Source organism: Pseudomonas sp. PSPC2-3 (assembly GCF_049898265.1).
Taxonomy (GTDB): domain Bacteria; phylum Pseudomonadota; class Gammaproteobacteria; order Pseudomonadales; family Pseudomonadaceae; genus Aquipseudomonas; species Aquipseudomonas veronii.
In genome coordinates this window covers 112836-170506 of record NZ_JAFCXJ010000013.1, presented here as the reverse complement: position 1 = coordinate 170506, position 57671 = coordinate 112836, and the positions used below count along the sequence as shown (strand labels likewise).

Genomic DNA, 57671 nt, shown 5'->3' with positions numbered 1-57671 from the left:
CTCGCCGAGTCGGTGGTCGAAAGCGAGCTGTTCGGCCACGAGCCGGGCGCCTTTACCGGCGCGCAAAAACGCCGCATCGGCAAATTCGAATTCGCCAACGGCGGCACATTGTTCCTCGACGAAATCGAAAGCATGAGCCTGGATGTGCAGGTCAAGCTGCTGCGCCTGCTGCAGGAGCGCGTGGTCGAGCGCCTGGGCGGCAATCAACTGATCCCGCTGGATATCCGCATCATCGCCGCCACCAAGGAAGACCTGCGCCAGTCCGCCGACCAGGGCCGCTTCCGCGCCGACTTGTATTACCGCCTCAACGTCGCACCGTTGCGCATTCCGCCGCTGCGTGAGCGCGGTGAAGATGCGCTGATGCTGTTCCAGCACTTTGCCGACGAAGCCAGCAGCCGCCATGGCCTGCCGCTGCACGAATTGCAGCCGGGCCAACGCGCGCTGCTGCTGCGCCACAGTTGGCCGGGCAATGTGCGGGAATTGCAGAACGCCGCCGAGCGCTTCGCCCTGGGCCTGGAGTTGGCGCTGGACAACACCCCGGACAATCTCTCCGCCGGCCTGCTGACCTCCACCCCCGGCGGCCTGAGCGAACAAGTCGAACAGTTCGAAAAAAGCCTGATCGCCGCCGAACTGAGCCGCCCCCACAGTTCCCTGCGCAGCCTCGCCGAAGCCCTCGGCGTACCGCGCAAGACCCTGCATGACAAACTGCGCAAGCACGGCCTCAACTTTGCCGACAGCGCCAGCCACAGCAGCGACGACGAATGACCCACCCTATCCGCCAAGAGGCCGCCATGAGCCGCGACAGCCGTTACCTGGAATCTATCCTCCACCACGACATCCCCCTCACCCGGGAAATGGGCCTCAAGGTGCTCGACTGGCAACACGGCCAATTGCAACTGCACTTGCCCCTGCAAGCCAATATCAACCACAAGAGCACCATGTTCGGCGGCAGCCTGTATTGCGGCGCGGTCTTGGCGGGTTGGGGTTGGCTGCACTTGCAGTTGCGTGAAGAAGGCATTCTCGAAGACGGGCATATCGTGATCCAGGAAGGGCAGATCAGTTACCCGCTGCCGGTCACACGAGACGCGACCGTGATCTGCCAGGCGCCGGAGGAGAACGTGTGGAGGCGCTTTGTGGCGACGTACAAGCGCTATGGCCGCGCGCGGTTGACCCTGGAAACGTGGATTGTGAATGACGGCAGTGACGAGCGCGCAGTGGTTTTCAGCGGCCAGTACGTCCTGCACCGCTAGCCGCCGCGCCACAAAACAAAGTGGGAGCAAGCCCCCCCTACATTTTGATCTGCTGAGGCCTTAAGCGCGGGCCAGGGTGAGCAGACGTTCGCGCCACGCGGCTTTGGCCGGCAGCGCCAGGAAGAACGGGTTCAGCAACGATTCCCGCGCCGGATAGCTGAACGGCTCGCCGCTCAACTCCAGCACTTCGCCGCCCGCACCTTCGAGCACGCCCTGGGCTGCGGCGGTATCCCACTGGGAGGTCGGCGCCAGGCGCGGGTAGCAATCGGCACTGCCTTCGGCCAACAGGCAAAACTTCAACGAGCTGCCGATATTCGCCAGCTTCAACTCACCCAAGCCTTCGCTCAAGCCCTGGAGCAAACGCTCCTGCTCAGGGCTGCTGTGTCGGCGGCTGGCAACCACGGTAAACGCCTCGCCGGCGGCCGGGGCCAGGCGCACCTGGATCGGCCTGGGCGCTTCGTTCACATCGGAGCGCCACGCCCCCAGGCCCGCGCCGCCAAAGTAGCAACGGCCGCTGGTGGGCATCGACACCACGCCAAACACCACGCGGCCCTGTTCGATCAACGCGACGTTGACAGTGAATTCATCGCTGCCGGAAATGAATTCCTTGGTGCCATCCAACGGGTCCACCAACCACCAGCGCTGCCAGCCGGCACGCACGCTCTGGTCGATATCGGCGTCTTCTTCAGAAAGCACCGGGATGCTCGGGTCCAGCGCGGTAAGGCCGGCGAGAATCAGATGATGAGCGGCAAGGTCGGCCGCCGTCACGGGTGAATTATCGGACTTGGACGTCACGGCCACATTGGCGCGCCAGAACGGCATGATGACTTCACCGGCCTGGCGCGCCAGCTCGATCACCGGGGCAATGAATGGGTGGCCTAGAAACAATTCGCTCATGCGCTGAACACTCCACGCTGGGTCAACAGGTCTCGTACCAGGTACAGCGCGGCCAGGGCACGGCCTTCGCTGAACTGCTCGTTTTGCGCCAGTTGCGCCAGCTCGCGCAGGTTGACCCGGTCTACACGCATCGGCTCGGGTTCATCGCCTTCCAGGCGTTCTTCATACAGATCGGTGGCCAGTACCACCTGGATTTTCTGGCTCATGTAGCCAGGCGACAGCGAAAGCTCGGTGAGGTGCTCCAACTGGCGTGCGCCATAGCCGGCTTCTTCCTTGAGTTCACGGTCCGCCGCCGCCAGCACATCCTCGCCCGGCTCGATCAAACCCTTGGGCAGCGAAAGCTCGTATTCGTCGGTCCCGCCGCAGTATTCCTCCACCAGCAACGCATGCTCGGCGTCGATCATCGCCACGATCATCACCGCGCCGTAGCCGGCACCGCGCCCCACCAGGCGCTCGTAGGTCCGTTCTACGCCGTTGGAAAAGCGCAATTGCACTGCTTCCACGCGGAACAAACGGCTACTGGCGACTATTTCGCGGGAGAGGACGGTGGGTTTCTGGCGCATAAGCGGCTCCTTGGGGTGATCGGGTTACTATACCGTGGCTTTTCCGATTGTCTGTGTCGGATATCTTTACTTACGTGAGAACGCCCCATGCCCTCTTTGCCCTGGCACGCCATCGACACCGTCCTGCTGGACATGGACGGCACCCTGCTCGACCTGCATTACGACAACCACTTCTGGATGGAGCACCTGCCCCAACGCTACGCCGAGCTGCATGGGGTGAGCCGTGCCATGGCCGAGATGGAGTTGCAGCCTCTGTTCGAGCGTAACGCCGGCCAGTTGCAATGGTATTGCCTGGATTTCTGGAGTACCGAGCTGAAAATCCCGGTGCGCGAACTCAAGCAGGAAACCGCCCACCTGATCGCCCTGCGTGCGGATGCCGATACGTTTCTGGCGGCGATCCGACAGGCCGGCAAGCGCGTGATCCTGATCACCAACGCGCACCGTGATTCACTGTCATTGAAGATGGAACGCATCGAGCTGGCGCCGTATTTCGAGCGGATGATCAGTTCCCACGACTACGGTTTCGCCAAGGAAAACCCACAGTTCTGGGACGCCCTGCAGGCCGATATCGACTTCGACCCGGCGCGCAGCCTGTTCATCGACGACACCTTGCCGATCCTGCGCAGCGCCAGGGACTTCGGCGTGGGGCATTTGCTGGCGGTGAAAGAGCCGGACAGCAAAAAAGGGCCAAAGGACACCGGGGAATTTGCGGCAGTCGAGGACTACCGGGATCTCATTGTCGGACTCTGAACCCATGTGGGAGCAAGCCCCCACACAGGTTTACCGCGTGTACTACTCGGGAATGCGCAGCGTCTGCCCCGGGTAGATCTTGTCCGGATGCGACAACATCGGCTTGTTGGCCTCAAAGATCTTGTTGTACAGATTGGCGTTGCCGTACACCGCCAGGGAAATCGCGCTGAGGGTGTCGCCCTTTTTCACCACGACAAAACGCGCCGCCACAATCGGTGCGGGGTCGGTGACCTTGATCTGGTCATCCACACTCGCGACCCCGGCAATATTGCCCAGCGCCAGCAGGATCTTCTCTTTCTCTTCCTGGCTGGCAACTTCGCCGGTCACGGTCACCTTGTCGCCGTCAACCGTGGTCTGTACGTTCGGATTACCCAGACCGACCTTGGCCACATGCTCTTTCAACTGCTCGCTGGCGTTCGCATTACCCGGCGTCAACAGGTCGATCAACTTTTCGCCGGCTTCCTTAACAAAGCTCAAAATACTCATGCTGCTCTCTCCTTGGGTTTGAGTTCCAGATGCCAAAGACTAGACCAGCCCAACAGATCTGGGTTCCCAGCCGCCTAAAGACCCAAACACGCTAGAATCCCCCCGCCATTGGAATAAGCCCTGGAGCGAAGATGGACATCAAGCAACTGAAATTCCTCATCGCCCTCGACGAGACGCGCCACTTCGGCCAGGCGGCCGCGCGTTGCCATATCACCCAGCCGACCCTGTCGATGCGCCTGCGCAGCCTCGAAGAAGAACTCGATCTGCCACTGGTCAACCGTGGCCAGCGCTTCGAAGGCTTCACCGCCCCGGGTGAGCGCGTGCTGGCCTGGGCGCGCACGGTGCTGGCGGCGTATGACGGCCTGCTGGCCGAAGCCGCAGCCTGTCGCGGCAACCTGGTGGGGACGTTGCGCCTGGGCGTGGTGCCGCTGTCGAGTTTCGATCCGTTGGCGCTGATGCAGCAACTGCACACAGAACACCCAAGCCTGCGCTTTGAGCTGTCGGCCCTCAGCTCTGAACAGATCCTCGAACAATTGGCGAGCAATCGCCTGGACCTCGGCGTGTCCTACCTCGACCGCCTGGACAACGAGCGCTTCGACTCCCTGGCCCTCGGCGAAACCCGCATGGGCCTGCTGTACGACCAACGCTATTTCAGCTTCGGCGAAAAGCCCCTGAGCTGGGAAGCCCTGATCGAACTGCCGCTGGGCATGCTCACCAGCGGCATGCACTTCCGGCAGTCCATCGATCACAACTTCCATAGCCGGGGCCTGCACCCGCAACCGTTGTTGCAGACCGACGCGGTCCATCAGTTGTTACAAGCGGTCCACGGCGGGCTGTGCTGTGCGGTGATGCCCTTGGACGGTGGCCTGGACGCGCTGACCGAGCATCTGCGCCTGCAACCGATCGAAGACGCCCACACCCTGGCGCGCCTGGGGCTGATCATGCGCCGCAGCGCCCCGCGCTCTGCGTTGGCGGAAGCGTGTTTCGCGCTGTTTCAGAAATCGCAAACCGAGTATTGATCGACGTCATCTATCGGTAGATCAGTACTGGCAATTAGACGCGACGCTTTGTCGCGCCTAGTCTAAACACTGACCCATCCGCCGTCGGTACTGCCTCATGAACGCCAAGCGCCCAGTCTGCGCGGCGCCCGCTGTTCAAACGCCCGCGCCCGCCGCCAGCCAGAGCTACCAGTTTTGCACGCTCGAACACACGGAAGTCGCCAGCACCGCGTTGGCGGAAGAAGTGGCGTTGGCGATTGCCTATAACGACATCAGTCAGGCCGTGATGCTGGTGACGCCGACGGACCTCGAAGACTTCATTGTAGGCTTCAGTATCGGCAGCGGCATTATCGCCGACGTTAGCGACATTTATGACCTTAAACTCAGCGGCACGGGCTCTGCCCAGTACGCTCAGGTGCAGATTTCCAGCCGCGCGTTCTGGAACCTCAAGCAGCAGCGCCGCCAACTGGCCGGTACCAGCGGTTGCGGGTTGTGCGGCGTGGAAGCGCTGGAACACGCCCTGCCGGACCTTGAGGTACTGCCCGGCGCGCCCCTGCCGCCGGCCGAGTGGCTCGACGGCCTGCGCCAGCGCATCAGCGCGTTCCAGCCTCTGGGCCAGCACAGCGGCGCGGTGCATGCGGCGGTGTTCATGAACAACCAGGGCGAACTGCTGCTGGGCCGCGAAGACATCGGCCGACACAACGCCCTCGATAAATTGATCGGCGCGCTGATCCGCCAACGGATTCCAAGCGAAGGCGGCCTGGCCATTGTCACCAGCCGTTGCAGCCTTGAGTTGATCCAGAAAGTCCTGCGCGCGGGCATCCAGACCCTGGTCAGCCTGTCGTCGCCCACCGGCCTGGCCCTGCAATGGGCACGCCGGCACAACCTCAATCTCATCCACCTGCCGCAGAAAAGTGCGCCGCGGGTCTACAGCCCTGCGATGGAGAAACAGCCATGAGCAATCACCACCAAGCCGACCAAACCCCAACCCCGCGCTACAAGCCTTACAAGGGTGCGGCGGGCGGCTGGGGCGCGCTGATCAGCGTGGCGCAGGCATGGCTGACCAGCGACAACGCGCTGAAAAACCTGCGCATGATGCTCAAGACCAACCAGAACGGCGGCTTCGACTGCCCGGGCTGCGCCTGGGGCGACTCGCCGGAAAGCGGCATGGTCAAGTTCTGCGAAAACGGTGCCAAGGCAGTCAACTGGGAAGCCACCAAACGCCGCGTCGATGCCGCGTTCTTCGCCAAGCACAGCGTCACCTCGTTGCTGGAGCAAAGTGACTATTGGCTGGAATACCAGGGCCGCCTGACCGAGCCGATGCGCTACGACGCACAGACCGACCGTTACCAGCCCATCAGTTGGGAGGCGGCGTTCGAGCTGATCGGCCAGCACCTCAACGCCCTGCCGAGCCCGGACATGGCCGAGTTCTACACCTCGGGCCGCGCCAGCAACGAAGCGGCGTACCTGTACCAGTTGTTCGTGCGCGCCTACGGCACCAACAACTTCCCGGATTGCTCGAACATGTGCCACGAAGCCAGTGGCGTGGCCCTGGCGCAAAGTGTCGGCGTCGGCAAAGGCACCGTGACCTTTGACGACTTCGAACACGCCGACGCGATTTTCGTCTGGGGCCAGAACCCCGGCACCAACCACCCGCGCATGCTCGAACCGCTGCGCGAAGCGGTGAAACGCGGCGCTCAGGTGGTGTGCATCAACCCGCTGAAAGAGCGCGGCCTGGAACGCTTCCAGCACCCACAACACCCGCTGGAAATGCTCACCAACGGCGACAAGCCGACCAACACCGCGTACTTCCGCCCGGCGCTGGGGGGCGACATGGCCATCCTGCGCGGCATGGCCAAGTTCCTGCTGTTGTGGGAGCGCCAGGCCCAGGCCGAAGGCAAGGCAGCGGTGTTCGACCACGACTTCCTCAACGAACACACCACCCACGTGCTCGATTACCTCGGCCAGATCGACGACACCTCCTGGGAAGAAATCGTCGCGCAGTCCGGCCTGCCCCTGGTGGAAATCGAGCAAGCGGCGCGCATGTACGCCAAAGGCAAGAACGTGATCATGTGTTGGGCGATGGGCATCACCCAGCATCGTCACTCGGTGCCGACCATCCAGGAAATCGCCAACCTGATGCTGCTGCGCGGCAATATCGGCCGCCCGGGCGCCGGCCTGTGCCCGGTGCGCGGCCACAGTAACGTGCAGGGCGACCGCACCATGGGCATCAACGAACGGCCGCCGGTGGCGTTCCTCGACGCCCTGGAGCGGCGCTTCCAGTTCCAGGTGCCGCGCACCAACGGGCACAACGTGGTCGAGGCGATCCACGCCATGCTGGAAGGCCGCGCCAAAGTATTTATCGGCCTGGGCGGCAACTTCGCCCAAGCCACCCCGGACAGCCCGCGCACCTTCGAAGCCCTGCGCAATTGCGACCTGACCGTGCAGATCAGCACCAAGCTCAACCGCAGCCACCTGATGCACGGCAAAGACGCGCTGATCCTACCGTGCCTGGGCCGCACCGACATCGACATCCAGGCCGAAGGCCCGCAGGCGGTGACGGTGGAAGACTCGTTCAGCATGGTCCACGGCTCCAACGGCCAGCTGCAACCGCTGTCGAGCCTGATGAAATCCGAGCCGGCCATTCTCGCCGGCATCGCCGCCGCCACCCTGGGCAGCCAACCGGTGGACTGGAACTGGCTGGTGGCCGACTACGGACGTATTCGCGAGCTGATCGCCGACACCATCCCAGGCTTCAAGGACTTCAACGAGCGGATCAAAAACCCGGGCGGTTTCTACCTGGGCAACGCCGCCGGGGTACGTCGCTGGAACACGCCTTCGGGCCGCGCCAACTTCCGCCCGAACGTCCTGCCCAAGGACCTGATCCACGAACGCACCCACGCCACCGGGCACGTGCCGGACCTGATCATGCAGTCGATGCGCTCCCACGATCAGTACAACACCACCATTTATGGCCTGGACGACCGCTATCGCGGGGTCAAAGGTCAACGCGACGTGTTGTTCGTCAACGAAGCCGACATCATCCGCCTGGGCTTCAAGCCGGGGCAAAAGGCCGACATCGTGTCGCTGTGGGAAGACGGCCGTGAGCGCCGCGTAAAAGGCTTCACCTTGCTCGCGTTCGATATTCCGGCGGGGCAGGCAGCGGCTTACTACCCGGAAGTGAACCCGCTGGTGCCCTTGGAAAGCACCGGGGATGGCAGCCATACGCCGACGTCGAAATTTGTTGCGATCCGCCTGGAAGCGGCGAGCGACAATGGCCTGATCATGGCGCGCTCGGCGTAAATCCCAGGCACAAAAAAGGCCGCTTTTGCATAAAAGCGGCCGTTCCGAAGTAACTAAAGACCCGCCGAAATCACTTAAGTTCCCTAGCTAAAACAGTAAGTTAGAGAATTGTGTACAAGTCGTGTTACTGGTCGGATTTCTATTGTCACAATGTCGACACAGCCTCAGGATCGCGCCGTCATCCTCTTGAGGTCTCTCTATGAAGTTCTCCTCGATTCTCTTGTTGTCCCTTGGCCTGGTCAGTGGCGCAGCCATGGCCGGTGGCACCACCGAAGCCGGTGTAGGCGGCGCATTGGGCGGGGTACTCGGTTCGGTTGTCGGCCAGCAGGTCGGCGGTAATACCGGTTCAGCCATCGGTGCAGCCCTGGGCGGCGCGGGCGGCAGTGCGGTCGGCGCTGACAAGCGCAGCCGCGGCGAAGCAGCCATTGGCGGCGCCCTGGGCGCAGCGGGCGGCAACGTGGTAGGCCGCAGCATGGGCGGCACCACCGGCAGCCTGATCGGCGCAGCCGCTGGCGGCGGCGCGGGCGGCGCGCTGGGCAACTACATGGGCAACAAGAGCGATGACGACGACCGTCGTTACCGTGGCCGTGACGACCGTCGCTACTACCGGGATGATCACCCTGGCCGTGGCCATGCCTATGGCCATCGCAAGAACAAGCATCACTACCGTGATTGATCAGATCTAAAGAACACTGAAGAAACACTGTGGGAGGGGCAGTCGAATCGTCGCACCGCCCCTCCCACATGGGTTTCTGTAGGAAGTCAGGCCAGCAAGCGCTGCAACGCCTCGCGCAACCGCTCCGGAATCGTCACCGGCTGGTTCGTCCCCCGATCCACGAACACATGCACGAAGCGCCCCGCCGCACAGGCGTCCTCCTCGCCTGCCTTGAACACCGCCAACTCATACTGCACCGAACTGTTGCCCAACTTGCCGACCCGCAGGCCTATTTCGATGCGTTCGGGAAAGGCGACGGAAGCAAAGTAATCACACGCCGAACTCACCACAAACCCCACCACCTCGCCGTCATGAATATCCAAGCCACCGTGTTCGATCAGGTAGGTATTCACCGCAGTGTCGAAGAAGCTGTAGTAGGTCACGTTGTTCACATGGCCATACACATCATTGTCGTGCCAGCGCGTAATGATCGGCTGGAAGTGCCGGTAATCGGCGCGTTGGGGCATGGAGTCAGGCATCGGCGCGTCTCGTCAAAGTGGGTTTACAGGTTATTCAAATGGGTTTCGGCCCACTCGCGTACCTCGGCGTAGGGGTAGTCCTCCAGCGCAGCAAAACCAGGGATGCCGCGTGCCTTCAATTTGGTGAACAGCGGCACGCTGATACCGCCCAGGAACCGCGTCAGCCGTTCGGCGCCGGGCAGTTGGCCGCAGTACTCATGATGCCTGTGGATAAAATCACCGCACAGCCCCATGAAGTTTTTATCCACAAGCGGCGCCAGGCTCGGCGGCGCCGGCAAATGCGCGACATGGCCGTGGCACACCGAACAATGCCCGCAGCGCTGCGGTGCATGTTCATCACCGAAATAGCGGGCCAGGCGCTGGCCCAGGCAGTGTTCGGTGGCGAACAGGTCGAGCATGGCGTGAATCCGTGCCACTTCCGTGACCTCGTGTTGCTTGAAGCCTGTGTATAACTCGGCGCTCAACACCTGCGGATCGAAATCGGTCTTCAGCAGGCTGTAGACCTCCGTCATCTGCTTGCTTTCCAGCTCGATCAGGCCCTGCTCCTGGAAGTAATCCAGCGCTTTCACCACGCGATTGCGCTCGGCCTGGTGCTGTTGATAAAGCGTGTCGAAATCCACCGTCGCCCAGGTCTTGGCCCGCTTGCACACCTGGACGATCGCTGCGACAAACGCCTGCCGCTCCCCGGAAAACCGCGCCAACAAGGCGTCGGGCTCGATCAGGTACTTGAACCGGTATTCGGCGTAAAACGCGTAGCGCGGCGCAATCACGCCTTTGAGTTCCAACTGCACCAGCAGCGTCTTGAGGGGCAGCTCGCGGATGTTGCTGTGGTCCGACAGCGAGCGCAGCAGAAACTCCCACTGCCCGTCCCCTCGCGCGGCCTGCAACTCGTCCAGCACACGGCGAATGCCTTCCTGCTCAGGCGTGTCGCCGTACACGAAGTTTTCCAGCACATTGAGGCTGTCGCGGTTGGCGAGCACCAGGCAATCCGAGGATTGCCCGTCACGCCCGGCGCGGCCGATTTCCTGGCTGTAGTTTTCGATGGATTTGGGCAGGTCGAAATGCACCACGTTGCGGATATCGCTCTTGTCGATGCCCATGCCAAACGCGATGGTGGCGACGATGCAATTGGAGCGCCCACCCATGAAACGCTGCTGGATGCCCTCGCGTTTATCGTGGGGCAAGCCGGCGTGATACGCCTCGGCCTGGATGCCATGGCGATTCAGGTGCTCGGCGATCTGCTCGGCGGTTTTCTGCAAGGTGACGTAGACGATGCTCGGCTGGCCGGGCCGCTCGTTCATCCATTGGACCAGCCGCCGACGCTTGTCCGCGCCGCTCACCGGCTCTACCAACAGGTTGAGGTTCGGCCGGTAGAAGCCCGTGGTGATCACGTCGTCAGGCGCAATGGCGAACTTGGCCTGCATGTCGGCAATCACCTTGGGCGTCGCTGTAGCCGTCAGCAGCAGCGCTTGTGGGATCTTGAACTGACGCTGGTAGTCCGGCAGCTTCAAATAATCCGGACGGAAGTTGTGGCCCCATTCGGAAATACAGTGCGCCTCATCCACCACCAGCAATGAAATGGGTACGCTCAGCAGGAAGTTGCGAAAGCGCTCGTTCTTCAAGCGCTCCACGGAAATCATCAGGATTTTCAACTCGCCCGAGCGCGCGCGCGCCATCACCTCATTGGCCTCATCGCGGCTTTGCGCCGAATCGATACTGCCGGCCGAGATGCCATGGCGTTGCAGGAAACCCAACTGGTCCTGCATCAGCGCCAGCAACGGCGACACCACCAGCGTCAGGTGCGGTAGCAACACCGCCGACAGCTGGTAACACAGGGACTTGCCCGACCCGGTCGGAAAAATCGCTGCCGCCGAACGACCGGCCAGCACGGCGCTGACCGCGGCTTCCTGGCCCAAACGAAATTGTGGATAACCAAAGACCTGCTGGAGGGTGTCGTGCATAAGCTGTCACTCCATTGACCGCTGAAGGTGGCTCAAAAACATAGCCTGGGACGCTCAGCGAATCGAGATAGGTCGCAAGGAAAAAAGAGACAGGATGATACACAGGCTGGGGCAATGGCCTTGGGCCAAATGTGACAAGTTCGACTGTGTAAGTAGGAACATCACAAACCAAATGTGGGAAGGGGATTGCTCCCGATGGCGGTGTATCAGTCAGAAATTAACCGACTGAATTACCGCCATCGGGAGCAACCCCCTTCCCACACCTTAGAACGGCCCTACAGCTAAATCAGCGGTTCTGCACACGCTCGATCGCCGTGTCATACACCGGATTGGCCTTCTGTTCCTTGGCCAACTGGTAGTGACGCAACGCATCCGCGAACTGCCCCGCCGCTTCGTAGATCCGCGCAATATTGTAGTAGGCGCCGGCACGCACGGTCGCGGCAGTGGCACCGTTCGCCAGGGCGATGGCCTTGCGGTTGGCCCAGATCGACTCGGCGGTGTTGCCAGCCTTCTGATACGCCAGGCCCAGGTTGCCGTAGGCTTTGCCGAAGCTATTGTCCAGGTCGATGGCCTGACGGAACAGGTCGATGGCCTGGTCCAGGTTACCTGCCTGGTAGGCTGCTTCGCCCTTCAGGTTCAGCTTCTTCGCATCCGCTTGTACCGACGAGCTGACAGCCACTGCGGTGACGGCCACGCTGTCGTCCAGCAGAGGCTTGACCTCATTGAGTACGTCTTCGGCACCGACTCTCACACCGGTGAACGTGTTGATGTCCTGGAAGTCGCCACTACCGGTCATGCGGAATACGGTCCACAGGTTGCCCGCGCGGTTCTGCGGCACGTAGTAGGTGCGTACCAGGGATTGCCCCATGTACACAAACACCTTGGCCTCACTGTTGGACAACTCGTTCGAGTTTGGATAACCACTGTTGGAGTAGTCATGCACGGCATACACGTAGCTTTCGCCGTAGTGCTTCTTCTGCAGGGTAATGGTTTCCGGGCCATAGCTGTCGGTGTCGTCCACATCCAACTCAGCGTCGGTGCCCTTTTTGTTACGGAAGAAGATGTTATTGCCGGGGAAAATCATATGCGAGTCGAGGTCGCGCGGGGTCTTGCCCCAAGTCAGCACCACACGCAGGCCGTCGAGGTTTTCCATCACCGGGCTGATGGCGTAGGTCATGCCGGCACAGGGGCACTTCACTACCAGGTTGGAATAGCCGGGCTTCTTGATGATCAACAGGTTGCTGGCATCATCGGCCGCTTCGCTGGTGAGGGTCACCTGGCCCTGGGCGTTGGTGCGGCCCACTACGTTCTGTGCGCCGTTACGTTGCAGCAGGACTTCGGCGTCGGCGATTTTCTGGTCCTTGACCACCGCACTGAGCACCTCGATCGGCAACTGCTCGGCCTGGATCGAAAAAGCCACTGCACACAATGACATCGCCGAAGCGACACGAAGCAAACCCATGCTTAACTCCCTTTAAGTAGTGGACGGGATCGTCCTACAAGATTTTGCGGTGAAACATACGCTGAATTTAGAGCCCTTGCGGACTTTTTATACAAAATGTGACGTGATTTTATTTCGCTACAATCAAGCCTTGCTACCCCGGTAACGGCGTCCTGCGTAACCGCCCTACGACCTCGACCGCCTGCAACACATCCACCGCACGCTGTTCGACGACATCTACGACTGGGCTGGCGAGTTGCGCAGCGTCAACATCCAGAAAGGCAGCACACTGTTCTGCACCCCGGAACGCATCCCGCCGGAAGCGGCGAAAATCATCCAGGGTGTATCAGTAGGCCTGTCAGTGCCTGATCGAACCACGAACGGCTAAACCAGCTATTAAGCAAACACAACCAAGCCAGCCACACAGCTAAAACTGTGGGAGTGGGCCTGCCTGCGACGGCGAAACTTCAGGCTACATTTCTATACCTGACCCACCGCCATCGCGGGTAAGCCCGACTCCCACAATTGATTGGCTTTGCCCTGCAAATCTCGGTGAAATTGAAAATGCGGGAATCTTCCGTAAGAAACTATCTATTACTACGTAGTCCCCTTCCCAAACTGCTCAAAACACCCGCCCAATCCTCTACATAACCCCCCTTCGCATGGCCGAAACTATTGATCTCTCAACTGCCTCGGCAAAAACCCATGGACATCGAAAGGACTCAACACATCGGCCACTACGGCGTCACCTTCACGGTCATTCGCCTTACCGTTCTCCCCACTCACAAGCATGCTCTGGCAAACCTTTGCTTGTTAGAAGCCGGTGCTTCAGCAAACGAGGTGCGCTATCGACTGGTGGATCTTTATGAAAAGATGTTTGCTCGTGATTTGCCCTGCAAGATGACTGTCGCGATTTCCAAGCCGCTGACCCGGCAACAAGCCGATCTGCTTAACGAACGCGGGACCATCGTCGCCTTATTATTGGCAGGGGCCTTCGGTGCGCCCATTCACCCGCTTTCAAAACCTGTAGCACGCGTCGTTGGCACCACGGTGGGCTTAATCATCAAAAGCATCATCCGTAGCTACCCCGCTGGCGACGTGGTCATTGGAATTGAAGCCCAGGTCGAAGGCGGGATAGGCCCTCAACGCTCCATGTCTGCCATTGTCGTCCCGTTCCTAGGCGGTTAAGCCCAATGATTGAATATCTTCAATGGATCGTTTTTATCGTTTTGGACATTGTCCTTGTCAAAAAAATCAGATCCCATAACCTCAGGAAATACGCAGGCCTGTCCCTACTGGCTGCGGGGCTGATCTGTTCAATATGGCTCCCTTACTGGATAACTGAAATCCAACTTCCCAGCATCCCGATAGGCGCTATCCTAATAGGCTCAGGATTGTTCTTGGACCGCGACCGCTACAGTCGAATCAGGTCAACTCACCCGCTACTCGTCGCCCCAACGTTGAACCTGGCCCCCGGTTTTCCTGACGATCCTGTCATGCTCCATCTTCTGCAGCTAATTCATGAAGATGTAGGTCTGCCCAAACACCAAATCATAACCATCAATACCTCAATCAACCATGATCTCGGCTGTAACGGCGTCGAGGCAAAACAACTGATGGCAGCGCTGAAACAATATTTCGGCATAAACCTCGGCGACTATAAAAACAACCGCTACTTCAAGCACCGAGGTTTTGATGCGTACTTACGACTCGTGGAAAGAGGCTGCGAGGGAAAGATCCCGCTAACCATCCACATGCTCTATCAAGCCGTCAAAGCCAAACGCTGGGATACCCGAACACTCGAAGCGACGGGACCTCAGAAACGATGAATTTCTACCTGCAATCAATGTGTTTCCTCGGGTTCTACCTTGTGCTGCACTACCAAATAACCGACTGCACGCTCAGAAAGCGCTTGGCAATCACATTTCTCGCAACCGGCCTGATTTTCACCTTCCTACTACCCTACGTAGCAGTAATCCTTAGAATGCCCTTCCTGCCTGTTTTTCTATTCTTGATAGGCTTGGCACTCTTCATCACCCGAAACAAATTTCGCCTCAAACGCGACCGTCCCCCTCATCCACTCCTGCGTGCTCCCACCATGAACCTCGCCCCCAACTTCCCCGAAGACCCGGTCATGCAGCAACTCCTGCAACTGCTGCACGAAGAAATCGGCCTGCCGAAACACAAGACCATTCGCCTGCAGACCTCACTCAACTTCGACCTGGGCTGCGACGGCAGTGAAGCCAAGCAACTCATGGAAGCGCTGGAACAGGAATTCGCCCTCGATCTGGGCGACTACGACACTTATCGTTACTTCAACCCACCGGTGTTTGATGTGTTCCTCAAGCGGCGGGCCAAGGGGCGTGGCGAAAAGGTGCCGCTGACTATCGGCATGCTTTATCTGGCGATCAAAACCCACAGCTGGGACACGCAGACGCTGGAAAACTTGAGCTAACCGGCAAAACAGCGGCAGGCGCCAACTGACCGTTCGCGCACAAAAAAGCCGCCCACAAGGGGCGGCTTTTTCACAACGACCGAATCTTACAACTTCGGACCCGCTGCCTTGATCGCATCGCTCACGTCAAACTTCTTGAAGTTCTCGATGAACAGACCCGCCAGCGCCTTCGCCGCTTCGTCGTAGGCAGCCTTGTCAGCCCAGGTGTTACGTGGGTTCAACAGGCCGGTCTCAACACCCGGTACAGCCAATGGCACGTCCAGGTTGATGGTGTCGAGGTGTTGCGTTTCAACGCCGATCAACGCGCCGCTCTGGATCGCTGCGATCACGCCGCGGGTGGTCGGGATGTTGAAGCGTTGGCCGACGCCGTAGCCGCCGCCGGTCCAGCCGGTGTTGACCAGGTAGACCTTGGAGCCGAAGCCGCGGATGCGCTTGATCAGCAGCTCGGCGTATTCGCCGGCCGGGCGTGGGAAGAATGGCGCACCGAAGCAAGTCGAGAACGTCGACTTGATGCCGCTGCCCGAACCCATTTCAGTCGAGCCCACCAGTGCGGTGTAGCCGGACAGGAAGTGGTAGGCCGCTTGTTCTTCGCTGAGGATCGACACAGGCGGCAGTACGCCGGTCAGGTCGCAGGTCAGGAAGATCACAGCGTTTGGCTCGCCGCCGAGGTTCTTCTCGGAACGCTTGGCCACGTGCTCGAGCGGGTAGGCGGCACGGCTGTTCTGGGTCAGGCTGACATCGCTGTAGTCGGCATGCTTGGCCTCGTCGATGACGACGTTTTCCAGCACCGCGCCGTGCTTGATGGCTTTCCAGATAACCGGCTCGTTCTTCTCCGACAGGTCGATGCACTTGGCATAGCAACCGCCTTCGATGTTGAACACCACGCCCTTGCCCCAGCCGTGTTCGTCGTCACCGATCAGGTAACGGCTTTCGTCGGCGGACAGGGTGGTCTTGCCGGTGCCGGACAGGCCGAAGAACAGGGTCACGTCGCCTGCTTCGCCAATGTTGGCGGCGCAGTGCATCGGCAGTACGTCGGCGGCCGGCAGCAGGAAGTTCTGCACCGAGAACATGGCTTTCTTCATTTCACCAGCGTAAAGCATGCCGGCGATCAGCACTTTTTTCTGGGCGAAGTTGAGAATCACGCAACCGTCGGAGTTGGTGCCGTCACGCTCAGGCACGCACTCGAAGTTGGCCACGTTGAGCACTTGCCACTCGTCACGGCCGGCCGGGTTGTACTGGGCCGGGTTGATGAACAGGCAACGACCGAACAGGTTATGCCAGGCAGTCTGGGTGGTCATCTTCACGGCCAGGTAGTGGTCTTCGGAGGCCCCTACATGCACGTGGGAAACAAAATGTTCTTGCGCGTTGTTGAACGCCTCGACGCGAGCCCACAGGGCATCGAACTTGTCGGCCGGGAACTTGCGGTTGATCGGGCCCCAGGCAATGGCGTCCTGGGTCGAAGGCTCTTCAACGATGAAACGGTCGACTGGCGAACGGCCGGTACGGTGACCGGTTTCTACGACCAGTGCGCCAGTATCGGCAAGCACGCCTTCACCGCGCTGCAGGGCTTCTTTGACCAGATCGTCAACACTCAGATCGGTGTATACGGCGTTATTGGCTTGCGTCATGAGGTTCCCCGTCGGCCTGTGGCCGAGTGCTCCAAACGTTTTGTAGTAGAAAGTTGCGCACTACTACCGCGAAAAAAGTGGGCCGGATTATGCCAGAAAAGCCCAAAAAAAGTAGGGCCCTCCCGTCAGAACAGCGCTAATCCGGCATTTGTCAGGTGATTTACCTGTGCTTAAACGTTTTAGTGGCGGGTATCGGAGGGGGTACCGATACCGGCGCCGGCGAACAATTGGGCGATATCGGCGGCGTCGAACAGGTAGCGCTGGTTGCAGAACTGGCAGTCGATTTCGATCTGACCACCGTGTTCCACCACCAGATTTTGCGCATCTTCCAGACCGAGACTGACCAGCGCGTTCGCCGAACGCTCGCGAGAGCAACTGCAATGGAAGCGCAAGCCCTGCGCGTCGAACAGGCGCACAGTCTCTTCGTGGTACAGGCGATGCAGGATGGTTTCGTTGTCCAGGGCCAGCAATTCTTCGGCGGTCAGGGTGCCAGCCAGGGCGGTGAGGTTGCGCCAGCTTTCGGCGCGTTCGTCGTCGTCCTTGATGCGGTCGGCGGGCAGCTGTTGCAGCAACAGGCCACGGGCGCGCTTGCCGTCGGCGTTGAGCCAGAAGCGCGTGCCGATCTGCTGGGACATAACGAAATAGTTGGTGAAGCAGTCCGACAGGTTTTCGCCGTCGAGGTCGACGATGCCCTGGTAACGCTGGCCGTCGGTCGGGTCGACGGTGAGCGCCAGCACGCCGTTGGGCATCAGGTCGGCCAGGGTCGCGTCCGGGGCGATCAGATCAGCCTCATACCGGGCCAGGCCACGGATCTCACGCTCGCTGGAACACTCGATCATCAGCAACGGGACCGGACCTTCGGACCGCGCCTGCAGGATCAGCAACCCGTCGAATTTCATGGTGCCTACCAACAGCGCCGCCGCCGCCATCAATTCACCGAGCAGTTGCGCGACCGGCTCCGGATAGGGGTGCTTGGCGAGGACTTCGGCATAGCTGCGCTCCAACGAGACCAGTTCGCCGCGGGCGTCGTTCTCGTCGAAGATGAAGCGTTGGGTGAAGTCGGTATCCGGTAAATCAGTCATAGGTCTAGGTATCTGAATTGATGACAAAATTGTTACAACGTTTATAAAATTGAACGCTTTAGCACCATTTTGGTGCGGCTCTCTCCTGGAAACAGAGAGCTTATATAGAGCAAAGAGGGACAGTTTATGAACAATCCGGGTTTGTTCCAAGCCAAGTGGAACCTCCGGCGATGGGCTTTTTGCAATCTACTCGCATTCGGGCTGCTGTGTTTTTGGCTGTGGCCCACAGGCCAGATGCTATGCGTGTTTTTCGACGAGTGGCTGTTTCACCTGTTCAATGCCCCCCTGGCGAGCAATCCGACCTGGCTGCATGTGTGGGCCGTGGCCAGCCTGCGGCCGTTTGATGCGGTGGTCGGCGTGATTCTGCTGACGCTGTTGATTCGCGGCGATTGGGTGTTCAAGGCGGCGCAGGTGCGCCAGGCGTTTCTTGGCTTCTTCGGGATTCTGCTGCTGTTGCTGTTTATCCGCATGCTGTTTTCCAAACTCGCGGCGCAGATGGGTTGGCAACACAGCAGCCCTTCGATAGTGCTCAGCGGCGCGATTCGGATGAGCGACTATTTCCCGGGGCTGGAGAAAACCTGGGAGTTGAAAGACCGTTCGAGCCAGAGTTTCCCTGGGGATCATGCTTCGGTGCTGCTGATCTGGGGAATGTTCATGACGGTATTCGCCCAGCGGCGGGGCCAGGTGCTGGTGATCTGGGGCCTGGCGTTGTTGTTCATGATGCCGCGGCTGGTGGCGGGCGCACATTGGGCGCAGGACGATTATATCGGCGGAGTGTTGCTGGCACTGCTGGCATTGGGATGGGGCTATTACACACCGTTTGCGGCAAAGGTGTCGCAGGTGTTGCTACGGCTGACCGCGCCGGTGTTCGGGTTACTCGCCAAGCTGCCGGTGATCGGGCGATTGAGCGTCATGCGCGCATCCTGCTGACGCCCCACATCTATCGATCTGCTTTGCGCTGACGATGTGCGCGGTCAATCGTCATTACCGCTGCCGCGAAACTTGAACAGGTCGCGGCGCTGCTTCTTGCTCGGCTTGCCATCGGTGGTCATGCCTGTGGCGCCGGCCTTACGCATCGCCGCTGCGTTTTCGCGCTTGGCGACGCTGGCTTCGGTCTCGGCATACAGCGCCTGCGCTTCGGGCGCGCCCCGGCGCACGCTGGAAAGCGCCTGGACCACGACAGTTTTTTCGTCAAATCCGATACGAATCTGCAACTCATCACCCACGCGCGGCTCTTTGCCCGGCTTGCAGCGTTCGCCGCGATGATGCACCTTGCCACTCTCGATAGCAGCCTTGGCCAAGGCACGGGTTTTATAGAAACGCGCCGCCCACAGCCATTTGTCCAAACGGATTTTTTCTTCCTCTGCCTGCTTCTGAGCCACTTGAATTCCTCGTTCTGAAAAATGTCGCAACTTTACTGTTGAAACCCTTCGACGCATAAACCCCAAGGCTCACCTAAGATACGCCAGGTAGCCCCCTGTTTTCGCGAGGATACCCTGTGACCGACTTCCCGACTTCACTCACCTCGCCCAACCAGCATTGCGTGGGCTGCCAGCAAAGCGAGCCCTTGGGTTTTGATTTTGCGTTCGCCTACCAACCGATCGTAGACCTTCGCGACCATTCGGTTTTTGCCCACGAAGCCTTGGTGCGGGGTTCACAGGGCGAAGGGGCGTTGTCGGTGCTGGCCCAGGTCAACGATAGCAACCGCTACCGTTTCGACCAGCGTTGCCGTACCCAGGCAATCGCCGGCGCCGCGGCCCTGGGGATGCAAACCTGTCTTTCCATCAATTTCATGCCCAACGCGGTGTATCGACCCGAACTGTGCATTCGCAGCACCCTGGAGGCCGCCCGCACGCACAATTTTCCGCTTGACCAGCTGATTTTCGAGACGCTGGAAAGCGAACACATAGATAACCATCGCCATTTGACGAATATTCTGCGTGAATACCGCGAATTCGGCTTCAAAACTGCCATCGACGATTTCGGCGCGGGCTATTCGGGGCTGAACCTGCTGGCCGATTTCCAACCTGACTTGATCAAACTCGACATGGCGCTGATTCGCGATGTCGACCAGGATCGTGTCCGCCAGGTCATCGTCCGGGGGATTGTCACAATCTGTGAGCAGTTGGGCGTTACTGTCATCGCTGAAGGCATTGAAAGTGCCGGTGAGCGCGACTTCCTGTCCGACTGTGGAATATTTCTGATGCAGGGCTACTGGTTCGCCAAGCCCGCATTCAACGCGCTGGCCGAGGTTTCCCCTCAAGCCTGGGCGAATTGACCGGTTACCCATATTGAAGACATTTGACCATTTGACCGTTGTCGGTCTGCGTGAGTGGGTGGCACTTCCCGACTTGGGAGTGGCAGGCCTGCGCGCGAAGATCGACACCGGTGCCAGCACTTCGAGCCTGCACGCCACCGATATCGAACCCTTTGAGCGCGACGGTGAGAAATGGGTGCGCTTTACCGCACACCTGGGCAGCGTTGTGCAGTTGCGTCACCGCCGCTGCGAAGCGCCGCTGGTGGCGATGAAAACCATCAAGAGCTCCAATGGTCATGCGCAGGTGCGCTATGTGATCAGCACCACCCTGGCGCTGGGCGACCGGGTATGGCGGGTGGAATTCACCCTCGCCTGCCGCAAGGCCATGCGCTACCGCCTGCTCCTCGGTTCCAAGGCGCTGATTGACGGCCAGTTGGTGGTCAATCCCGGCGTCAAGTACGTTCAAGACAAGCCGGTGTTCCCGGTCTCCACTATTTCTGCCCCAGGTGCTGCATGAAGATTGCTGTGCTGTCGCGAAACCCGCGTCTGTATTCCACCCGCCGCCTGGTCGAGGCCGGCACCGAACGTGGCCACGAAATGGTGGTGATCGACACGTTGCGTGCCTATATGAACATTGCCAGCCATAAGCCGCAGATCCATTACCGCGGCAAACCACTGGAAGGCTTTGATGCGGTGATCCCGCGTATCGGCGCCTCGGTGACCTTTTATGGCTGCGCGGTGTTGCGCCAGTTTGAAATGATGGGCGTCTCCCCGCTGAATGAGTCCGTCGCGATCGCGCGCTCACGGGACAAGCTGCGCTCGCTGCAATTGCTGTCGCGCCGGGGTATCGGCCTGCCGGTCACCGGCTTTGCCCACTCCCCCGACGACATTCCCGACCTGATCGAAATGGTCAACGGCGCGCCGCTGGTGATCAAGGTGCTGGAAGGCACCCAGGGCATCGGCGTGGTGCTGTGCGAAACCGCCACGGCGGCGGAGTCGGTGATCGAGGCATTCATGGGCCTCAAGCAGAACATCATGGTGCAGGAATACATCAAGGAAGCCGGCGGTGCGGATATCCGCTGCTTCGTGGTCGGCGACAAGGTGATTGCCGCGATGAAACGCCAGGCCAAGCCCGGGGAATTCCGCTCCAACCTGCACCGTGGCGGCAGCGCCAGCCTGATCAAGATCACCCCCGAAGAGCGCATGACCGCGCTACGGGCGGCCAAGGTCATGGGGTTGAGCGTGGCGGGCGTGGACATCCTGCGTTCCAACCATGGCCCGCTGGTGATGGAAGTCAATTCATCACCTGGCCTGGAAGGCATCGAGACCACCACCGGCAAGGATGTGGCGGGGATCATCATTCAGCATCTGGAAAAGAGTGGCGGGCCGAACATGACCCGGACCAAGGGCAAGGGCTAGAGGAGCAGTCTTCAGCTTGAAGCTTCAGGCTGCAAGAGACGGGCAGAAGCCGTTTGCTTTTCTCTTGCAGCTCTAAACGTGCAGCTTGCCGCTGCAGCTACACCGCGTCTCGGGGCAACATCAAACCCAACGGCAAGCGCACCCGCGCTTCCAGCCCACCGCCCTCGCGGTTGCGCAACTCAACATTGCCGCCATGCATCGAGGCAATCCGCCGCACAATCGCCAGCCCCAAACCGGTGCCCTTGCCACCCCGAGCACGGTCGCCACGGGTGAAGGGGTTGAAGATGCCTTCCAGCTCGGCCGGGTCGATACCGGCCCCGCGATCCATCACGCTCAGCACCACATAGGGCGCAGCACTGTCACCGGAGACATACGCCGCCACTTCCACATCCGAACCGGCGTGGTGCAAGGCGTTGCCGATCAGGTTGTTCAGCAGGCGCTTCATCGAGACCCGACGCAACGCAAACGGCTGGATCGGCTCCAGGCGCATCCGCACCTGCTCGCCATTCTGGTTGTAGGGCGCTACCACCTCGCGCACCAGGTCCGTCAGGTCGACGACTTCCACCACCTCGTCGCGACCATCGCGGATAAAGGCCAGGAACTGGTCGAGAATCGCGTCCATGTCCTCGATATCACGCACCATGTCGTCCGTGAGATCGGTATGGTTGCCCATCAGCTCCAGGGACAGCCGCAAACGCGTCAATGGCGTGCGCAAGTCATGGGACACGCCCGCAAGCATCAGCTCGCGCTCGCGCCCGGCCTGTTCGACGTCCTCGGCCATCTGGTTGAACGCGCTGTAGACCTCGGTCATCTCGCTGGGCGTGTCGCTGACCGGCAGGCGCACACTGCGCCCCTGTCCCAGCTGGCGGGCGGCGAACACCAGGCGTTTAAGCGGTTGATTGAGCTGGCGCACGAAAATCCACGCGGACGCCGTCGAAAGCAAGCCGATAGCCAGGAACCAGCCCAGTACATTCCAGATCTTCTGCCCTCGCAAAGGGTGCGGATACAGCGGCACCTTCAGCCAATCTTCCCCCAGGCTCGGCGCGCGCACCCACAGCGCAGGTGACACATGCATACGCAGCCGAACTTCGGTGTCGTCGCCCAGTTCCGCCTGCATCTGGCGCTGGTAAATCTCACTGTAGGGCCAATGCTGCTCGCCTTCCGGCACACCTGCACCCGCCACGCGCACCAGTGTCGCCGCCTTGGCGATTTTCTCGCGGTTCTCGGGGTCGGCCGCCCAATAGGCGCGCAAGGTCAGGGCGACACCGTGGCTGTACTGTCGATCCACCAGCACGTCTTCGTTCATCAACAGATAAACCAGCGTGAGTGCCTTGGAAAACAGAACGACGATGAGCACCAGCCAAAGGGTGCGGGAGAAGAAACTTTGCGGGAACCACAGCGGGGTTTTCATAGGAGACAGCTAGACACCTTGCAGGAACGAGCGGCGCTCGCAGAATTGCAGACGCCGGACATCCCGTCGCCCCTCATGGAGCCAAACGCCAGGATGCCCGCCCCTGCAAATCATCGGTCACTTGGTTGCAGTGCCATCCGGCACAAACACATACCCCACGCCCCACACCGTCTGGATATAACGCGGCTTGGACGGGTCCGGCTCGATCATTCGGCGCAGACGGGAAATCTGCACGTCGATGGAGCGCTCCAGAGCGTCCCATTCCCGACCACGGGCCAGGTTCATCAGTTTGTCGCGGGTCAGCGGCTGGCGCGCGTTCATCACCAGCGCCTTGAGCACGGCGAACTCGCCGGTGGTGAGCATGTGGACTTCATCGCCACGCTTGAGCTCACGGGTGGCCAATGACAGTTCGTAATCGCCGAAGGTGACGCTTTCGTCTTCACTGCCCGGTGCGCCCGGCACCGGCGCCGCCTGGCGACGCAATACGGCCTTGACCCGCGCCATCAGTTCGTCCGGGTTGAACGGCTTGGCCAGGTAGTCATCAGCGCCCAGTTCGAGGCCCTTGATGCGGCTCAGCTCATCGCCCTTGGCGGTGAGCATGATGATCGGAATCTGGTTGTTCGCGCCGCGCAGGCGTTTGCAGGCGGTGAGGCCGTCTTCGCCGGGTAGCATCAGGTCGAGCACGACCAGGTTGAACACTTCCCGCCCCAACAGGCGGTCCATCTGCTCGGTGTTCGGCACCGCGCGGGCACGATAACCCTTGGAGTTGAAAAAACGCTCCAGCAGGCTGCTCAGCCCCGGATCGTCATCAACGATGAGAATTTTTTCGCCTTCAGCAGTTTGTGCAGTGCTGCTCATTGGATGCTCCTCTTATCTCGGCGCGCATTATGGCCTAGCTGCCGTTATACGCACCGTGTGCATTGTTAGCAGATTTTTCCTCTACTGCCAGCGAACCCACGCCCTACAACCTGCGGCGCAGTCCCCCCCAAGGACAGAACGCTGGTTATAATGCGGCGCCTTCGTGCAGGGCAACGTCAGATCGTTACCGTTTACTGCCGGGCTTTTTTTCACCCGCTTGTCGTGTTTTTTACGATTTCGAGGGTCAATAGGCAGCCTCTTGACCCAGGCAGCGGCGCCAGTCGGGCCGCTCAACCAGCCTCGTCGGGCCTTGTTTTCCGGGCTTGCGAGCTGCTTTTAAGAATTTCAGGTGGTTTTATGGACAGCATCAACAGCCGCATCGCCGAGGAACTCGGCGTACGCCCCCAACAGGTCGAAGCGGCCGTCGCTCTACTGGATGAGGGCTCCACGGTGCCCTTCATCGCCCGTTACCGAAAAGAAGTGACCGGCAGCCTCGACGACATTCAACTGCGGCACCTGGAAGAGCGCCTGCGCTACCTGCGAGAACTCGACGAACGGCGCATCAGCATCCTCGCCAGCATCGCGGAACAGGGCAAGCTGACCCCGCAATTGGAACGCGACATCAAACTCGCCGATACCAAGACCCGTCTCGAAGACCTCTACCTGCCGTACAAACAGAAGCGCCGCACCAAGGGCCAGATCGCCCTGGAAGCCGGCCTCGGCGACCTGGCCGACGGCCTGTTCAACGACCCATCGCTGAACCCGGATACCGAAGCCGCGCGCTTCATCAACGCTGAAAAAGGCGTCGCCGACGTCAAGGCCGCCCTCGAAGGCGCCAAATACATCCTGATGGAACGCTTCGCCGAAGACGCCAGCCTGCTGGAAAAGCTGCGCACCTACCTGAAGCAGGAAGCCATCCTCAGCGCCCGCGTGATCGCCGGCAAAGAGGAAGAAGGCGCCAAGTTCCGCGACTACTTCGAACACGACGAACCGCTCAAGAGCATGCCGTCCCACCGCGCCCTGGCGATTTTCCGCGGCCGCAACGAAGGTATTCTCAGCTCCGCGCTGAAAGTCGGCGACGAACTGCCGGGCACCATGCACCCGTGCGAAGGCATGATCGGTCAACAATTCGGCATCCAGAATCAGAACCGTCCTGCGGACAAGTGGCTCGGTGAAGTCGTGCGCTGGACCTGGAAGGTCAAGCTCTACACCCACCTGGAAACCGACCTGCTCGGCGAGTTGCGCGACGGTGCCGAAACCGAAGCGATCAACGTCTTCGCCCACAACCTGCACGACCTGCTGCTGGCCGCACCGGCCGGCCCGCGTGCCACCCTGGGCCTCGACCCAGGCCTGCGCACCGGCTGCAAGGTCGCCGTGGTCGACTCGACCGGCAAGCTGCTGGACCACGCCACCGTGTATCCGCACGTGCCCCACAACAAGTGGGACCAGACCCTCGCGATCCTCGCGGCCCTGTGCGCCAAGCACGCGGTGGACCTGATCGCCATCGGCAACGGCACCGCCAGCCGTGAAACCGACAAACTGGCCGCCGAACTGATCAAAAAATACCCAGCCATGAAGATGACCAAGGTCATGGTCTCCGAGGCGGGCGCTTCGGTGTACTCAGCGTCGGAACTGGCTTCCAAGGAATTCCCGGACCTCGACGTGTCGATCCGTGGCGCGGTGTCCATCGCCCGTCGCCTGCAAGACCCACTGGCCGAACTGGTGAAAATCGACCCGAAATCCATCGGCGTCGGCCAATACCAGCACGATGTGTCGCAGCTGAAACTGGCACGCGGCCTGGATGCGGTGGTGGAAGACTGCGTGAACGCCGTGGGCGTGGACGTGAACACCGCCTCCGTCGCGCTGCTGGCGCGGATCTCCGGCCTCAACGCGACCCTGGCGCAGAACATCGTGACCCACCGCGACGAAAACGGTGCGTTCAAGACCCGCGCCGCGCTGAAAAAAGTCGCACGCCTGGGTGAAAAAACCTTCGAACAGGCCGCCGGCTTCCTGCGTGTGATGAACGGCGACAACCCGCTGGACGCCTCGGCGGTCCACCCGGAAGCCTACCCGCTGGTGCAACGCATCGCCGCCGAGACCGACCGCGACATCCGCTCGCTGATCGGCGACGCTGCGTTCCTCAAGCGCCTGGACCCGAAGAAGTACACCGACGAGACCTTCGGCGTGCCGACCATCACCGACATCCTGCAAGAGCTGGAAAAACCCGGGCGCGACCCGCGTCCCGAGTTCAAGACCGCCGAGTTCCAGGACGGCGTCGAAGACCTCAAGGACCTGCAACTGGGCATGATCCTCGAAGGCGTGGTGACCAACGTGACCAACTTCGGTGCCTTTGTGGACATCGGCGTGCATCAGGACGGTTTGGTGCATATCTCCGCGCTTTCGGAGAAGTTCATTAAAGACCCGCGCGAAGCGGTGAAGGCCGGTGATGTGGTCAAGGTCAAGGTCATGGAAGTCGACATCCCGCGCAAGCGCGTCGGTCTGTCGATGCGTATGAGCGACACTCCCGGCGAGAAAATCGACGGTGCCCGTGGCGCCCGCCCAGGCTCGGCGCCGCGCCAGTCGCAAAACAACGCGCCACGCAAGGAAACCGCGACCGCAGCGCCGAGCAACAACGCCATGGCCTCGCTGTTCGCCAACGCCAAACAGTTGAAGAAGCGCTGATGGAGATTCCGGCCGGCTTGACCCAAAGCGCGTTCAGCGAACTGATCGGCTGCCGCCTGCAACGCCTGGAGCAGGGCGTTGCCGAGGTGGCCCTGAGCCTGGAGCCGCAACTGCGCAACCGCGCAGGCAAGCTGCATGGCGGGGCGATTTTCAGCCTGGTCGACATCACCATGGGGCTGGCCTGTTCCAGCGCCCACGGGTTCGACCAGCAGAGCGCGACCATCGAATGCAAAATCAACTACATCCGCGCGGTGGAAAACGGCGAGGTGCTGTGTACCGCGCGAGTGATTCACCCCGGGCGGCGCACGTTGGTGGTCGAAGCCGACGTGTACCAGGGTGAAAGACTTGTCGCAAAAGCGCAGGGCACCTTCGCTGTCCTATAGCTCCCCGCCCTCGATTTGAGTTAATTTCGGCGCTGCGATAACAGCGTCGGAATTTTCTTGCTGCGCTACAGCCCAACTCATGGAGTGATGTAGGCTTTTTCAAAGCGGGTCAAATCGACTCAAAACCAGGCGATCACGCCAGTTTTAACTTCACCCTTGTAGACCGTCCTGCCCACCCCCATATTGGGGCGACTGACGCGTGAAGGAATCCAACTTGAGCGAACTTCTCAACCGCCGCCTGGCCCTGCTCGGCAAGCGCGAACACCTCTCCCTGCTGGAGCATTGCTTGCACGGCATCGAGCGCGAATGCCTGCGTGTCACCCATGAAGGTCGCCTGGCGCAGACGCCGCATCCCGAAGCCCTGGGCGCCGCGCTGACCCACGAACAGATCACCACCGACTACTCGGAATCGTTGCTGGAGTTCATCACCCCAGCCCTGCCCAACCCGGCCGATACCCTGAGCAGCCTGGACAAGATCCATCGCTTTGCCTACAGCAAGCTCGGCAGCGAATACCTGTGGAGCCCCTCGATGCCGTGCCCGTTGCCGGCCGAGGAAGACATTCCGATTGCCTACTACGGCACCTCCAATATCGGACAGCTCAAGTACGTGTATCGCAAGGGCCTGGCCCTGCGTTACGGCAAGACCATGCAGTGCATTGCCGGCATCCACTACAACTTTTCCCTGCCGGAAAAATTGTGGCCGCTGCTCAAGGAAAGCGAAGGCTTCGTCGGCACCGACCGCGACTATCAGTCCGACGCCTATATCGCCCTGATCCGTAACTTCCGCCGCAACAGCTGGCTGCTGATGTACCTGTTCGGTGCCTCGCCAGCGCTGGACGCAGGCTTCCTGCGCGGCCGTTCGCACCAGTTGGACGTGCTGGATGCCGACACCTTGTACCTGCCGTATGCCACCAGCCTGCGCATGAGCGACCTGGGTTACCAGAGCAACGCCCAGGCCGGCCTGACGCCGTGCTACAACGATTTGGCCAGCTACACCGACAGCCTGCGCGAAGCGGTGGCAACGCCCTACGCGCCTTATGTCGAAGTCGGCACCCACAAGGATGGAGAGTGGGTGCAGCTCAACACCAACATCCTGCAGATCGAAAACGAGTACTACTCCAACATCCGCCCCAAGCGCGTGACCTACACCGGCGAGCGGCCGATCCAGGCGCTGATGGCCCGTGGCATCCAGTACATCGAAGTGCGCTGCCTGGACATCAACCCGTTCCTGCCGATGGGCATCGACCTGCAAGAGTCGCGCTTCCTCGATGCGTTCCTGCTGTATTGCGCGATGAACGACAGCCCGCTGTTCGCCGACAACGAGTGCGGCAACGCCACCTCGAACTTCCTCAGCGTGGTCAAGGAAGGCCGGCGTCCGGGCCTGCAACTGCAGCGCAAGGGCCAGGCGGTGGACATGAAGGAATGGGCCACCGAGCTGCTGGAGCAGATCGCGCCGCTGGCGGCCCTGCTCGATCAGAGCCACGGCATCGAGGAACACCGCCAGGCACTGGACGCCCAGTTGGCCAAGGTCAACGACCCGGCCCTGACGCCATCGGCCCAGGTGTTGGCCGCAATGGCCGAGCGCAAGGAAAGTTTCGCCCAGTTCTCCCTGCACCAGAGCGAGGTGCATGCCGAGTATTTCCGCAGCGAACCGTTGCCCGCCGAAGAGCAGGCGCACTTTGAAGAACTGGCACGCAAGTCGCTGGCGCAACAGGCGGAGCTGGAGCAGAACGAAGTGGGCGATTTCGATGTGTTCGTCGGCTCGTACCAGGCCAGCATCCTGGCCATCAGCAACTAAAAAACGAACTCACTCCCCCAGGGAAATGAGCTCTATGTGGGAGGGGGCTTGCCCCCGATAGCAGTCCTCAGTTAACTGATCAGTGACTGAACCACCGCTATCGGGAGCAAGCTCCCTCCCACATTTGCCCTCACTGGGATGAAGAATCCCGCCCACCCTTCTCCTCATAAGCTAATTCGAAAAAGTTATTTATTTTCGCATTCTTAGATCATTTAGTCTCCTCACACGCCGACACTCGGCCGCCTGATTGAGGAGCTTCCCCTTGAAACTGCATTCCCCTCTCCGCCTCTTGGCGGCATTGTCCCTGGCCGGTGCCAGCCTGTTCGCCCAGGCGGCGGATGTGACCATCGCCTACCAGACCACCGTGGACCCGGCGAAAGTCGCCCAGGCCGACGGCGCGTATGAAAAAGCCACGAACGCCAAGATCGACTGGCGCAAATTCGACAACGGTTCCGACATCATCGCCGCCATCGCGTCCGGCGATGTGCAGATCGGCTACCTCGGTTCCAGCCCGCTGACCGCCGCCATCACCCGTAAAGTGCCGGTGCAGACCTTCCTCGTCGCCACCCAGATCGGCGGTGCCGAAGCCCTGGTGGCGCGCAACGGTTCGGGGATCAACGGCCCGCAGGACCTGATCGGTAAAAAAGTCGCCGTGCCCTTCGTATCCACCGGCCACTACAGCCTGCTGGCCGCGCTGAAGCACTGGAACATCGACCCGGCGAAAGTGACCATCCTCAACCTCGCGCCGCCGGCCATCATCGCCGCCTGGAAGCGCGGCGATATCGACGCCACCTACGTATGGGACCCGGCCCTGGGCGTGGCCAAGGAAAACGGCAAGGTGCTGATCACTTCCGGCGAGCTGGCCACGTTCGGCGCGCCGACCTTCGACGCGTGGATCGTGCGTAAGGACTTCGCCGAGAAGCATCCGGAAATCGTCAGCGCTTTCGCCAAAGTCACCCTGGATGCCTACGCCGCGTACCGCAAAGACCCACAAGCCTGGCTCGCCGACAAAAGCAACGTCGACAAGCTGGTGAAACTCTCCGGGGCCAAGGCCAGCGACATCCCCGCGCTGCTGCAAGGCAACGTCTACCCGCTGGCCGCTGAGCAGGTGACCCTGCTGGGCGCGCCGACCATCAAGGCGGTGACCGATACCGCGGCATTCCTCAAGGAACAAGGCAAGGTCGAGGCGGTGCTGCCGGATTACGCCCCTTACATCAGCGCCAAGTTCATCACCCACTGATCAGGAGTTCATCGCGATGGCCTTGCTACAACTGGAGCGCATCAGCGCACGGTACCCAGGCGCCACAGAACCGGTACTGTCTGATATTTCACTCGAACTTGGGCCCCGGCAATTGCTGGTGGCCCTCGGCCCGTCCGGCAGTGGCAAGACTTCGCTGTTGAACCTGATTGCCGGTTTTGTCGAGCCCTCTGCCGGGCGCATCAGCCTCGATGGCGTGCCAGTCAAAGGCCCGAGCGCCGAACGCGGCGTGGTGTTCCAGGACGATGCCCTGCTGCCCTGGCAGGACGTGCTGGCCAATGTCGGCTTCGGCCTGGAGCTGGCCGGCGTGAGCAAGGCGCAACGCGAAGTGCGCGCCCGGGAAATGCTCGCGCTGGTGGACCTGGCCGGTTTCGACAGCCGGCGCATCTGGCAACTGTCCGGCGGCCAGAAGCAACGCGTCGGCCTGGCCCGCGCCCTGGCGGCAGACCCGCGTGTACTGCTGATGGACGAACCCTTCGGCGCCCTCGATGCATTCACCCGCGAACAGATGCAGGAGCTGCTGCTGCAAGTCTGGCGGCGCACGGCCAAGCCGGTGTTCCTGATCACCCATGACATCGAAGAAGCGGTGTTCCTTGCCACCGATCTGATCCTGCTGGCGCCCAACCCCGGTCAGATCGTCGAGCGCCTGCACCTGGATTTCGGTCAACGTTATGCGGCCGGCGAGTCGGCGCGAGCGATCAAATCCGACCCGCGCTTTATCGAAACCCGCGAACACGTGCTGGGCAAAGTGTTCTCCCAACGGCAGGTGTCCGCATGAGCAGCTACGAACTTCCCGCCACGGTCGCCAAGCCGGTGGCGCGCACCGTTATCCCGCTGCGGCGCAGCCTGAGTACGCGTTGGATCAGCCTGTTGACGCTGGTTGCCTTGCTGGTGATCTGGTGGGCGGTGACCGCCAGCGACCTGATCGAACCATTGTTCCTGCCGCCACCGTCCGCCGTGCTGCAAAAAGGCTGGTTGCTGGCGACCACGGGCTATATGGATTCCACCTTGTGGCAGCACCTCGGCGCGAGCCTCGAACGCATCGGCCTGGGCCTGGGCTTTGCGGTGCTGACCGCGGTCCCCGTGGGGATTGCCATCGGCTCGAACCGTATCGCGCGGGGTATTCTCGACCCGTTGATCGAGTTCTACCGGCCGATTCCACCCCTGGCCTACCTGCCGCTGATCGTGATCTGGTGCGGCATCGGTGAGCTGTCCAAAGTGCTGCTGATCTACCTGGCGATCTTTGCCCCGATTGCCATCGCGACCGCGACCGGCGTGCGTACCGTCGACCCGGCCAAGCTGCGTGCCGCGCAGTCGCTGGGGGCCACGCGCGCCCAGCTGATTCGCCACGTGATCCTGCCGAGCGCGCTGCCCGACATCCTCACCGGCGTGCGTATCGGGCTGGGAGTTGGCTGGTCGACCTTGGTCGCCGCCGAGCTGATCGCCGCCACCAGCGGCCTGGGCTTCATGGTGCAGTCGGCGGCGCAGTTCCTGGTCACCGATGTCGTGGTGCTGGGGATTCTGGTGATCGCACTGATCGCCTTCGCCATGGAAATGGGCCTGCGGGCCCTGCAGCGTAAATGGGTGCCGTGGCATGGCCAGGCACACTGAGTGATGAGAACCCAATGAGCAGCCTGACCGTTACCCCATTAAGCACCGCCCTCGGCGCGCAGATCAGTGGCGTCGATATCACTCAACCGCTGAACCCCGAACAGCGCGACGCCATCGAACAGGCGTTGCTCACTCATTCGGTAGTGTTTTTCCGCGACCAGCCGCTCACGCCGCAGCAACAAGCACGCTTCGCGGCGAACTTCGGCGATCTGCACATTCATCCGATCTACCCCAACGTGCCGGAACAGCCTGAAGTGCTGATCCTCGACACCGCCGTCACCGACGTGCGCGACAACGCCGTGTGGCACACCGACGTGACCTTTCTGCCCACCCCGGCCCTCGGCGCGGTGCTGAGTGCCAAGCAACTGCCGGCGTTTGGCGGCGACACGCTGTGGGCCAGCGGGATTGCTGCGTATGCGGCCCTGTCCGAGCCGCTGAAGAGGCTGCTCGACGGGCTCACCGCCACGCACGACTTCACCAAGTCCTTCCCGCTGGAGCGTTTTGGCAACACTGCCGAAGACCTGGCGCGCTGGGAAGAAACCCGCAAGAAGAACCCGCCGCTGTCGCACCCGGTGGTACGCACCCACCCGGTGAGTGGGCGCAAGTCGCTGTTTGTCAGCGAGGGCTTCACCACCAGAATCAACGAGCTGGAAGCGGCGGAGAGCGAGGCGATCTTGAAGCTGCTGTTCGCCCACGCGACACGCCCGGAGTTCACGATTCGCTGGCGCTGGCAGGAGAATGACGTGGCGTTCTGGGATAACCGCGTCACCCAGCATTACGCGGTGGACGACTACCGGCCACAGCGGCGGGTGATGCACCGGGCGACGATTCTTGGCGATGTGCCGTTCTGAGCCGAACACGACAGTCGCCACACTGAAGACAAAATGTGGGAGGGGGCTTGCCCCCGATTGCGCTGTATCAGTCAATGCATGTACTGACTGACCCACCGCCATCGGGGGCAAGCCCCCTCCCACATTGACCGGGTTATTCAGCCGTCGATGGCTTTTCCCACAAGTTGATCCCGCCTTCCAGCGCAAACCGATCGATCTCCGCCAGTTCTTCGGCGGTGAAGCTCAAGTTCTTCAGCGCCCCGACGTTCTCGATGATCTGCTCCGGCCGGCTCGCGCCGATCAGCGCACTGGTTACCCGTGGGTCACGCAGGGTCCAGGCCAGGGCCAGTTGGGCCAGGCTTTGGCCACGGCGCTTGGCGATTTCATTCAGCGCGCGCACGTGAGCGAGGTTGGCTTCGGACAAGTGCTTGGCCTGCAACGAACCTCCACCGGGGCGATTGACCCGTGCATCGGCCGGCACGCCATTGAGGTACTTGTCGGTCAGCAGCCCCTGGGCCAACGGCGTGAACGCGATCACCCCGGCGCCGAGGGCTTCGGTGGTGTCGAGCAGGTCTTTTTCCACCCAGCGGTTGAGCAGGTTGTAGGCCGGCTGATGGATCAGCAGCGGGACTTTCCACTCGTTGAGCAAGGCGGCGATTTCGCGGGTTTTCACCCCGGAGTAGGAAGAAATACCGATGTACAACGCCTTGCCTTGCTGCACGGCGGTGGCGAGGGCGCTGGCGGTTTCTTCCAGGGGGGTGTCGGCATCGAAGCGGTGCGAGTAGAAAATATCCACATAGTCGACGCCCAGGCGCTGCAGGCTCTGGTCCAGGCTCGCCAGGATGTATTTGCGCGAACCGCCGCCCTGGCCATAAGGGCCGGGCCACATGTCCCAACCGGCCTTGCTGGAGATGATCAATTCGTCGCGGTAATGCTTGAAGTCTTCGCGCAGCAAACGCCCGAAGTTGATCTCGGCGCTGCCATAGGGCGGGCCGTAGTTGTTGGCCAGGTCGAAGTGGTTGATCCCCAGGTCGAACGCGGTGCGCAGCAGGGCGCGCTGGGTGTCGATCGGGGTGCTGTCGCCAAAGTTGTGCCACAGCCCCAGGGACAGTGCCGGCAGCACCAAGCCACTGCGGCCGACGCGGCGATACGGAATAGATTCGTAGCGGTTTTCGGCAGCGATATAAGTCATCGAATCCTCTCTTGGACGGGGGCAAATAAGGCCTGGGAATAAGCCTATTCCCAGGCCTTTTAAGCAGCTGAATCGCTTAACGTTGCCTTTCCGTTTTACAGCAAACTCCTACCAGAGTGGAACGACATAGCTGACATAAAAGCGGTTTTCATCCTGCACAGTGGCACCGGTAATGTCTGGGCTGGCGTGGGCGTTTTTCCAGGTCACGCCCAGGCCCTTGAGGGTGCCGGTCGGCACTTGGTAGGCCACGGCAACGTTGCGTTCCCATTCGCTGGTAGTGCCCTGTGCGGTGCGGATGTCATCGCCGTGGGCATAGGCGGCGGAGAACGTCAGGCCGTTGAGGCCCAGTTTGCCGAAGTCATATTTGTATTGCGCCAGCCAGGTGCGTTCGCCGGCGTGCTGGAATTTGTTCAACTGCATGTTGGTCAGCGCCGGGGTGTCGGCACCCGAGCCGGGGCCCTGGCGGCTGTCGCCGCTGTTCAGGCCGGAATCCAGGTAGGGGAAGTCGCTGCTGCCGCTGTTTTTCTGGATGCCGAGGCCGACGGTATGACCTTCCAGGCTGTAGCTTTCCAACAGGCTGACGGTGGACTGGTTGATGCGGCCCTTGTTCACGCCATCGCCATAGACCCCCGCCGCGGCATAATCCTTGTCGCCATCGGCGTTACCGCCCACCCCCAGGCTGCGGAACATACGCACATCGGTATCGATCGCACCGACCGACAACGCGTCATGGCGCTTGGCACCGAGGAAGAACTGTTGGTAGTAATCCTCAAGGTTGGAATACCACAGGCTGACGGTGGTGCCCGGCAAGCCGGTGTAGTCGGCACCGCCGAAGAGGAAGCGGTCGCTTTCCTTGGTGCCGCCCGCGGTGATCATGCCCTGGTCGCCGGTTTCATTGCGGATCTTGGTCTTGAAGATATCGCCACCGGTGAAGGTGAAGTCGCTGAGGTCCTTGGAGACCAGTTGCACACCGGTGTTGGTCTGCTGGTACAGGCGGCCGTCGGTGTTGGCCAGCACCGGGTTGTTGCCATACAGCGTACCGACCCGCAGTTCATCCTTGGCGAAGCGCATTTTGAACGTCGGGCTCAGCACGCCGAACTGGTCAGCGGATTTACCGTCGTCCAGCGGGAACATGCTGCCGGGGTAGCGGCCCTGGTGATTCTTGTCATTGAGGTCGCCGCCGGAGTCCAGTTTCAAACCATAGAACGCCTGCAAGTCGAGGCCGAAACCCACGGGGCCTTCGGTGTAGCCGGACTTGAAGTTGAACTCGAAACCCTGGCCCCAATCGCGAATGCTGTGGGCCTTGGCATTGCTGCCGACCACGTCACGCCCCTGCTGGTTGAGATAGCGGTTGAGCAGGGTCACATCGGCGTGGCTGTCATCGATAAAATCGGCATGGGCGGACAGCATAAAGCTCGCCATGGCGACACCGACCATGGGGCTTAATAACGTCTTCATTGTTACCGGTCTCCGTCACTGTTCTGAAATGAAAGCGTCAAACGCTTCACACAATTACGCAGTGGCTAGATGACAGTTGCGCGTCAAAACGCGGCGGGGGCACATGAAATTAAGTTTAAGAAAGCCCCGTAATAGAGGCCTTGCGTGGGGGTAAAGCGCGCCCTGCCCACGCGGGAGCAGGGCCTGGAACATCAACGCACCAAGTGCAGGAACTGCAGGTGGCGCTCGTACTGGTCGAGAATATCGTTGATGACCTGCTCCTTGGTATAGCCCACCAGATCGTAGTCCTGGCTGCCCTCGCTCAAGTGGACTTCGGCCCGGTAGTAGCGACGGTTGTTGAGCTCCTTGGAACCCATGCCGCCACGGGCAAACGACGGTGTGAAGTACCCGCGCATTTGTACCTGATAAACGAACGGATGCTCTTCGCCATGGCCGATTTCCAGGCTGACGCTGTCGTTGGACGGGTCAGGCTGGGTCACCACATTCAGGCCCTTCTCGACGAACACAGCGGTCACTTCTTCAATCGCCGGGCGTACCGTCGACTCAAGGAAGCGGTACACCTCGTCGCGCGACGGGAAATGCACCGCCTGGCTCAAACGCTGGCGCCAGCCGCCACGGCCCTTGCGTGCCGCGGACACAGGGGCCAACGAATGCAGTTGGGCGATCTGCTTCTGCGATTCGAGGTAGAAGGCTTTGTGCAGCCCCCACATCATCAGCAGCAGGATCAACGAGAACGGCAACGAGGTCAGCACCACCGCCGATTTCAGCGAATCGATACTGCCGGCAAACAGCAAGGCACTGGTCACCAGCGCGGTCATCGCGCCCCAGAACACCCGCAGCCACTTCGGCCCGTCTTCATCGGCGTTGCCGCCTTTGGATGACAGCGTGGACAGCACCACGGTGCCGGAGTCGGCGGAGGTGACGAAGAACACGAAGCTGATAAACACCGTGACCGCGATCACCGTCTTGCTCCACGGGTAGGTTTCCAGCAGCAGGTAGAGGCTCATCGACGGGTCATCGATGGCCGACTGGCCGAGCGCCGTCATCCCGTGATTGAGCACCTGGTCGATGGCGCTGTTGCCGAAGATCGACATCCACGCCAGGGTGAAACCCAGCGGGATCAGCAGCACGCCAAACACGAATTCGCGGATGGTGCGGCCACGGGAAATACGCGCGATAAACAGGCCCACGAACGGCGACCAGGCAATCCACCAGGCCCAGTAGAACACGGTCCAGCCACCCAGCCAGTCGCTCGGCTTGTCGTAGGCGTAGACGTCGAAACTCTTGGTCGGCAGTGCGCCGAGGTAGTCGCCGATGTTCTGGATCAGGGTGTTGAGCAAGTGCTGGGTGGGCCCGGCGAACAACACGAACAGCAGCAGCGCACAGGCCAGCAGCATGTTGATGTCGGACATCACGCGCACGCCCTTGTCCACGCCAGCCACCGCCACCAGGATCGCCGCACCCATCATCAGGGTGATCAGGCCGACCTGGATCCACTGGGTGTGGGCAATGCCAAACAGGTAATCCAACCCGGCGTTGAGGTGCAGCACACCGAAGCCCATGTCGGCACCGAGGCCGAACACCGTGGCGATGATGCCGAAGCCGTCCACCGCGTAGCCGATCGGGCCGTTGATGCGCTTGCCGATCAGCGGGTACAGCGCCGAACGCAACGCCAACGGCAGGTTATGCCGGTAGGCGAAGTACGCGAGGGCCATGCCGACAAAGGCGAACACGCCCCAGCCATGCAGACCCCAGTGCAGAAACAGGATCTGCATGGCCTGGCGCGCGGCATCGGCGTTCATCGCCGCGCCCTGGGGCGGTTGCACCAGGTGCGTCAGCGGCTCGGAGACGCAAAAGAAAAACAGCGTGATGCTGATCCCGGCGGCGAACAGCATGCCGGCCCAGGACAGGTAACTGAACTCGGGCTCGTCGTGGTCGGCACCGAGTTTTATCTTGCCGTAGCCCGATAGCGCGGTGACCACCACGAAGACCAGATACAGAGTCATCGCGAGCATGTAGTACCAGCCGACCGTATTGGCCGCCCAGTTTTGCGCCGCCAGCAGCCAGGCACCGGCCTGTTGCGGGATGGCGATGACGGTGATGCCGAACAGCAGGATGAAGCTTGCGGCGAAATAGAACACGGGCGCATTCATACGCACCAGACCGCTGGGTGGGGTGGTCGATGCACTCATGAACGATGCACCCCTGAGGTGTGAGATGTGGCTGTGAATAACGGACTCAGCAAAGGTAAGCCTCCTGTTGTGAGCGGGCAGCGAACCACCGATTTAACTTGAACGAACGTTCAAGTTAAACATGGATAGGCGGTTTTGGACTAATCGCAGGGCTGAGTGGTAGGTGATTCCTACACTAGCTCAAGGACTGGTATGACGCCTGGGCGAGGCAAATCGTTCAGCGGTTGCCGACTGAAATACCGCTCACATTTGAAACGCAGTCAACCTGTGGGAGGGGGCTTGCCCCCGATTGCGGTGGATCAGCCAGCACATGCATTGAGCGGCCCACCGCTATCGGGAGCAAGCTCCCTCCCACAAGTTTGTGTGTGATCTTTTGGGTGCCGTCGTCATGCTGATAAATTGAACATGGATAGGCCGCAAGGCTGAGGGGTAGGTGATTGAACGAGGCAAATCATCCAGCGGTTGCCGACTCAAACACCGCTCACATTTGAAATACAGTCACCCTGTGGGAGGGGGCTTGCCCCCGATTGTGGTGGGTCAGCCAGCACATGCATTGAGCGGCCCACCGCAATCGGGAGCAAGCTCCCTCCCACAGGGTTTTGTGTGATCTTTTGGGTGCCGTCGTCATGCTGATAAATTGAACATGGATAGGCCGCAAGGCTGAGGGGTAGGCGATTGAACGAGGCAAATCATCCAGCGGTTGCCGACTGAAATACCGCTCACATTTGAAACGCAGTCACCCTGTGGGAGGGGGCTTGCCCCCGATTGTGGTGGGTCAGCCAGCACATGCATTGAGCGGCCCACCGCTATCGGGAGCAAGCTCCCTCCCACAAGTTTGTGTGTGATGTTTAAGGGCGTGCGTTACTTTTGGGTGCCGTCGTCATGCTGCAGATTCGCCTGCGTGATGTTCGCCCCCACCGGTACGCTGCGGGTCAGCCACACGTTGCCGCCAATGGTCGAGCCCTTGCCGATGGTGATCCGCCCGAGGATCGTCGCCCCGGCATAGATCACCACGTCGTCCTCGACGATCGGATGGCGTGGATGGCCTTTCTGCAACTGCCCGTCCTCATCCGCCGGGAAGCGCTTGGCGCCCAACGTCACCGCCTGGTAGATACGCACGCGCTCGCCGATGATCGCGGTTTCGCCAATCACCACACCCGTGCCGTGGTCGATAAAGAAACTCGGGCCGATCTGCGCGCCGGGGTGTATGTCGATGCCGGTGGCCGAGTGGGCGATCTCCGCGCTGATACGCGCCAACAACGGCAGGCCGGCGCGGTACAGATGATGGGCCAGGCGATGGTGAATCACCGCCAGTATCCCCGGATAGCACAGCAGCACTTCATCCACACTGCGCGCAGCCGGGTCGCCGTGGTAGGCGGCCAGCACATCGGTGTCCAACAGGCTACGCAGGGACGGCAAGGCCAGGGCGAAATCCTGGATCAGGCGGATGGCGCGGGCGTCGACCTCACTGTCATCCTGGCCGCTCTGGCGCGCGGCGTAGCGCAGTTCCAGGCGCGCTTGGCCGAGCAAGGCATTCAAGGCGACGTCGAGGGTGTGGCCGACGTAGAAATCTTCACTTTCCTCACGCAAGTCCACCGGCCCCAGGCGCATCGGAAACAGCGCGCCGCACAGCGCTTCGAGGATCTGCGCCACGGCCTCGCGCGAAGGCAGCTCGCGACCGCCATGCTCGCCACTCATGCGGCCATTGCGCGCTCGCCACTGGTCCCGCGCGCTGCGCAGTTGGCTGACAATGGTGGGTAATTGCCAATGACTGGAACGCTCACTCACGGTATTCACTCCTGACAAAATGGCCATCACTTTACGATAGGCACCCCGGCTGCTCTTAAGAACCAATGGTGCGATGCTAAGAACCATCAAGCATAAACGATTGGCGGTTGCCCGATGAAAAGTGCCTGCCTATAGTCGCCCCATCACTTAGCAACCGTGCGTAGCCATGATCAAACAACAGCTCGACCGTTTTAACCGCCTGGAACTGCTGGGCGGCGCCACTGCCCTGGAAAAACTCGAGCGGCTGTCGACCTGGCTGGGCAGGGACATCTACGTCAAGCGCGACGACACCACACCGCTGGCCATGGGCGGCAACAAGCTGCGCAAACTCGAATACCTGGCGGCCGATGCCATCGCCCAGGGTGCCGATACCCTGGTGACCGCCGGGGCCATCCAATCCAACCACGTGCGCCAGACCGCCGCGCTGGCCGCCAAGCTGGGCCTGGGCTGCGTCGCTCTGCTGGAAAATCCCACCGGCACCGAAGACCCCAACTACCTCGGCAACGGCAACCGTCTGCTGCTGGACCTGTTCGACGCCAAGGTCGAGTTGGTAGAGAACCTCGACAACGCCGACGACCAGCTCAACGCCCTCGCCGATCGCCTGCGCAGCAACGGCAAGAAGCCGTACCTGGTGCCCATCGGCGGCTCCAATGCGCTCGGCGCCCTGGGTTATGTGCGGGCCGGGCTGGAACTGGCTGCGCAGATCGAAGACAGCGGTCTGGAATTCGCCGCCGTGGTCTTGGCCTCGGGCAGTGCGGGCACCCACAGTGGCCTGGCCCTGGCGTTGAGCGAAGTGCTGCCGAACTTGCCGGTCGTCGGCGTTACCGTGTCGCGCACCGACGAAGCCCAACGCCCGAAAGTGCAGGGCCTGGCCGAGCGCACCGCCGCGTTGCTCGGTGTGGACATCCCCGAGGCCTTCAAGGTGATCCTGTGGGACGAATACTTCGGCCCGCGTTATGGTGAACCGAACGCCGGCACCCTTTCAGCGGTCAAGCTATTGGCGAGCCAGGAAGGCTTGCTGCTGGACCCGGTCTACACTGGCAAGGCCATGGCCGGCTTGCTGGACGGTATCGGGCGTCAGCGCTTTGAGGATGGCCCGATCATTTTCCTGCATACCGGTGGGGCGCCAGCGTTGTTTGCTTACAACGCCGTATTTAACTGAATAAACAGGGATCAACATGTGGGAGGGGGCTTGCCCCCGATAGCGGTGGGTCAGTGATACATGCATAAACTGACACGGCCCTATCGGGGGCAAGCCCCCTCCCACAATTGAATTAAGTACATATTCAAAAATAGAATATCAATTTAGATTTATATTATTTTCAAGTCTTAAAAACCGGCTTTATCATCGCGCCGTAGGCGAAGACGCGCTACGCGCTTTAAGGCAGGATACGTCTACCGCGTCACCTGCTTCGCTCAACATAACAACACAGGGGCTCTTCATGACTATTTCTGTATTCCGTCGCACATTGCTGGTCGGCACTCTGGGCCTGGCCCTCGGCGCTGGTTGGTTGGGCCAGGCCGTGGCCGGCGAACAGTTGGGCAACATCAAAAAAGCCGGTGAGATCAAGATCGGTCTCGAAGGCACTTACCCACCGTTCAGCTTTGTCGACGAAAGCGGCAAGCTCAGCGGTTTCGAGGTCGAGCTGTCGGAGGCGCTGGCCAAGGAGCTGGGCGTCAAGGTCAAACTGCAGGCCACGCCATGGGACGGCATCCTCGCCGCCCTGGAATCCAAGCGCCTGGATGCGGTCGTCAACCAAGTGACCATCTCCGAAGAGCGCAAGAAGAAGTACGACTTCTCCAAGCCTTATACCGTCTCCGGCATCCAGGCCCTGACCCTGGCCAAAAACGTCGACACCATCAAGACCGCCGACGACCTGGCCGGCAAGAAAGTCGGCGTGGGCCTGGGCACCAACTACGAACAATGGCTCAAGGACAATCAGCCCAAAGCCATCATCAAGACCTACAACGATGACCCCACCAAGTTCCAGGACCTGCGCATCGGCCGCATCGACGCGATTCTGATCGACCGCCTCGCCGCACTCGAATACGCCAAGAAAGCCAAGGACACTGCCGCCGCCGGCGACGCCTTCTCCCGCCAGGAAGCCGGTATTGCCCTGCGCAAAGGCGAGCCGGAATTGCTCGAGGCCGTGAACAAGGCGCTCGACAAACTGCGCGCCGACGGCACCTTGAAGAAGCTGTCCGAGAAGTACTTCAACGCTGACGTCACTCAATAATGGAAGCAGGTTTCCAACTCGCGCTGGACTCCGCGCCCTTTCTGCTCAAGGGCGCGTATTTCACGGTAATCCTCAGCCTCGGCGGGATGTTTTTCGGCTTGCTGCTGGGCTTCGGCCTGGCCTTGATGCGCCTGTCGCGCTTCATGCTGCTGCGCGGCGTCGCTCGCGTCTACGTGTCGTTCTTTCGCGGCACGCCCCTGCTGGTGCAACTGTTCCTGATCTACTACGGCTTGCCGCAAGTGGGCATCGAGCTGGACCCGATCCCGGCCGCCATGATCGGCTTCTCGCTGAACATGGCCGCCTACGCCTGTGAAATCCTGCGTGCCGCCATCGCGTCCATCGAGCGCGGCCAGTGGGAAGCCGCGGCCAGTATCGGCATGACCCGCGCGCAGACCCTGCGCCGGGCCATCCTGCCGCAAGCGATGCGTACCGCGTTGCCGCCGCTGGGCAACAGCTTTATTTCGCTGGTCAAGGACACCGCGCTGGCGGCCACCATCCAGGTGCCCGAGCTGTTCCGCCAGGCGCAACTGGTGTCGGCGCGCACCTTCGAAATCTTCACCATGTATCTGTCCGCCGCCCTGATCTACTGGGTCCTGGCAAGCATCCTGGCGCATTTTCAAAATCGTCTGGAAGACCGGGTCAACCGGCATGACCTGGAGTCTTGAAGCATGATCGTGGTTGAAAAACTGACCAAACAATTCAACGGCCAGGTGGTGCTCAACGGCATCGACCTGGAGGTCAAGGAAGGCGAAGTCGTCGCCATCATCGGCCCCAGCGGCTCCGGCAAGACCACGTTCCTGCGCTGCCTGAACTTCCTCGAAACCCCCACCAGCGGTCGCATCAAGGTCGGTGACATCGAGATCGACAGCAGCAAGCCGCTCAACCAGCAACAGGGCCTGGTGCGGCGCCTGCGCCAGCACGTGGGTTTTGTGTTCCAGAACTTCAACCTGTTCCCGCACCGCACCGCGCTGGAAAACGTCATCGAAGGCCCGACCGTGGTCAAGAAGATGCCCCGTGAGGCCGCGACCGCCCTGGGCCGCACGCTGTTGGCGCGGGTCGGCCTGGCCGGCAAGGAAGACGCCTACCCCCGGCGCCTCTCCGGCGGCCAGCAACAGCGCGTGGCGATTGCCCGGGCGTTGGCCATGGAGCCGGAGGTGATCCTGTTCGACGAACCCACCTCGGCCCTCGACCCGGAACTGGTGGGCGAAGTGCTGGCGACCATTCGCAGCCTGGCCGAAGAAAACCGCACCATGGTGATCGTCACCCACGAAATGAGCTTTGCCCGGGATGTCGCCAACCGGGTGATCTTCTTCGACAAAGGGGTGATCGTGGAGCAAGGCGAGGCCAAGGCGTTGTTCGCCAACCCCAGGGAAGAACGCACGAAACAGTTCCTGAGCAAGTTTCTCGCGCATTGACGCGCGCCCACCGGCAGCACAACGCGTGTGGGGGAGCCCGCTCCCGCACACGCCCGGCCTGCCTGGGTAAAACAGCCCCCGCGCCACCCCCGAAATTCCCGCGCCCAGTCAGACCGTTCTGAATCGTCCCAAACCCGCCGTTTAGCCTTTTGCCGCCATTGACGCCCTCCGGCCAACGCTCTTATCTAGCGCCCAGAGGATTGGATCCTATCCCGGCTTTTCACTGAATCGTTCCTTTCGGCCCCCGTCGCGTTCCCGCGCCAAGGGTCCGGAACGATTGCTGCTGGCTGCATCAAGGAGATTACTATGACGCGCACCGCAACCCCGGCCCTGCTCACTGCCCCGACCCTGCCCCAGGCACTTGGCAACGGCATCAACGCCCTGGCCGCCACACAGCTGCAAGTCGACATCGCGCCCTACCCCGGCATGGATGAGGGTGACCTGATCGAGCTGTTCTGGAACAACTGCTTTGCCGACTCGCGGCGTATCACCGCGTGCAAGGTCGGCACCGCCACCCAACTGCGGGTGCCGGAAAGCTTTGTGCAGGACGGCCATGCGCGGGTTCACTACCAGGTCATGCAGATCGGCCACGGCCCCGCACGCTCAGCGGTGACCACGGTGCAGGTCAAGACCAACTACCCGGGCGGCCAACCGAGCGCGCTGTACAGCGACGAAAACCAGAACCTCGCCCCTGTGGGCCTGCCCGACATGATTCGTCGCTACGGCGTCAACAGCAGCCAGGTGCGGCGCGGTATTCCGCTGACCATCGAACCCTACCTGAACATGACCCGCGGCGACGCCATCACCCTGCGCTGGGGGGATGCGCGCCTGGACCTGCCGAAAATCCAGGCCCGAGCCGTCGGCATCGCGGTGCAGGTGTGGGTGCCGTCGGCGATCATCATCGAAGCCGGCGACGACAGCCGGCTGGACGTCACGTACTGCATTCTCGATCGGGTGGGCAATAACTCACGCTGGGCGCCGGCCCGCACACTGCGCATCGCCGCCTATGTGCCGGCGACGCCGAAGCGCCCTTCCAGCGCCGCGCAGATCTATCAACCGCGTCGCCCCTGAAGCGTGGGTAACGGCCCTTCTATGCATATTCCTAAAAGTTAGTTTATTTAAATATTTAACACGTTTAGGGTATATAAACCGGACCACCGGACATTCCTGATTGTTTTGTTTCCATTTCATTGAATGCGAGGTCGGTATGGTCAGAATTACCCCGGTGCAGAACGCCAGGGCATTACGTGCAGCCAAGGAGCGGCGCTGATGTCTAACTTGGCTCTAACACCCCCCCAGAGTGATCTGGACGTCGCCCCCCTGCTGTTGCCGGCCGTTGTGCTGCGCAACGATGCCCAAGCGCTGAGCGCGGCCCATGAGTTGGCCCAGGCCGCGCGCGTACAGGCCGCCAAGCGCGACCAGCAGCGCAAGCTGCCCTGGGCGCAGATCGAGCAATTCACCCGCAGTGGGCTGGGCAGTATTTCCATTCCCCGCGAGTACGGCGGCCCGCAGGTGTCGTTCACCACCCTGGCCGAAGTCTTCGCGATCATCAGCGCGGCCGACCCGGCCCTCGGGCAGATCCCGCAAAACCATTTCGGCATCCTGCACCTGCTGCAGGGCGCGGCCACCGAGCGCCAGAAAAAACAGCTGTTCCAGAGCGTGCTCGACGGCTGGCGCATCGGTAACGGCGGCCCGGAGCGCGGCACCAAAAACACCCTGGAGCTCAAGGCGCGGATCAGCGCCGAAGGCGACGGTTACGTGATCAGCGGCCAGAAGTTCTACTCCACCGGCGCCCTGTTCGCCCATTGGGTCGCGGTGAAGGCGCTGAACGACGACGGCAAGCAGGTCATGGCATTTGTGCGCCGTGGCACGCAAGGACTGCGCATCGTCGACGACTGGTCCGGCTTCGGCCAACGCACCACCGCCAGCGGCACCGTGCTGCTCGACCGGGTGCCGGTGGACGCAGAGCTGGTGGTCGAAAACTGGCGCCTCGGCCAAAGCCCGAATATCCAGGGCGCGGTCTCGCAATTGATCCAGGCAGCCATCGACGCCGGCATTGCCCGTGGCGCGCTGGATGACACCATTGCGTTCGTCCGCGAGCGCTCACGCCCGTGGATCGACGCCAAGGTCGAACGCGCCAGCGATGACCTGTATGTGATCGCCGACATCGGCAAATTGAAGATCGAACTGCACGCCGCCGAAGCCCTCCTGCGCAAGGCCGGCCAGGTGCTGGACCAGGTCAGCGCCGCGCCGATCACCGCGCAGTCCGCCGCACGCGCCTCGATTGCCGTGGCCGAGGCCAAGGTGTTGACCACCGAAGTGTCGCTGCTGGCCAGCGAAAAACTCTTCGAACTGGCCGGCAGCCGCGCCACCCTCGCCGAATTCAACCTCGACCGCCACTGGCGCAATGCCCGGGTCCACACCCTGCACGACCCGGTGCGCTGGAAGTATCACGCGGTGGGCGCTTATCGCCTGAACGGCACATTGCCGGCTCGTCACTCCTGGATCTAACCGCCCAGAACACTTTTTCCACGCGCTTCTGGAGAACACCGATGACTTTATCTACCCACGTCGCGCTCATCACCAGCGACGAACAAGCCCTGATTGTCGCCAGCGACCTGGCTGAAGACCTGCGCCGCGACAGCGCCCAGCGCGACCGCGAGCGCCGCCTGCCGCTGCCCGAACTGGACGTATTTTCGCGCTCCGGCCTGTGGGGCATCAGCGTGCCGAAAGCCTATGGCGGCGCTGGCGTGTCCAACGTCACCCTGGCCAAGGTCATCGCGCTGATCGCCCAGGCCGACGCCTCGCTGGGCCAGATCCCGCAAAACCATTTCTACGCCCTCGAAGTGCTGCGCGTGAACGGCAGCCCCGCGCAGCAACAACGCCTGTACGCCGAGGTGCTGGCCGGCCAGCGCTTCGGCAACGCCCTGGCGGAACTGGGCACCAAGACCGCCCACGACCGCGTGACCCGCCTCACCCGCGACGGCGACGGTTTTCGGATCAACGGCCGCAAGTTCTACGCCACCGGCGCGATCTACGCGCAACGTATCCCGACCTCCGTGGTGGACGAAAACGGCATCCAGCACCTGGCCTTCGTGCCCCGCGACAGCGCGGGCCTGACGGTGATCGACGACTGGAGCGGCTTCGGCCAGCGCACCACCGGCAGCGGTTCGGTGGTGTTCGACAACGTGCGGGTCGCAGCGCACGACGTGCTCCCGTTCCAGAGCGCCTTCGAACGCCCGACCACCGTCGGCCCGCTGGCGCAGATCCTCCACGCCGCCATCGACACCGGCATCGCCCGCGCCGCCTTCGAGGACGCGCTGCACTTTGTACGCACCAAGACCCGCCCGTGGATCGACTCCGGCAGCGACAAGGCCAGCGAAGACCCACTGACGCTGAAGAGCTTCGGCCACTTGAGCATTCGCCTGCACGCCGCCGAAGCCTTGCTGGAGCGCGCGGGCGAGTTTCTCGACCGCGCCCAGGCCGACAGCCACGCCGAGACCGTGGCCGCCGCCTCGATCGCGGTCGCCGAAGCACGCGCCCTGAGTACCGAAATTTCCCTGGCGGCCGGCAGCACCCTGTTCGAACTGGCCGGCAGCCAGGCGACCCTGGCCGAGCACGGCCTCGATCGCCACTGGCGCAACGCCCGCGTGCATACCCTGCACGACCCGGTGCGCTGGAAGTACCACGCCGTGGGTAATTACTACCTCAACGATGAAAAACCGCCACTGCGGGGGACCATCTGAATGGCGAAGAAAAAAATCCTGCTCAATGCCTTCAACATGAACTGCATCGGGCATATCAATCACGGCTTGTGGACGCACCCGCGGGACACGTCCACCCAGTACAAAACCCTCGAGTATTGGACCGACCTGGCGCGAACCCTGGAGCGCGGGCTGTTCGACGGGTTGTTCATTGCCGATATCGTCGGCGTCTACGACGTGTACCAGGACGCCATCGACGTGCCGCTCAAAGAGTCGATCCAACTGCCGGTCAACGACCCGTTGCTGCTGCTCTCGGCCATGGCCGCCGTGACCCAACACCTCGGTTTCGGCCTGACCGCCAACCTGACCTACGAGCCGCCGTATCTGTTCGCCCGGCGCATGTCCACGCTCGACCACCTGAGCCGTGGTCGGGTCGGCTGGAACATCGTCACCGGCTACCTCGACAGCGCCGCCAAGGCCATGGGCCTGACCGAACAGGTCGAACATGATCGGCGATATGACCAGGCCGACGAGTATCTGCAGGTGCTGTACAAACTCTGGGAAGGCAGCTGGGAAGACGACGCCGTGCTCAACGATCCGCAGGCGCGGGTGTATGCGCAGCCGGGCAAGGTGCACAAAGTCGAGCACCACGGTGAGTTCTACCAGGTGGAGGGTTATCACCTGTGCGAACCGTCGCCGCAACGCACACCGCTGCTGTTCCAGGCTGGCACTTCGGCGCGTGGCCTGGTGTTCGCCGGACGGCATGCCGAGTGCGTGTTCATCAGCGGGCGGGACAAGGCCAGCACCCGGCTCCAGGTGGACAAGGTGCGCGCCAGCGCGGTGGCGGCCGGGCGCAACCCGCACGACATCAAGGTGTTCATGGGCCTCAATGTGATCGTCGGCGCCACTGAGGAACTGGCCTGGGCCAAGCATGCCGAGTACCTGAGCTATGCCAGCGCGGAAGCCGGCGTGGCGCATTTTTCGGCGTCCACGGCGATCGATTTTTCCCAGTACGCCCTCGACGAACCGATCCAGTACGTGAAGAGCAACGCGATCCAGTCCGCCACCCAGCACCTGCAGAACAACGATTGGACCCGCCGCAAATTGCTCGAGCAGCACGCCCTCGGCGGGCGCTACATCACCGTGGTCGGCTCGCCCGAGCAAGTGGCGGACGAGCTGGAATCCTGGGTCGCTGAAACCGGGCTGGATGGCTTCAACCTCACGCGCATCGTCACCCCGGAAAGCTATGTGGACTTCATCGACCTGGTGGTGCCGGAGTTGCAGCGGCGTGGGTCGTACAAGACCGCTTACGACACTGGAACGCTGCGGGAAAAAGTCTTCCACGGCGGCGCCCGCTTACCCGAACAACACACCGGCTCCACCTACCGCCACGGCCCCCTGTAGGAGCGAGCTCGCTCGCGAAGATCGTCAACGATAACGCGGGGCCCCTGATACCCCGCAGCGCCCTCAAGTTTTTCGCGAGCAAGCTCGCTCCTACACATTGGAAACTACCTATGAAAAAGACCCTGTTGTCCCACCCAGTCAAAGCCCTGGCCCTGGCCTTCGGGTTGTTCAGTTCGACGCTGTTCGCCGCCGACGCGCCGCTGAAAGTCGGCACCACCGCGGCCTTCGCGATTCCCCTGGAAGCCGCCGTGGCCGAGGCCGGCAAGCAAGGCTTGAACGTCGAGCTGGTGGAGTTCACCGACTGGATCGCGCCCAACGTCAGCCTGGCCGCCGGCGATATCGACGTGAACTACTTCCAGCACATCCCCTTCCTGGAAAACGCCAAGGCCGCCGCCGGGTTTGATCTGGTACCGTATGCGCCGGGCATCATCAACAACGTCGGGCTGTATTCGAAAAAATACAAAAGCTTCAACGACCTGCCCCAAGGCGCCAGCGTGGCGATTGCCAACGACCCGATCAACAGCGGGCGCGGCCTGCAACTGCTGGCCAAGGCGGGGCTGATCACGCTCAAGCCGGGCGTGGGTTACAAGGCCACCGAAGAAGACATCATCGCCAACCCGAAGCAGCTCAAGATCCTGCAAGTCGAGGCCGTGCAGTTGGTGCGCGCCTATGACGATGCGGATCTGGTGCAGGGTTATCCGGCGTATATCCGCCTGTCCAAGACCTTCGATGCCGAGTCGGCGCTGCTGTTCGACGGCCTCGACCACCCGGAATACGTGATCCAGTTCGTGATCCAGCCGAAAGCCAAAACCGACCCGCGGGTGATCAAGTTCGTCGACATCTACCAGCACTCGCCGGTGGTGCGCGCCGCCCTGGATAAATCCCTCGGCAAGCTCTACCAAGTCGGCTGGGAAGGTTGAACATGACGGCCGCCAACATCCAACTGCGCGACCTGGGCACACCACCCAGGAACGCCGAGCAGACTGAACTGCATCCGCACCTCAACCGCGCCCATGTGCGTTTTATCAACCTGGGCAAGACCTACGACGGCACGGTACACGCGCTGCAAGGCATCGACCTGGCCATCCAGCGCGGCGAAGTGTTCGGCATCATTGGCCGCAGCGGCGCCGGCAAGTCGTCGCTGATCCGCACCATCAACCGCCTGGAACAGCCCAGCAGCGGGCGCGTGCTGATCGATCAGGTCGACATCGGCGCGTTCGACGAAGACCGCCTGGTGGCGCTGCGGCGGCGCATCGGCATGATCTTCCAGCACTTCAACCTGATGTCGGCCAAGACCGTGTGGCAGAACGTCGAGTTGCCGCTCAAAGTCGCCGGCGTCCCCAAGTTGCAGCGCGAGCAGAAGGTGCGTGAACTGCTGGAGCTGGTGGGCCTGAAGGACAAGCACAAGGCCTACCCGGCGCAACTCTCCGGCGGGCAGAAACAGCGCGTGGGCATCGCCCGTTCGCTGGTCCACGACCCAGAGATTCTGCTGTGCGACGAGGCCACCTCGGCCCTCGACCCGGAGACCACCCAATCGATCCTCGGCCTGCTGCGCGAGATCAACCAACGGCTGGGCCTGACCATCGTGTTGATCACCCATGAGATGGCGGTGATTCGCGAGATCTGCGACCGCGTGGTGGTGCTCGAACACGGGCGCATCGTCGAGCAAGGCCCGGTGTGGGAAGTGTTTGGCAACCCGCGGCACGAGGTCAGCCGAACCCTGCTGGCGCCGCTGCAACACGGCCTGGCGGAAGAACTGCAAAGCCGCCTGCAACCCACGCCGGCCTCGGCTGACGCCGCGCTGGTACTGCGCTTGCAGTTCACCGGCAGCGCCACCGATGAACCCGACCTGGCCGCGCTGTTCGGCGCCCTCGGCGGGCGCGTGCGCTTGCTGCAAGGCGGCGTGGAACGGATTCAGGGGCATGCCCTGGGGCAATTGCTGCTGGCGGTGAACGGCTCACCCCATGACGCCGACACACTGCGCAGCCGCGCCGGGCATTGGGCACAACAGGTGGAGGTGTTGGGTTATGTGGTTTGATCGTTTAGTGCAGGGCGCCATCGACACGCTGTTGATGGTCGGCGTGTCGTCGCTGATCGCGTTGCTGGTGGGGATTCCGCTGGCGGTGTTCCTGGTCACCAGCGACAAGGGCGGCATCTACCAGGCTCCGGCGCTGAACCGGGTGCTGGGGGCGTTCGTCAATCTGTTCCGCTCGATTCCGTTTCTGATCCTGATGGTGGCGCTGATCCCGTTCACCCGGCTGATCGTCGGCACCACCTACGGCGTGTGGGCGGCGGTAGTGCCGCTGACCATCGCCGCGACGCCGTTCTTTGCGCGCATCGCCGAAGTGAGCCTGCGCGAAGTCGACCACGGCTTGATCGAAGCCGCACAAGCCATGGGCTGCCGGCGCTGGCACATCATCTGGCACGTACTGTTGCCCGAAGCGCTACCGGGGATTGTCGGCGGGTTCACCATCACCCTGGTGACCATGATCAACTCGTCAGCCATGGCTGGGGCGATTGGTGCAGGTGGGTTGGGGGATATTGCCTACCGCTATGGTTATCAGCGCTTTGATACGCAGATCATGCTCACGGTGATTGTGCTGCTGGTGCTGCTGGTGGCGGTGATTCAGCTGGGCGGAGACCGCTTGGCGCGGGGGCTGAACAAGCGCTGAGCACTCGTTTGTACCTGTCAAGGTTGACAGTTGTTGGAGGGGGTTTTCGCGGGTTTAATCGGCTCGACACTGTCTGCGACGGATCAGGGAGCGAATACCATGTCCACTATAACCACCTGCGCCAGGTGCGCCACGCTGGTGTTGGCGCTGGCCGCCGTCACGCTTGGCGATGCAGCGGCAATTCCGCTTCACGGGCAATATTCAACAACTACCGTTAACAACTCCTTCACGTTCAACAAAGGAGGGATCTTTAACTGGAGTAATAATGTGTTTACACAGAAGCTCCAATACAAATAGACACTGACTGACATGTAGTGTGAGTGGACTTCCACCCTCACCCTTACTCATCACTGTGATTAATTCACAAAGCGCGGGGGCTGAACACGCGCTGAGCACTCGTTTGGACCTGTCAAGGTTGACAGTTGTTGGAGGGGGTTTATGCAGCTTTAATCGGCTCGACACCGTCTGCGACGAATCAGGGAGCGAATACCATGTCTACTATAACCACCTGCGCCAGGTGCGCGACGCTGGTGTTGGCGCTGGCTGCCGTCACGCTTGGCGAGGCAGCGGCAACTCCGCTTCACGGGCAATATTCAACAACTACCGTTAACAACTCCTTCGCATTCAACAAAGGAGCGATCTTTAACTGGAAAGCTAGCACTTTCTATAGATCGCTTGTCCAATACTGACGTTACTTCAGGGCACGCCTTTACGCGCATGAACCATATCGCCACGGGCCTCGACGGTCACGGCCTGGTAATACAAGCCCCCTCCCACATTTTCAACTGCCCTGCTTCGGTTCGCGAATCTTGTACCAAGCCACATACAGCGTCAGCAGCATGGCGATGATGACCCCGTCAATCATCGCGTAGGCCATCGTTGGGTCGGGATCGGTTGGCGCGCTGAGCACTCGTTTGGACCTGTCAAGGTTGACAGTTGTTGGAGGGGGGTTATGCAGGTTTAATCGGCTCGACACCGTTTGCGACGAATCAAGGAGCGAATACCATGTCTACTATAACCACCTGCGCCAGGTGCGCGACGCTGGTGTTGGCGCTGGCCGCCGTCACGCTTGGCGATGCAGCGGCAACTCCGCTTCACCGGCAAAATTCAACAACTACCGTTAACAACATCCCCCAACCCAAATACAGTTACATCTTGATGACCTCTTTACGGAGTCTACAAATCCTATCCAATGAGTCGTACTACTCCGTAAATTTCACTGATTAATTCAAGCGCAGTCATCGAATGAAGAGCCGTCTCAGGGGGCAGTCAACTGGACATGGGATATAGTCAGCACTTCACCTCCAAAGCGCCTCCCCATGAAACTCGCCCCCGACGACCTCAACCAGATCACCGCCACCACCCTCGACCACTACAACAGCGTGGCCGAGGACTTCCGTGAAGGCACCCGCGATCACGATGTGAGCCAGAACATCGACGCGCTGCTGCGGCATATCCAGGGCGCGGCGCCGTTTACCGTGCTGGACTTCGGCTGCGGGCCGGGGCGGGATTTGCAGACCTTTACGCGCATGGGGCATATCGCCGTGGGCCTCGACGGCTCCGAGCGCTTTGCGCAGATGGCGCGCGAAGACAGCGGCTGCGAGGTGCTGCAGCAGGACTTCCTGAAGCTGGACCTACCCAACGCACGCTTCGACGGGATCTTTGCCAATGCGGTGCTGTTTCACATTCCCAGGCAGGAACTGCCGCGTGTGCTCAAGCAGCTGCATGGCGCGCTGAAACCGGGCGGGGTGTTGTTCAGTTCCAACCCACGCGGTGACAACCGCGAAGGCTGGAATGGGCCGCGATATGGGTCTTATCACGACTTGGAAGCGTGGCAATCGTTGCTGACCGCCGCCGGTTTTGTGGAACTGGAGCACTACTATCGCCCAGCCGGACTACCCCGCGAGCAGCAGCCCTGGTTGGCCAGCGTCTGGCGCAAAACCTGAATAACCGCCTGACGATACATTCCAAATGTGGGAGGGGGCTTGCTCGGGATAGCGCTGGGTCAGTCAAAGTTGCGCCAACTGAAGCACCGCTATCCGGAGCAAGCCGCCTCCCACATTTTTAACCGCGCTCTTCCTGATGTTCCGGCTTCGGCTCGCGAATCTTGTACCAGGCCACATACAGCGCCGGCAGGAACAACAGCGTCAGCAGCGTGGCAATGATGATCCCGCCGATCATCGCGTAGGCCATCGGCCCCCAGAACACTTCCCGCGCAATCGGGATCATGCCCAGGCTCGCCGCAGCCGCCGTCAGCAGGATCGGCCGGCGCCGGTGTTCGGTGGCTTGCACCACCGCATCCCACGGCGTGTAGCCGGCCAGTTCATATTCCTCGATTTGCGTCACCAGGATCACCGAGTTGCGGATGATGATGCCGATCAGCGCCAGAATGCCAAGGATCGCCACGAAGCCCATGGGCGTGCCGGTGGGGACCAGCGCCAGCACCACGCCGATCAGCCCCAGCGGCGCGACGCTGGCCACCAGGAACATCTTCTGCACGCTGTGCAGTTGGATCATCAGGAAGGTCGCCATCAAAAACAGCATCAACGGCACCACGCTGGCAATCGGGCCCTGGGCCTTGCTGCTTTCTTCCACGGTGCCGCCGGTGGCGACCTTGTAGCCCACCGGCAGGCCGGCGTTGAACGCATCGATCTCGGGCTTGAGCTGTTTGACCAGATCGGTCGGCTGCATCGCGTCGCGCACCGCCACCTTGAGGGTGATGGTCGGCTTGCGGTCGCGGCGCCACACCAGCGGCTGTTCCAGCTCATAACGCACGGTGGCGAAGGCCAGCAGCGGAATCGAGACGCCGTTGGGCGTGACGATCTGCAGGTTCTGCAAGGTTTCCGGCGTGCCGCGCTCGGCATCTTCGGCGCGGCCGACCACGTCGATCAGGTAGATATCGTCATGCACCTGAGTCACCGACGCGCCGCTGACCACGCTGTTCATCAACTGCGCCACGTCTTCGGAAGACAAGCCCAACTGCCGCGCCTTGTCCTGGGCAATCTCGATGCGCAGGACTTTGCCCGGTTCGTTCCAGTCGTAAATGATCTCGCCCAGGTGGCGGTTCTTGTCCAGCAAGGTCGCCAGTTCGATGGCGTGCTTGCGCACCTGGTCAGTGTCTTTGCCGGAAACGCGGTACTGGATCGGCCGCCCCACCGGCGGCCCCATCTCCAGCGGCTGCACAAAGCTGCCGACGCCGACGAAATCCTCACGCAGGCGTTTTTGCAGGCGCGCGATCAATTCGCCGCGCGCCTTCACGCCCTTGCTGACGATTACCAACTGCGCGTAGTAGGGGTTTTCCAGTTGTTGGTCGAGGGGCAGGTAGAAACGGATCGCGCCCTGGCCGATGTAAGTGCTCCAGCGCTCGATATCCGGGTCGTCCTTGATGATCGCTTCGAGGCGGTCGACGGCTTTGCGGGTTTCGTTGATCGAGGCGTTTTGCGGCAGGTTGAGGTCGACGAGGATCTCCGGGCGGTCCGACGACGGGAAGAACTGGTTCTGCACAAACTGCATGGAAAACACCGACGCCGCGAACAGCGCCACGGTGATGCCGATGGCCCACCAGCGGTTGCGCATGGCCCACAGCATGCCGCCATTGAAAGCGCGGCCGATTCGCCCCGGTTCGGCACTGTGGGGTTTCACGTTGGCGCTGAGGATATGCACGCCGATCACCGGCGCAAACAGCACCGCCACCACCCACGACACCAACATCGCCACGGCAATCACCGCGAACAGGGTGAAGGTGTACTCGCCCGCCGAACTGGCGTTGAGGCCGATCGGCACAAACCCGGCCACGGTCACCAGGGTGCCGGTGAGCATCGGGAACGCGGTGGAGGTGTAGGCGTAGGTCGCCGCCTGCGCCTTGGTTTCGCCTTTTTCCAGGCGCGTGATCATCATCTCCACGGTGATCATCGCGTCGTCCACCAGCAAGCCGAGCGCGATGATCAGCGCCCCCAGGGACACGCGCTGCATGGTGATGCCGGTGTATTCCATGAACACGAACACCAGCGCCAGCACCAGCGGGATCGAGCACGCCACCACCAGCCCGGCACGCAGGCCGAGGCTGATAAAGCTCACCACCAGCACGATGATCACCGCTTCGAACAGCGCGCTGGTAAAACCGCCGACGGCCTCTTGCACCACTTCCGCCTGGTCGGAGACCTTGTAGACGCCGACGCCCACCGGCAGGTCGGCGGTCAGTTCGTCCATGCGCGTGTGCAGGGCCTCGCCGAACGACTGGATATTGCCGCCCTTCTGCATCGCGATCGCCAAACCGATCGCCGGCTTGCCGTTGAAACGGAACATTGGCGTCGCCGGGTCAACGTAGCCACGGCTGATGTCGGCGACATCCGCCAGGCGATAGAAGCGGTCGTTAAGGCGCAGGTTGACGTTGGCCAGGTCTTTTTCCGAGGCGAACTGCCCGGACGTCCGCACGGAAATGCGCTCCGGCCCGGCTTCGATCACCCCGGCCGGGGTCACTGCGTTCTGCGCCTGCAGGCTCTGCACCACCTGGCGTTGGTCGATCCCCAGGGCCGCGAGTTTGCGCGTGGAGAAATTCAGGTAAATCACTTCGTCCTGCTGGCCGATCAGCTCGACCTTGCCCAGGCCCGGCACCGCACGGATCTCGGCGCGCGCCTGCTCCACGTAGTCGCGCAGCTGGCGCATCGACAGGCCGTCGCCGGTAAAGGCGTACACCGAGCCGAACACGTCACCGAACTCATCGTTGAACGACGGCCCCTGCAAGCCCTGGGGGAAGCTGCCGCGAATATCGTCGATCTTCTTGCGCACCTGGTACCAGATCTCGGGGATCGCCTTGGCGCTGGTGGTGTCCTTGAGGTACACGAACACCGTGGACTCACCGGGCCGGGTGTAGCTGTTCACGTAGTCGAGGGCGTCGAGTTCCTCGAGTTTTTTCTCGATGCGGTCGGTCACCTGTTTGAGCGTTTCTTCCTGGGTCGCGCCCGGCCAGCGGGTCTGGATCACCATGGTTTTGATGGTGAACGAAGGGTCTTCCTCGCGGCCCAGGTTCTTGTAGGAAAACACGCCCATCAGCAGCGCGACGAACATCAGGTACCAGACGAAGGACTGATGCTTGAGGGCCCATTCGGATAAGTTGAAACTCCCTTTCATCGCGGGCTGTCCTCGTCGATCTTGACTGTTTGCCCCGGTTGCAGGCTGTTCACACCGGCGACGATGATGCGCTCACCGGGCTTGACCCCACCGTTGAGCAAAACGCTGTCGGCGTCACGACTGAGCACCGTGACTTCACGCGGCTGCACGGTCCGGCTTTGGGTGTCCAGCAACCAGATCCGCGTTTTGCCGCCGATTTGCTGCAAGGCGCTCAACGGCAGTTCGATGCGCGGTGGGATGGCCGAGCTCAAGGTCACGCTGATCGCCGTACCCAGCAGAAAAGCCGCCGGCGTGTCGGCCAGGGTCAGGCGCGCGCGACGGGTGCGCGTGGCGCTCTGGGCCTGGGGTTCGATTTCGCGCACGGTGGCGGTGGTGTTCACGCTGGGGTCGAGTTGCCCGGCGACGAGGAACACCACATCGGGCGGCAGACGCTCGGCGAGGCCGGCGGGCAGGTCGATCACCGCCTCCTTGATGTCCGGGCGCGCCAGGGTCACCACTTGCTGGCCCGCGCTGACCACCTGGCCGGCCTCGGCGTTCCAGGCGGTAACGATGCCGCCATGGTCGGTACGCAATCGGGCGTAGTTGAGCTGGTCCTTGGCCTGGTTGACCGAGGCCTGCGCCTGGTCGAGGCTGGCCTGGGTGGTTTTCAGGTCGGTCTGGGCCACGTCCAACTGGGCCTGGGCGCCGACGCCACGGTTGAACAACGCCTGCTGGCGACGGGCGCTGGCCTGGGCGTTGATGAACTGCGCCTGCACGCGGGCGAGGTCACCTTGGACCGCGCGCAGTTGGTTCTGCTGGTCGGTGGGGTCGAGTACGGCAAGTACCGCGCCCTTCTCCACCTCGGCGCCGACATCCACAGTGCGGTGGGCGATGCGCCCGGGCACGCGGAACCCCAGGTTGCTTTCGTAGCGCGCCTGGATGGTGCCGGCGAAACGGCCGAGGGTTTCCTGGTCTTCGGCTTTCACTTCCATGGACAACACCGGGCGCACGGGCTCGGGTGGCGGGTCGTTCTTGGAGCAGGCCAGCAGCAACAGGCTGGCGGCGAGCAGGCCGGTCAGGCGCATCATGGTTGCACTCCTTGGGCCTGGGCCGAGTCGGGCGGCTGGGCGACTTCGACGCGCATGCCGGGGTGCAGCAATTGCCCGCCGGCCACCACGACTTTTTCACCGCCCTGCAGACCGTCGCTGATGATCACCTTGCCGGTGAGGTAACGCGCCACACTGACCTTGCGCAGCTGCGCCAGGCCGTCGCCATCCACCAGCCACACGGCGGGGTCGCTGAGGTCTTTGGTCAGCGCCGACCATGGCAGCTCGATGCTGGGCTTGGCCGGGCCGTTGGCGGTAGCGCTGACCACCGAGCCCAGATGCATGCCCGCGGGCAGGGCCTCCAGAGCGATTTTGACTTGCACCGTGCCGGTATTGGCAGCGACGGCCGGGGTAACTTCGCGGACGTGGCCCTGGACCTTGATACTGGGGTTATCCAACAGGCTCACCGTGATCGGCGCATCGGCCGGCGGTTCCACCAGCAACGACTCGTACACGTCGAATACCGCGTCGCGCTCGCCCTCGCGGGCCAGGCTGAAGATCGGCACGGTGGCCTGCACCACCTGGCCCACTTCAGCCTGGCGCGCAGTAATCACCCCGGGGGCCTCGGCGAACAGCGCGGTGTAGCCCAGTTGCTCGCGGGCATTGGCCAGTTGCGCCTGGGCGGCGGCCAGGGCGCTTTGGCTGCTGCGCAACGCGGCCTGGGCAGTGTCGTATTCGCTGCGGCTGGTGTAGCCCTTGGGCAGGAGTTTTTCCTGGCGCACGAACGCGGCGGCGGTCTGCTTGACCCGCGCCTGCTCGGCCACGACCTGGGCCTGGGCGGAGTCGACATTGCTCTGCAAGTCCTTGGGGTCGAGCTTGGCCAGCACTTGCTTGGCGCTGACATGGTCGCCCACATCGACCATGCGCTGAATGATCTTG

At 61.7% G+C, this 57671-nt stretch carries 52 protein-coding genes and 1 pseudogene (2 of these 53 cut by a window edge); 35 read left to right on the top strand and 18 right to left on the bottom strand.

Features of this window, described 5'->3' with window-relative positions; genetic code table 11:
* Together ACP7E3_RS28015 and ACP7E3_RS28010 are read left to right on the top strand one after the other, a co-directional pair.
* On the top strand, positions 1–765 hold the 3' portion of the coding sequence (locus ACP7E3_RS28015) for a sigma-54-dependent transcriptional regulator (protein WP_046385041.1). Its footprint begins 621 nt before the window's first position; only the last 765 of its 1386 coding nucleotides appear in the window; its start codon lies off the left edge, out of view; it ends in the stop codon at positions 763–765.
* Between the two features lie 26 nt (positions 766–791).
* Positions 792–1250 carry a YiiD C-terminal domain-containing protein gene (locus tag ACP7E3_RS28010; RefSeq protein ID WP_169881829.1) on the top strand — a complete coding sequence of 153 codons (459 nt, stop codon included), beginning with the start codon at positions 792–794 and terminating at the stop codon, positions 1248–1250.
* A gap of 60 nt (positions 1251–1310) precedes the next feature.
* On the opposite strand, the gene cysQ is transcribed toward ACP7E3_RS28010, so the two are convergent.
* Together cysQ and nudE are read right to left on the bottom strand one after the other, a co-directional pair.
* Positions 1311–2147, bottom strand: coding sequence for a 3'(2'),5'-bisphosphate nucleotidase CysQ (gene cysQ, locus ACP7E3_RS28005; protein ID WP_046385043.1), 837 nt, complete (start codon positions 2145–2147; stop codon positions 1311–1313).
* Entirely contained in the window at positions 2144–2710 is a 567-nt protein-coding gene (gene nudE / locus ACP7E3_RS28000; RefSeq protein WP_017848557.1) for an ADP compounds hydrolase NudE, read from the bottom strand. The genes cysQ and nudE overlap by 4 nt, the downstream gene beginning before the upstream one ends.
* An 87-nt stretch (positions 2711–2797) precedes the next feature.
* Between nudE and yrfG the strand changes: the two genes are divergently transcribed.
* Positions 2798–3460 (top strand): GMP/IMP nucleotidase, encoded by a 663-nt coding sequence (yrfG, locus tag ACP7E3_RS27995; protein WP_046385044.1) that lies wholly within the window; start codon positions 2798–2800, stop codon positions 3458–3460.
* Between the two features lie 42 nt (positions 3461–3502).
* Here the strand turns inward: yrfG and lysM are convergent, their stop codons facing one another.
* The gene (gene lysM, locus ACP7E3_RS27990; RefSeq protein WP_017848559.1) at positions 3503–3946 is read right to left on the bottom strand and encodes a peptidoglycan-binding protein LysM; all 444 of its coding nucleotides are present in this window, start codon (positions 3944–3946) and stop codon (positions 3503–3505) included.
* A 131-nt stretch (positions 3947–4077) separates the two neighbouring features.
* Here lysM and ACP7E3_RS27985 point away from each other — a divergent pair, with 131 nt between their 5' ends.
* The 4 genes from ACP7E3_RS27985 (at position 4078) to ACP7E3_RS27970 (ending at position 8923) form a co-directional block, all read left to right on the top strand.
* Entirely contained in the window at positions 4078–4965 is an 888-nt protein-coding gene (locus tag ACP7E3_RS27985; protein WP_126587758.1) for a LysR family transcriptional regulator, read from the top strand.
* Positions 4966–5062: 97 nt separating this feature from the next.
* The gene (gene fdhD / locus ACP7E3_RS27980; RefSeq protein WP_046385046.1) at positions 5063–5902 is read left to right on the top strand and encodes a formate dehydrogenase accessory sulfurtransferase FdhD; all 840 of its coding nucleotides are present in this window, start codon (positions 5063–5065) and stop codon (positions 5900–5902) included.
* Positions 5899–8247: an FdhF/YdeP family oxidoreductase gene (locus tag ACP7E3_RS27975; protein WP_426125052.1), complete on the top strand. Its 2349-nt coding sequence runs from the start codon at positions 5899–5901 to the stop codon at positions 8245–8247. Before fdhD ends, ACP7E3_RS27975 begins: the two co-directional genes overlap by 4 nt.
* 199 nt (positions 8248–8446) lie before the next feature.
* A complete protein-coding gene (locus tag ACP7E3_RS27970) occupies positions 8447–8923 on the top strand; it encodes a glycine zipper domain-containing protein (RefSeq protein ID WP_057005769.1) in 477 nt (158 codons plus the stop codon).
* 86 nt (positions 8924–9009) lie between these two features.
* On the opposite strand, the gene ACP7E3_RS27965 is transcribed toward ACP7E3_RS27970, so the two are convergent.
* The 3 genes from ACP7E3_RS27965 to ACP7E3_RS27955 form a co-directional block, all read right to left on the bottom strand.
* Positions 9010–9441, bottom strand: coding sequence for an acyl-CoA thioesterase (locus tag ACP7E3_RS27965; RefSeq protein ID WP_046385048.1), 432 nt, complete (start codon positions 9439–9441; stop codon positions 9010–9012).
* 23 nt (positions 9442–9464) lie between these two features.
* Positions 9465–11402: a RecQ family ATP-dependent DNA helicase gene (locus tag ACP7E3_RS27960; RefSeq protein WP_261755280.1), complete on the bottom strand. Its 1938-nt coding sequence runs from the start codon at positions 11400–11402 to the stop codon at positions 9465–9467.
* A gap of 286 nt (positions 11403–11688) precedes the next feature.
* Positions 11689–12864 (bottom strand): tetratricopeptide repeat protein, encoded by a 1176-nt coding sequence (locus tag ACP7E3_RS27955; protein WP_017848566.1) that lies wholly within the window; start codon positions 12862–12864, stop codon positions 11689–11691.
* Between the two features lie 160 nt (positions 12865–13024).
* Here ACP7E3_RS27955 and ACP7E3_RS27950 point away from each other — a divergent pair.
* The 4 genes and pseudogenes from ACP7E3_RS27950 to ACP7E3_RS27935 all read left to right on the top strand — a co-directional run.
* A pseudogene (locus ACP7E3_RS27950) lies at positions 13025–13183 on the top strand (Fic family protein); the annotation flags it as partial.
* 365 nt (positions 13184–13548) lie between these two features.
* Positions 13549–14031, top strand: a complete 483-nt coding sequence (locus ACP7E3_RS27945; protein ID WP_046385050.1) for a hypothetical protein — start codon at positions 13549–13551, stop codon at positions 14029–14031.
* A 5-nt stretch (positions 14032–14036) separates the two neighbouring features.
* Entirely contained in the window at positions 14037–14672 is a 636-nt protein-coding gene (locus ACP7E3_RS27940; RefSeq protein ID WP_082107806.1) for a DUF1493 family protein, read from the top strand.
* 269 nt (positions 14673–14941) lie between these two features.
* Positions 14942–15298, top strand: a complete 357-nt coding sequence (locus tag ACP7E3_RS27935) for a DUF1493 family protein (protein WP_017848567.1) — start codon at positions 14942–14944, stop codon at positions 15296–15298.
* Positions 15299–15384: 86 nt separating this feature from the next.
* Here the strand turns inward: ACP7E3_RS27935 and ACP7E3_RS27930 are convergent, their stop codons facing one another.
* Together ACP7E3_RS27930 and hslO are read right to left on the bottom strand one after the other, a co-directional pair.
* Positions 15385–16926 carry a phosphoenolpyruvate carboxykinase gene (locus ACP7E3_RS27930; protein ID WP_017848568.1) on the bottom strand — a complete coding sequence of 514 codons (1542 nt, stop codon included), beginning with the start codon at positions 16924–16926 and terminating at the stop codon, positions 15385–15387.
* A gap of 179 nt (positions 16927–17105) precedes the next feature.
* A complete protein-coding gene (hslO, locus tag ACP7E3_RS27925) occupies positions 17106–18008 on the bottom strand; it encodes an Hsp33 family molecular chaperone HslO (RefSeq protein ID WP_017848569.1) in 903 nt (300 codons plus the stop codon).
* A gap of 126 nt (positions 18009–18134) precedes the next feature.
* Between hslO and ACP7E3_RS27920 the strand changes: the two genes are divergently transcribed.
* On the top strand, positions 18135–18938 hold the full coding sequence (locus tag ACP7E3_RS27920) for a phosphatase PAP2 family protein (RefSeq protein ID WP_057005853.1): 804 nt from the start codon (positions 18135–18137) through the stop codon (positions 18936–18938).
* Positions 18939–18982: 44 nt separating this feature from the next.
* On the opposite strand, the gene ACP7E3_RS27915 is transcribed toward ACP7E3_RS27920, so the two are convergent.
* Complete coding sequence (locus tag ACP7E3_RS27915) at positions 18983–19390, bottom strand: RNA-binding S4 domain-containing protein (protein WP_017848571.1); 408 nt, start codon at positions 19388–19390, stop codon at positions 18983–18985.
* 116 nt (positions 19391–19506) lie between these two features.
* Between ACP7E3_RS27915 and ACP7E3_RS27910 the strand changes: the two genes are divergently transcribed.
* The 3 genes from ACP7E3_RS27910 to rimK are packed head-to-tail and all read left to right on the top strand — an operon-like array spanning position 19507 to position 21684.
* Positions 19507–20286: an EAL domain-containing protein gene (locus tag ACP7E3_RS27910; protein ID WP_261754377.1), complete on the top strand. Its 780-nt coding sequence runs from the start codon at positions 19507–19509 to the stop codon at positions 20284–20286.
* A 31-nt stretch (positions 20287–20317) separates the two neighbouring features.
* Positions 20318–20782 (top strand): ATP-dependent zinc protease family protein, encoded by a 465-nt coding sequence (locus ACP7E3_RS27905; RefSeq protein ID WP_017848573.1) that lies wholly within the window; start codon positions 20318–20320, stop codon positions 20780–20782.
* Positions 20779–21684, top strand: a complete 906-nt coding sequence (rimK, locus tag ACP7E3_RS27900) for a 30S ribosomal protein S6--L-glutamate ligase (RefSeq protein WP_003213178.1) — start codon at positions 20779–20781, stop codon at positions 21682–21684. The genes ACP7E3_RS27905 and rimK overlap by 4 nt, the downstream gene beginning before the upstream one ends.
* A 97-nt stretch (positions 21685–21781) precedes the next feature.
* On the opposite strand, the gene ACP7E3_RS27895 is transcribed toward rimK, so the two are convergent.
* Positions 21782–23095 carry an ATP-binding protein gene (locus ACP7E3_RS27895; protein ID WP_017848574.1) on the bottom strand — a complete coding sequence of 438 codons (1314 nt, stop codon included), beginning with the start codon at positions 23093–23095 and terminating at the stop codon, positions 21782–21784.
* A 117-nt stretch (positions 23096–23212) separates the two neighbouring features.
* Positions 23213–23953 carry a two-component system response regulator OmpR gene (gene ompR / locus ACP7E3_RS27890; RefSeq protein ID WP_003213175.1) on the bottom strand — a complete coding sequence of 247 codons (741 nt, stop codon included), beginning with the start codon at positions 23951–23953 and terminating at the stop codon, positions 23213–23215.
* Positions 23954–24310: 357 nt separating this feature from the next.
* Here ompR and ACP7E3_RS27885 point away from each other — a divergent pair, with 357 nt between their 5' ends.
* The 7 genes from ACP7E3_RS27885 (at position 24311) to tauD (ending at position 32536) form a co-directional block, all read left to right on the top strand.
* A complete protein-coding gene (locus ACP7E3_RS27885) occupies positions 24311–26635 on the top strand; it encodes a Tex family protein (RefSeq protein WP_046385051.1) in 2325 nt (774 codons plus the stop codon).
* Complete coding sequence (locus tag ACP7E3_RS27880; RefSeq protein ID WP_017848576.1) at positions 26635–27018, top strand: PaaI family thioesterase; 384 nt, start codon at positions 26635–26637, stop codon at positions 27016–27018. Before ACP7E3_RS27885 ends, ACP7E3_RS27880 begins: the two co-directional genes overlap by 1 nt.
* A 214-nt stretch (positions 27019–27232) precedes the next feature.
* Positions 27233–28816, top strand: a complete 1584-nt coding sequence (gene gshA / locus ACP7E3_RS27875; protein ID WP_126587746.1) for a glutamate--cysteine ligase — start codon at positions 27233–27235, stop codon at positions 28814–28816.
* 262 nt (positions 28817–29078) lie between these two features.
* Positions 29079–30056, top strand: a complete 978-nt coding sequence (tauA, locus tag ACP7E3_RS27870) for a taurine ABC transporter substrate-binding protein (RefSeq protein ID WP_079442631.1) — start codon at positions 29079–29081, stop codon at positions 30054–30056.
* Positions 30057–30072: 16 nt separating this feature from the next.
* The gene (tauB, locus tag ACP7E3_RS27865) at positions 30073–30852 is read left to right on the top strand and encodes a taurine ABC transporter ATP-binding subunit (RefSeq protein WP_017848579.1); all 780 of its coding nucleotides are present in this window, start codon (positions 30073–30075) and stop codon (positions 30850–30852) included.
* The gene (gene tauC / locus ACP7E3_RS27860; RefSeq protein WP_102617767.1) at positions 30849–31685 is read left to right on the top strand and encodes a taurine ABC transporter permease TauC; all 837 of its coding nucleotides are present in this window, start codon (positions 30849–30851) and stop codon (positions 31683–31685) included. Before tauB ends, tauC begins: the two co-directional genes overlap by 4 nt.
* A 14-nt stretch (positions 31686–31699) precedes the next feature.
* On the top strand, positions 31700–32536 hold the full coding sequence (gene tauD / locus ACP7E3_RS27855; RefSeq protein ID WP_046385054.1) for a taurine dioxygenase: 837 nt from the start codon (positions 31700–31702) through the stop codon (positions 32534–32536).
* Between the two features lie 133 nt (positions 32537–32669).
* Here the strand turns inward: tauD and mgrA are convergent, their stop codons facing one another.
* The 4 genes from mgrA to epsC all read right to left on the bottom strand — a co-directional run bounded on the left by mgrA (position 32670) and on the right by epsC (position 39145).
* The gene (mgrA, locus tag ACP7E3_RS27850; protein ID WP_017848582.1) at positions 32670–33707 is read right to left on the bottom strand and encodes an L-glyceraldehyde 3-phosphate reductase; all 1038 of its coding nucleotides are present in this window, start codon (positions 33705–33707) and stop codon (positions 32670–32672) included.
* 108 nt (positions 33708–33815) lie between these two features.
* Positions 33816–35144: an OprD family outer membrane porin gene (locus ACP7E3_RS27845; RefSeq protein WP_082107807.1), complete on the bottom strand. Its 1329-nt coding sequence runs from the start codon at positions 35142–35144 to the stop codon at positions 33816–33818.
* Between the two features lie 212 nt (positions 35145–35356).
* Complete coding sequence (betT, locus tag ACP7E3_RS27840; protein WP_017848584.1) at positions 35357–37318, bottom strand: choline transporter BetT; 1962 nt, start codon at positions 37316–37318, stop codon at positions 35357–35359.
* Between the two features lie 900 nt (positions 37319–38218).
* Positions 38219–39145 (bottom strand): serine O-acetyltransferase EpsC, encoded by a 927-nt coding sequence (gene epsC / locus ACP7E3_RS27835; protein WP_017848585.1) that lies wholly within the window; start codon positions 39143–39145, stop codon positions 38219–38221.
* A gap of 166 nt (positions 39146–39311) precedes the next feature.
* On the opposite strand from epsC, the gene ACP7E3_RS27830 reads away from it, so the two are divergent.
* From ACP7E3_RS27830 to ACP7E3_RS27770, 13 genes are all read left to right on the top strand, one after another.
* Positions 39312–40307: a D-cysteine desulfhydrase gene (locus ACP7E3_RS27830; protein WP_046385058.1), complete on the top strand. Its 996-nt coding sequence runs from the start codon at positions 39312–39314 to the stop codon at positions 40305–40307.
* Between the two features lie 280 nt (positions 40308–40587).
* Positions 40588–41382 carry a cystine ABC transporter substrate-binding protein gene (gene tcyJ, locus ACP7E3_RS27825; RefSeq protein ID WP_017848587.1) on the top strand — a complete coding sequence of 265 codons (795 nt, stop codon included), beginning with the start codon at positions 40588–40590 and terminating at the stop codon, positions 41380–41382.
* Positions 41382–42047: a cystine ABC transporter permease gene (gene tcyL, locus ACP7E3_RS27820; RefSeq protein ID WP_017848588.1), complete on the top strand. Its 666-nt coding sequence runs from the start codon at positions 41382–41384 to the stop codon at positions 42045–42047. Before tcyJ ends, tcyL begins: the two co-directional genes overlap by 1 nt.
* A 3-nt stretch (positions 42048–42050) precedes the next feature.
* Positions 42051–42797 carry an L-cystine ABC transporter ATP-binding protein TcyN gene (gene tcyN, locus ACP7E3_RS27815; protein WP_046385059.1) on the top strand — a complete coding sequence of 249 codons (747 nt, stop codon included), beginning with the start codon at positions 42051–42053 and terminating at the stop codon, positions 42795–42797.
* Between the two features lie 306 nt (positions 42798–43103).
* Positions 43104–43868, top strand: coding sequence for a hypothetical protein (locus ACP7E3_RS27810; protein WP_017848590.1), 765 nt, complete (start codon positions 43104–43106; stop codon positions 43866–43868).
* A gap of 198 nt (positions 43869–44066) precedes the next feature.
* A complete protein-coding gene (locus ACP7E3_RS27805) occupies positions 44067–45308 on the top strand; it encodes an SfnB family sulfur acquisition oxidoreductase (protein WP_046385060.1) in 1242 nt (413 codons plus the stop codon).
* A 41-nt stretch (positions 45309–45349) separates the two neighbouring features.
* Positions 45350–46543 (top strand): SfnB family sulfur acquisition oxidoreductase, encoded by a 1194-nt coding sequence (locus ACP7E3_RS27800; RefSeq protein WP_057005860.1) that lies wholly within the window; start codon positions 45350–45352, stop codon positions 46541–46543.
* The gene (locus ACP7E3_RS27795; RefSeq protein ID WP_177030239.1) at positions 46544–47905 is read left to right on the top strand and encodes an LLM class flavin-dependent oxidoreductase; all 1362 of its coding nucleotides are present in this window, start codon (positions 46544–46546) and stop codon (positions 47903–47905) included.
* 110 nt (positions 47906–48015) lie between these two features.
* Positions 48016–48825 carry a MetQ/NlpA family ABC transporter substrate-binding protein gene (locus tag ACP7E3_RS27790; RefSeq protein WP_046385063.1) on the top strand — a complete coding sequence of 270 codons (810 nt, stop codon included), beginning with the start codon at positions 48016–48018 and terminating at the stop codon, positions 48823–48825.
* 2 nt (positions 48826–48827) lie between these two features.
* Positions 48828–49943 carry a methionine ABC transporter ATP-binding protein gene (locus ACP7E3_RS27785; RefSeq protein ID WP_426125039.1) on the top strand — a complete coding sequence of 372 codons (1116 nt, stop codon included), beginning with the start codon at positions 48828–48830 and terminating at the stop codon, positions 49941–49943.
* A complete protein-coding gene (locus tag ACP7E3_RS27780; RefSeq protein ID WP_010214125.1) occupies positions 49933–50577 on the top strand; it encodes a methionine ABC transporter permease in 645 nt (214 codons plus the stop codon). Before ACP7E3_RS27785 ends, ACP7E3_RS27780 begins: the two co-directional genes overlap by 11 nt.
* A gap of 99 nt (positions 50578–50676) precedes the next feature.
* Positions 50677–50874: a hypothetical protein gene (locus ACP7E3_RS27775; RefSeq protein WP_201021711.1), complete on the top strand. Its 198-nt coding sequence runs from the start codon at positions 50677–50679 to the stop codon at positions 50872–50874.
* A 1022-nt stretch (positions 50875–51896) separates the two neighbouring features.
* The gene (locus tag ACP7E3_RS27770; RefSeq protein WP_017848597.1) at positions 51897–52523 is read left to right on the top strand and encodes a class I SAM-dependent methyltransferase; all 627 of its coding nucleotides are present in this window, start codon (positions 51897–51899) and stop codon (positions 52521–52523) included.
* Positions 52524–52641: 118 nt separating this feature from the next.
* Here ACP7E3_RS27770 and ACP7E3_RS27765 read toward each other — a convergent pair whose 3' ends face one another.
* The 3 genes in view from ACP7E3_RS27765 to ACP7E3_RS27755 are tightly spaced (each overlapping or abutting the next) and all read right to left on the bottom strand, a layout consistent with a single transcriptional unit that may run on beyond the window.
* Positions 52642–55707 carry an efflux RND transporter permease subunit gene (locus tag ACP7E3_RS27765; RefSeq protein WP_426125035.1) on the bottom strand — a complete coding sequence of 1022 codons (3066 nt, stop codon included), beginning with the start codon at positions 55705–55707 and terminating at the stop codon, positions 52642–52644.
* Entirely contained in the window at positions 55704–56774 is a 1071-nt protein-coding gene (locus ACP7E3_RS27760; protein WP_057005863.1) for an efflux RND transporter periplasmic adaptor subunit, read from the bottom strand. Before ACP7E3_RS27760 ends, ACP7E3_RS27765 begins: the two co-directional genes overlap by 4 nt.
* A protein-coding gene (locus tag ACP7E3_RS27755; protein ID WP_126587724.1) for an efflux RND transporter periplasmic adaptor subunit crosses the window boundary here: on the bottom strand, positions 56771–57671 show its 3' portion. It continues 203 nt past the right edge of the window; the window shows 901 of its 1104 coding nt (coding positions 204–1104); the start codon falls outside the window, past its right edge — the gene reads right to left on this strand; it ends in the stop codon at positions 56771–56773. The genes ACP7E3_RS27760 and ACP7E3_RS27755 overlap by 4 nt, the downstream gene beginning before the upstream one ends.

Coding starts and splice junctions, on each gene's coding strand:
- ACP7E3_RS27830 (WP_046385058.1), top strand. CDS start 39,312: ATGATCAAACAACAGCTCGACCGTTTTAACCGCCTGGAACTGCTGGGC.
- ACP7E3_RS28010 (WP_169881829.1), top strand. CDS start 792: ATGAGCCGCGACAGCCGTTACCTGGAATCTATCCTCCACCACGACATC.
- ACP7E3_RS27805 (WP_046385060.1), top strand. CDS start 44,067: ATGTCTAACTTGGCTCTAACACCCCCCCAGAGTGATCTGGACGTCGCC.
- tcyJ (WP_017848587.1), top strand. CDS start 40,588: ATGACTATTTCTGTATTCCGTCGCACATTGCTGGTCGGCACTCTGGGC.
- yrfG (WP_046385044.1), top strand. CDS start 2,798: ATGCCCTCTTTGCCCTGGCACGCCATCGACACCGTCCTGCTGGACATG.
- ACP7E3_RS27790 (WP_046385063.1), top strand. CDS start 48,016: ATGAAAAAGACCCTGTTGTCCCACCCAGTCAAAGCCCTGGCCCTGGCC.
- ACP7E3_RS27770 (WP_017848597.1), top strand. CDS start 51,897: ATGAAACTCGCCCCCGACGACCTCAACCAGATCACCGCCACCACCCTC.
- tauC (WP_102617767.1), top strand. CDS start 30,849: ATGAGCAGCTACGAACTTCCCGCCACGGTCGCCAAGCCGGTGGCGCGC.
- ACP7E3_RS27765 (WP_426125035.1), bottom strand. CDS start 55,707: ATGAAAGGGAGTTTCAACTTATCCGAATGGGCCCTCAAGCATCAGTCC.
- ACP7E3_RS27785 (WP_426125039.1), top strand. CDS start 48,828: ATGACGGCCGCCAACATCCAACTGCGCGACCTGGGCACACCACCCAGG.
- ACP7E3_RS27880 (WP_017848576.1), top strand. CDS start 26,635: ATGGAGATTCCGGCCGGCTTGACCCAAAGCGCGTTCAGCGAACTGATC.
- ACP7E3_RS27775 (WP_201021711.1), top strand. CDS start 50,677: ATGTCCACTATAACCACCTGCGCCAGGTGCGCCACGCTGGTGTTGGCG.
- ACP7E3_RS27970 (WP_057005769.1), top strand. CDS start 8,447: ATGAAGTTCTCCTCGATTCTCTTGTTGTCCCTTGGCCTGGTCAGTGGC.
- ompR (WP_003213175.1), bottom strand. CDS start 23,953: ATGAGCAGCACTGCACAAACTGCTGAAGGCGAAAAAATTCTCATCGTT.
- ACP7E3_RS27935 (WP_017848567.1), top strand. CDS start 14,942: ATGAACCTCGCCCCCAACTTCCCCGAAGACCCGGTCATGCAGCAACTC.
- ACP7E3_RS27795 (WP_177030239.1), top strand. CDS start 46,544: ATGGCGAAGAAAAAAATCCTGCTCAATGCCTTCAACATGAACTGCATC.
- tauB (WP_017848579.1), top strand. CDS start 30,073: ATGGCCTTGCTACAACTGGAGCGCATCAGCGCACGGTACCCAGGCGCC.
- ACP7E3_RS27760 (WP_057005863.1), bottom strand. CDS start 56,774: ATGATGCGCCTGACCGGCCTGCTCGCCGCCAGCCTGTTGCTGCTGGCC.
- ACP7E3_RS27930 (WP_017848568.1), bottom strand. CDS start 16,926: ATGACGCAAGCCAATAACGCCGTATACACCGATCTGAGTGTTGACGAT.
- tauD (WP_046385054.1), top strand. CDS start 31,700: ATGAGCAGCCTGACCGTTACCCCATTAAGCACCGCCCTCGGCGCGCAG.
- ACP7E3_RS27985 (WP_126587758.1), top strand. CDS start 4,078: ATGGACATCAAGCAACTGAAATTCCTCATCGCCCTCGACGAGACGCGC.
- nudE (WP_017848557.1), bottom strand. CDS start 2,710: ATGCGCCAGAAACCCACCGTCCTCTCCCGCGAAATAGTCGCCAGTAGC.
- fdhD (WP_046385046.1), top strand. CDS start 5,063: ATGAACGCCAAGCGCCCAGTCTGCGCGGCGCCCGCTGTTCAAACGCCC.
- mgrA (WP_017848582.1), bottom strand. CDS start 33,707: ATGACTTATATCGCTGCCGAAAACCGCTACGAATCTATTCCGTATCGC.
- ACP7E3_RS27810 (WP_017848590.1), top strand. CDS start 43,104: ATGACGCGCACCGCAACCCCGGCCCTGCTCACTGCCCCGACCCTGCCC.
- ACP7E3_RS27885 (WP_046385051.1), top strand. CDS start 24,311: ATGGACAGCATCAACAGCCGCATCGCCGAGGAACTCGGCGTACGCCCC.
- betT (WP_017848584.1), bottom strand. CDS start 37,318: ATGAATGCGCCCGTGTTCTATTTCGCCGCAAGCTTCATCCTGCTGTTC.
- cysQ (WP_046385043.1), bottom strand. CDS start 2,147: ATGAGCGAATTGTTTCTAGGCCACCCATTCATTGCCCCGGTGATCGAG.
- ACP7E3_RS27940 (WP_082107806.1), top strand. CDS start 14,037: ATGATTGAATATCTTCAATGGATCGTTTTTATCGTTTTGGACATTGTC.
- tcyN (WP_046385059.1), top strand. CDS start 42,051: ATGATCGTGGTTGAAAAACTGACCAAACAATTCAACGGCCAGGTGGTG.
- ACP7E3_RS27895 (WP_017848574.1), bottom strand. CDS start 23,095: ATGAAAACCCCGCTGTGGTTCCCGCAAAGTTTCTTCTCCCGCACCCTT.
- ACP7E3_RS27960 (WP_261755280.1), bottom strand. CDS start 11,402: ATGCACGACACCCTCCAGCAGGTCTTTGGTTATCCACAATTTCGTTTG.
- ACP7E3_RS27955 (WP_017848566.1), bottom strand. CDS start 12,864: ATGGGTTTGCTTCGTGTCGCTTCGGCGATGTCATTGTGTGCAGTGGCT.
- ACP7E3_RS27965 (WP_046385048.1), bottom strand. CDS start 9,441: ATGCCTGACTCCATGCCCCAACGCGCCGATTACCGGCACTTCCAGCCG.
- ACP7E3_RS27780 (WP_010214125.1), top strand. CDS start 49,933: ATGTGGTTTGATCGTTTAGTGCAGGGCGCCATCGACACGCTGTTGATG.
- ACP7E3_RS27975 (WP_426125052.1), top strand. CDS start 5,899: ATGAGCAATCACCACCAAGCCGACCAAACCCCAACCCCGCGCTACAAG.
- rimK (WP_003213178.1), top strand. CDS start 20,779: ATGAAGATTGCTGTGCTGTCGCGAAACCCGCGTCTGTATTCCACCCGC.
- ACP7E3_RS27945 (WP_046385050.1), top strand. CDS start 13,549: ATGGACATCGAAAGGACTCAACACATCGGCCACTACGGCGTCACCTTC.
- hslO (WP_017848569.1), bottom strand. CDS start 18,008: ATGACTGATTTACCGGATACCGACTTCACCCAACGCTTCATCTTCGAC.
- tcyL (WP_017848588.1), top strand. CDS start 41,382: ATGGAAGCAGGTTTCCAACTCGCGCTGGACTCCGCGCCCTTTCTGCTC.
- ACP7E3_RS27920 (WP_057005853.1), top strand. CDS start 18,135: ATGAACAATCCGGGTTTGTTCCAAGCCAAGTGGAACCTCCGGCGATGG.
- ACP7E3_RS27800 (WP_057005860.1), top strand. CDS start 45,350: ATGACTTTATCTACCCACGTCGCGCTCATCACCAGCGACGAACAAGCC.
- lysM (WP_017848559.1), bottom strand. CDS start 3,946: ATGAGTATTTTGAGCTTTGTTAAGGAAGCCGGCGAAAAGTTGATCGAC.
- ACP7E3_RS27845 (WP_082107807.1), bottom strand. CDS start 35,144: ATGGTCGGTGTCGCCATGGCGAGCTTTATGCTGTCCGCCCATGCCGAT.